The sequence below is a fragment of the Streptomyces sp. NRRL S-455 genome, from assembly GCF_000717875.1.
GTDB lineage: Bacteria > Actinomycetota > Actinomycetes > Streptomycetales > Streptomycetaceae > Streptomyces.
In genome coordinates this window covers 226,271-282,785 of record NZ_JOCT01000004.1, presented here as the reverse complement: position 1 = coordinate 282,785, position 56,515 = coordinate 226,271, and the positions used below count along the sequence as shown (strand labels likewise).

Here is a 56,515-nt window from a genome sequence, read left to right as displayed (position 1 = left end):
CGACCTGAGCGCGAGCGGCTGCACCCTGCCCAAGCCGTAGGGAACAGCTCCGGGGCGGGCGGTCACGCGGGAGGGATCCCGCGGACCGCCCGGCCCGCCAGGACGTCCGTGCGCCGGCCGTCCTCGATCACGAACCGCCCGTCGACCAGCACGTACGGGATGCCCGTCGGGAGCACCCGGGGCTCGGCGAAACTCGACCCCGCCGCCACCGTCGCGGGATCGAAGAGCACCAGGTCGGCGACATATCCCTCGCGCACCAGCCCCCGGTCCGGCAGCCGGAGCCGGGCCGCCGGGCGCGAGGTGAGGTGCGCGACGCACTCCTCCAGCGACAGCACCCGCAACTCCCGCACGTAGTGGCCGAGATAGTGCGGGAACGTGCCGTACGCCCGCGGGTGCGGCTTGGCGCCCTGGAGGATGCCGTCCGAGCCGCCGGTGTGCACCCGGTGGCGCATGATCGCCCGGACGTTCTCCTCGTGCCCGACGTGCTGGAGGATCGTCGGGGCCAGCCGGTCGGCCAGCAGCAGCCGGCGCGCCGTCACCCAGGGGGCCTCGCCCCGCAGGTCCGCCGACTCCTGGACGGTCCGCCCGACGAACTCCGCCAGGGCCGGGTCGCCCACGCCGGAGATCTCGATCGTGTCCCACTCGACGGGCACGCCGTGACAGCCGTCCGAGCCGGTGACCTCCAGGTCGTGGCGGATGCGTGCCGCCGTCTCCTGGTCCACCAGTCGCCCGATGGTCTGCTCGGGGCCACCCTCGCTCGCCCAGCTCGGCAGAATCGCCGCGAGTGTCGTGCAGCCGGGTGTGTAGGGGTAGGTGTCGAGACTGATGTCGGCCCCGGCGGCCAGCGCCGCGTCCAGCAGGGCCAGCAGCTCGGGCGCCCGGCCCTTGTTCACGCCGAAGTTCATGGTGGCGTGGGCGAGATGCAAGGAACAGCCCGCCTCCCGGGCCAGGGCGACCATCTCCTCGTACGCCTCCAGGGCGCCCGCGCCGTAGGAGCGGTGGTGCGGGCAGTAGTAACCGCCGTACGACGCCACCACCCGGCACAACTCGGTCAGTTCGGCGTCCTTCGCGTACATGCCGGGCGTGTACGTCAGCCCGGAGGACATGCCGACCGCGCCCTGCTCCATGCCCTCGGCGACCAACTGCCGCATCCGGTCCAGCTCTTCCGGGGTGGCCTCCCGGTCCTCCCAGCCGACGGCGAGCGCGCGGACCGTGCCCTGGGGGATGAGATAGGCCGCGTTGACGGCGATCCCGCGGTCCAGCCGGTCCAGGTACTCGCCCACCGTCCGCCAGTCGAAGTCGATGTCGTCGCCGGGGCCGTTCCACCCGGTGATCGCGCGGCGCACCGCGTCGAGCGTGCGGTCGTCGACGGGTGCGTACGACAGGCCGTCCTGGCCGATGACCTCCAGGGTGACACCCTGCGCGGCCTTGGCGCTGTGGTCCGGGTCGCGCAGCAGGGCCAGGTCGCTGTGGGCGTGCATGTCGATGAAGCCGGGGGAGAGGACGAGCCCTTCGGCGTCCAGCTCCCGGCGCGCCTTCGGACGCTGGCAGCCGGCCGCGGCGGCCTCCTTCACGATCGACACGATCCGGCCGCCGTCGACCACCACATCGGCCCGGTAGGAGTCCCCGCCGGAGCCGTCCACGACGTCCGCGTCCCGGATGACGAGCTCTTCCATGCGGCGGCCTCCTAGAAGTAGGTACGGACGTAGTCGACGACCGTGCCGTCCGCCTCCGCGACCGGGATCAGCGGCCACTTGTCGAACGAGGTGCACGGGTGGGACAGGCCCAGGCCGACCCAGTCACCGACCTCCAGGTCCGCCTCCGGCGTGGTGCGCAGCCAGGCATGCTGGTCCGACAGGGCGGTCACCGACACCCCGGTGGCCGGGCGTTCGGCACCGTCCCGGCGGACCACCTGGGCGAACGGCAGGTCGAGGTCGTAGGCGGCGTCCCGCTTGCCCGCGTTGACGAAGGCCTGCTCGGCCGTCGGCCGGGACACCACCTGCGTCCACAGCCGGAACGCCGGCTCCAGAGCGCCTTCCTCGGGCACCCGGTTGAACGGGGTCAGCTTGCGGTAGTGGCCGTCGTCGTGCGACACGTACGCGCCCGAACGCAGCAACTTCAGCACCGGGAGGGAGAGTTCCGGGATCCCGGCGAAGACGTCGGCGACCGCGTCGAACCAGGCGCTGCCCCCCGCGCTGACCACGATCTCGTCCAGGCCGGTGAAGCGCCCCGCCTTGTCGAAGTCGACGGCGAGCGCGACCAGCCGCCGCAGCCACGCCGTCACCCGCTCCGGGTCGGCCTGCGGCACCTCGCCCTCGTAGCCCGCGACGCCGACGAGCCGCAGCGTCCGCGTGCCCGCCACGGCGTCCGCGACCGCGGCGCACTCCGCCTCCGTACGCACACCGGTACGGGCGCCCTCGCCGGCGGCGAGCTCGACGACGACGTCCACGCGGCGGGAGGCGCCGCGCAGCGCCGCGTCCATCAGCTCCACCCCGCGCACCGAGTCGACGTAGCAGACGAAGCGGAAGTCCGGGTCGGCGTCCAGCTCGGCGGCGGTCCAGCGCAGGGCCGCCGGGTCGACCAGCTCGTTCGCGAGGAACACGCGCCGGATCCCGAACGCCCGCGCCACCCGCACCTGGTGCGGCACCGCCAGCGTGATGCCCCACGCCCCGTGCTCGATCTGCCAGTGGAACAGCTGCGGCGCCATGGAGGTCTTGCCGTGCGGCGCGAAGGCCAGGCCGTGCCGGTCCGCGTAGACCTCCATGAGCTTCAGGTTGTGTTCCAGGCGCTCGGCGGACAGGGCGAGCACGGGCGTGGCGAAGCCGCCGGTGAAGAGGTTCCGGCGCTGGGCGGCCAGCTCGCCGACCGTCAGCCCGTCGGCGTCCGGCGGGAGGCCCTTGAAGCGGTGGTCGACGCGCTCGTCGGCGAGCCGGGCGAGGGACTCGGCGGCGGAGTCAGCTGTCATGAAGCCTCCCTGATCAGCGACGTTGCATAAATCGCAACATCCATTGCGTATATCGCTCTCCGCTGTCTAGCATTTCGGCCACCCCCGGTCAATGAAACCGCCACCGGCCGACCCGACGAGGAGCTACGAGCATCGTGACCCCCACCGGACCCTGCGACGCCCCCGACGTCGTGGATGTCGTCGCGTTCGGCGAGTCCATGGTCACGTTCCTGCCCTCCCGGCCGGGCCGGCTCGCCGACGTCCCCACCTTCGACCGGGGGATCGGCGGCGCGGAGTCCAACGTGGCGTGCGGCCTGGCCGCCGCCGGGCATTCCGTACGGTGGGTCAGCCGGGTCGGCGACGACGCCTTCGGCGACCACCTCGTCGAGGCGATCGGCGGGTACGGGGTGGACGTGGCACACGTCCGGCGCGACCCCGACCGCCCCACCGGCATCTACTTCCGCACCGCCGGCGACCGCGCCACCGACGCCCACGAGGTGGCCTACTACCGGGCCGGGTCGGCGGCCTCGGCGATGTCCGCGGACACGGTGGACGTGGCGGCGGTCCGTGCCGGGCGGGTGCTGCACCTGTCGGGGATCACGGCCGCGCTGTCCGCGAGCTGCCTGGACCTGATGCGCGAGCTGACCGCACGCCGGCCCGGCCGCCCGCTTGTCTCCTTCGACGTCAACCACCGGCCCGGCCTGTGGCGTGACGCGGACGCCCCCCTCGTCCTTCGGGACCTCGCCCGGGGCGCCGACCTCGTGTTCGTCGGCCAGGACGAGGCCTGGGGCCTGCACAGCGCCGAGGCCGTCCGAGCCGCCCTCCCCGAACCCGAGGTGCTGGTCGTCAAGCAGGGCGCGGCGGGCGCCACCGTCTTCGAGAGGCAGGACGTCACCCACGTGCCCGCCCCGCGCGTCGACGTCGTCGCCGCCGTCGGCGCGGGCGACGCCTTCGCCGCCGGTTTCCTCTCCGCCACGCTGCGCGGACTGCCCGTACGGGACCGGCTGCGGCACGGGCACCTGATGGCCGCCGCCGCGCTCACCGTGCCCGGCGACCTCGCCCCGCCGCCCGCGCGCGAGCACGCCGACCGGCTCGCTGCCCTGGACGACGCGGCATGGGGGAGACTGCGACTCGGCCCGGGCTGGACCGAGGACCCCCAGCGGGCCGACGAGGAGGTACGTACGCCATGAGCCAGACCGTCGACCGCGCGCTCAGCATCCTGCCGCTGCTCGCCGAGGGCCCCGCCGACCTGGGGCAGGTCGCCGATCGCCTCGGCGTCCACAAGTCCACGGCGCTGCGCCTGCTGCGCACCCTGCACGAGCACGGCTTCGTCTACCGCCAGTCCGACCAGCGCTACCGCCTCGGCGCCCGGCTCTTCGCGCTCGCCCAGGAGGCGATGGAGAACCTCGACGTCCGCGAGATCGCCCATCCCCACCTGGTCCGCCTCAACGAGAGCTGCGGCCACACCGTGCACCTCGCCGTGTACGAGGAGAACGAGGTCCTCTACATCGACAAGGTCGAGAGCCGCTACCCCGTGCGGATGTACTCCCGGATCGGCAAGCCCGTCGCCATCACCGTCGCCGCCGTCGCCAAGCTACTCCTCGCCGACCTGCCCGAGCACGAACGGCGAGCGGTCGCGGAGAAGCTCGACTACCCCGCCTACACGGCCCGTTCGACACCCAACGCCCCCGCGTTCCTGCGCGAGCTGGAGAAGGTGCGCGAACAGGGCTGGGCCACCGACCTCGGCGGCCACGAGGAGTCCATCAACTGCGTCGCCGCACCCATCCGTGGCGCCGACGGCCGGGTCGTCGCCGCGATGTCGGTCTCCGCGCCGAACGTCGTCGTCACCGCCGACGAACTCCTCACCCTCCTGCCGCTGGTGCGCCGCACGGCGGACGCCATCAGCGGGGAGTACTCCGGCAGAACACCAGTGAAGGGCACCGTATGACGGACAAGACCGCACTCACCCCGAAGACCCACACCACCCCGCCGGCGAAGTTCTCGCACGGTGTACGCAAGGGCAACATCCTCCAGGTCGCCGGCCAGGTCGGCTTCCTGCCCGCCGAGGAGGGCAAGCCGCCCACGCCCGCCGGACCCACCCTGCGCGAGCAGACCCTCCAGACCCTGGCCAACGTCAAGGCCATCCTCGAGGAGGGCGGCGCCGGCTGGGACGACGTGATGATGATCCGCGTCTACCTGACGGACGTGGCCCACTTCGCCGAGTTCAACGAGATCTACGACGCGTACTTCGAGGCGCAGGGCCTGACCCAGCCGCCCGCCGCGCGCACCACGGTCTACGTCGGCCTCCCCGCGGGGCTTCTCATCGAGATCGACGCGCTCGCCGTCCTCGGCTGACGCCCCCCCTGAAAACCCCCTGACTCCCGCACGCCCGTGAGGTGCGGCGCCCCCGATGCGCCGCGCCGCGCTCCCCCCTACCCAGAAGCTGTATGCATTTACGTAGAGGACCCCCGAAATGTCCCATCCGCTCGCCGCGTCCGCCCCTGCCGAGACCCCACCCCACACCGGAGGACTGCTCCTCCTCGTGGACGGCACCGCCGGACTCCTGCTCACCGCCGCGCTCGGCATCGCGCTGCTGCTGTTCCTCATCATCAAGATGAGACTGCAGCCGTTCGTCGCCCTGCTCGCGGTCTCCATAGCCGTCGGCCTCGCGGCCGGCCTCTCGGTCACCGAACTCTTCGGCACGGTCCAGAAGTCGGACGCCGTCTCCACCATCGAGTCCGGCATGGGCGGCATCCTCGGCCATGTCGCCATCATCATCGGCCTCGGCACCATGCTCGGCGCGATCCTCGAAGTCAGTGGCGGCGCGGAGGTGCTGGCCCGTCGCCTGCTCGGCATGTTCGGCGAGCGGCGCGCCCCGCTCGCCATGGGCCTGACCGGCCTGATCTTCGGTATCCCGGTCTTCTTCGACGTCGGCATCTTCGTCCTGGCCCCGATCGTCTACGCCGCCGCCAAGCGATCCGGCAAGTCGATCCTGCTCTACTGCCTGCCGCTGCTGGCGGGCCTGTCCGTCACCCACGCCTTCCTGCCGCCGCACCCCGGCCCGGTCGCCGCCGCCGGTCTCCTCGACGTCGACCTCGGCTGGGTCATCCTCATGGGCGTCGTCTGCGGGCTGCCGGCCGTGGTGGCCGCGTGGGCGTACTCGGCGTGGATCGGCCGCCGCATCTTCGTCGCCGTGCCGCAGGACATGGTCGAGGCGGCGGAGGAGGCCAAGCAGGCCGTCGTCGACGAACAGCGGGCCGCCGGGGTGGCGCCGCGCGAGGAGCCGGTCGCCCTCGGCACGGTCCTCGGCATCATCGGCACGCCCCTGGCCCTCATCCTCGCCGCGACGTTCTCCTCGATCGCCCTGGACCCCTCCACCCTCCGCTCGGTGATCGAGTTCTTCGGCAACCCCTTCGTGGCCCTCACCATCGCCCTGTTCCTCGCGTACTACCTGCTCGGCATCCGGCGCGGCTGGTCCCGCAAGTCCCTGGAGACGGTGTCCACGGCGTCCCTGAAGCCGGTCGGCAACATCCTGCTGGTGGTCGGCGCGGGCGGCATCTTCGGCGCGGTCCTCAAGGCCAGCGGCGTCGCCCAGGCCCTCTCGGACACCTTCAACGACGTGGGCCTCCCGGTGATCGTCCTCGCCTACCTGATCTCCGTGGTCCTGCGGGTCGCCCAGGGCTCGGCGACGGTGGCGATCGTGACGACGGCGGGCATCGTCGCGCCCCTCCTCGCCGAGGGCGACCACTCCCAGGCCTTCGTCGCCCTGGTCATCATGGCCATCTCGGCGGGCTCCATCTTCGCCTCGCACGTCAACGACGGCGGCTTCTGGATGGTCGCCAAGTACTTCGGCATCAGCGAGCGGGACACGCTCAAGACATGGACGGTGCTGGAGAGCGTGCTGTCGGTGGCGGGGTTCGTGGTGGCGGCGGTGCTCAGCCTGTTCGTGTAGGCGTCGTCGTACGGACGTCATCGTGTAGGCGTCAGGTAACGATGCAGGGGCTGGCTGTGTGCCGCACAGGTTTGTCGACCATACTGCTGGGCTGTGGAGCAGCGCATAGGTTCGAGCAGCCAGCCCCTGGAGGGCGCCGGATTCGACCCGGCCTTCATCCCCGGGCTCCCGTCACCCGCGTCCGGACGGACGGAGGACGACGGGCCGGAGAAGGAGCCCGAGGTCGCCGAGGCCGAGGAGGCCGCCCCAGAGCCGGAGGGGACGGCGGAGGCGCCCCCCTCCGAGCCGGAGGAGGACACCCCGGCCGACGGCCCCGTCTTCGAGGCGTCCGACCGCCGCGCGCGGATGGTCGCCGACCACCGAGGCGTACGACTGTCCCTGGACGACCAGGAGTGCGAGTTCCGCTGGGACGAGATCGGGGCGGTCGAGACCGAGACCGCCCGCTTCGGCAAGCGCTACACCGTCACCGTCCACACTCCTGACCGGCGCTGGTACCCGATCGAGATCGAGGCGCCGGCCAGAAGTCATTTCGCGCGGTGGGACAGCGAGTTGGACGCGGTACTGGACGCCTACTTCGAGGAAGACGCCGACTAGCCGCAGTACTGGCTCTCCTTCCCGATCGACCGGTACATACAGTCCGCGTTCTCCAGCAACTGCAACACCGCGTCCCGGTTACGGGAGGTCTCCCGCTCGATCACCTCGTCGGGCGGGTAGAACCCGCCGCCGCCGGACCTCGGGTACATCTCGAAGGTGTACCCGAAGATCTTGTGGGCGCCCCAGAGGTAGTCGTCGATCGACCCGTCCGTGATGTACAGGTCGCTGGACTGCTCGGCCGTGTAGCCGTTGCTCGCGGCCATCTTCTGCCCGATCGCCTTGAACGCCGCGTGGTCGTCCGCGGTCATCCCGGTCGTCGTGTCGGAGTACGTGTAGCCGAACGGCCACAGCACCAGTTCGCTGTACGTGTGGAAGTCGATGGCGGCCCTGATCTGCTGCTTGCCGCCGACGACCCGGCTGCGCACGAAGTCGGCGACGACCTTCACCTCGGGCGCGGACTCCGCCGCCGTGCCCCGGTAGGTGTCGGAGGACGCCGATCCCGAGGAACCGCCGCAGCAGCCCCAGCGGTAGTTCCAGTTGCGGTTCAGATCCGTACCGACGTACGACGAACCGGAGTTGGGCTGCCGGTTCTTGCGCCATGACCGGTACGACCCGGTGGCGATGTCGTACTCGCCGCCGTCCGGGTTGATGTCCGGCACGATCCAGATCTCACGGTTGTTCACCATGCCGGTGACGCGCGAGTCGGAGCCGTAGTCGGAGGTCAGCTCGCGCATCAGGTAGAGCGCCATCTCGACGGTGAGGTGCTCGCGGGCGTGCTGGTGGTGCGTGAACAGCACCTCGGGCTCGGACTCGTCGCTGCCCACGTTGTCGCTGATCTTGACGGCGACGATGTCCCGGCCCTGGTACGACTTGCCGATCACACGCCGGCTGGCGATCGACGGGTTGGCCGAGACGATGGAGTTGATCTCGCTCGTCATTTCCGCGTAGTTGTGGTACTTCGAGTCGGCCGACGGGAAGTCGAAGAGCCGGACGTCGTCCTCGCCGGCGGACCGGTCGGGCACGGCCCCGAGCGGGGTGACCTCGTAGCCCAGCGCGCGCAGCTTCCTGATCTGGTCCGCTCGGCCGGAGACGACGACCCCGTGGCCGTGCACCTCGTCGACGGTCACGCCCGTGCGCTGCAGTGCTGTGCGGTCCTTGGCGGTCGAGTGCAGATGGACCTCGTACTGCCGGACGTCGTCCGCCGACGCGGCCGCCCTGGGCGCGCCGTCGGCGGTGGCGTAGGTCGTCGAGTAGAGGGGCGCCGCGAGGGCGAGGGCGAGCAGTGAGGCCAGGGCGGCGGTGCGTCTGCCGGCGCGGGCACCGGAGCCTCGGATGCGAAGTCGCATGAAATCTCCTTGTGGGAGGTGGGGTTGTTCCGTGCGACGTACGACGTGCGTGGTGCGGGTGGCGCATATCGTCTGCTCCATGGCATGAGCAGGTCAAGACTGAAAGTGGTCGGGCAGTGTACGCGTGCGGTGCTGCGGTCGAGGAGCTCACGGCGAAGTACACCCACGGGTGTGACCCGCGCGTGCATATGTGTACGCACAGGGACAGAGTGTGAGTCCGCACAAGGGGAGCCGGAGTGTCCGGACCCCCGACCACACCCCAGAGGACTGGCTGATCATGGGCGGATCAGCGCCACGACGGGACGACCAACTGCCGGTCGAGACGACCAGCTTCGTCGACCGGCGCGGCGAACTGACCGAGGGCCGCGAACTGCTGGCCCGCGCACGTCTGGTGACGCTGACCGGACCGGGCGGCGTCGGCAAGACCCGGCTCGCCGGGCGCATCGCGGCCCGTGTGCAGCGGGCGTTCCCGGACGGCGTGCGCTTCGTGCATCTCTCCGGGCTGCACGACCCGGCGCTCGTCCCCCTCGCCGCCGCCGACGCGCTGGGGCTGCGCGACCACTCCGCCCAGCCGCCGCTGGACGCCCTCGTGGAGCAGCTGCGGGACCGGCGGCTGCTCCTCGTCGTCGACAACTGCGAGCACCTGGCGGGTGCCTGCGCGCGGCTGGCCGCGGCCCTGCTGCACGGCACCGAGGGAGTCCGTGTCCTCGCCACCAGCCGGCACCGGCTGGGCCTCACGGAGGAGCACCTGCTGGAGGTACGGCCGCTGCCGGTACCCGACCCGGACGGCGACCCGTCCGCCGCCGAGGGCTATCCGGCCCTGACGCTCTTCGCCGACCGGGCCGCCGCGGTCGCCCCCGGCTTCCGTCTCACGCCCGGCAACCTCGCCTCAGTCGCCCGCCTGTGCCGCCGCCTGGACGGTCTGCCCCTCGCCATCGAACTCGCCGCGGTCCGCATGCGCGTTCTCGACGTGGACCAGCTCCTGGACCGCCTCGACGACCGCTACCGCTTCCTCACCACTGGCAGCCCCGCGGCCCTGCCCCGTCACCAGACCCTGCGGGCGGCGGTCGCCTGGAGCCATGACCTGTGCACCGGGCCCGAGCGGCTGGTGTGGGCCCGGTTGTCGGTCCTGGCGGGCAGCTTCGACCTGGAGACGGCGGAGGCGGTGTGCGCGGACGACGCCGGGCAGGCGGCCACCGGGCGGGGAACCGGCCTGGCCCCGGCGGGGGGCCTCCCGCCGGGGCGGGCCCCGGAACTCCGCGGCGGGGCGACGCGGGCGGTGACGCCCGGCCCACCGCCGGGGCGGGCCCCGGAACTCTTCGGCGGGGCGACGGGGGCGGTGACGCCTGGCCCACGACCCCGGCCCGCGCAGGCACTCACGCACACCGCGACGCCGCTCCCACCCGACGGCGGTACGGAACAGACACACCCGGGCGATGAACTCGCCCCCCTGCCCGCGCCCCGCTCCGAGCCCCCGCGCACCCCCCGGGAGACCAGCCCTACCAGCGCCCCGCCGCCCCAGCCGGTGCCCGGTCCCGGCGCCCTGGCCATGCCCCTGCCGGTGTCCGATCCGGAAGGCGGGGTGGGGCCCTTGCCGGTGTCCGATCCGGGAGGCGGGGGCGGGCCCTTGCCGGTGTCCGGTCGGGGCGACCTGGCGGGGCCCTCGCCGGTACCCGACTCCGGCGCTCCCAACCCGCGTGTGCCGCTGTCCGACGCGGATGATCTGCTCTCGCCCTCGGCGGTGGCGGATCCGGATGCCTTCGACCCGCTTGTGTCGGTGTCCGACGCGGGTGATCTGCTCTCGCCCTCGCCGGCGCCCGACCCGGGGGCCCTGAGCCCGCTTGTGCCGGTGCCCGACGCGGGTGCCCGGGTCTCGCCCTCGTCAGTGCCGGATCACTCGCCCTCGCCGGCGCCCGACCCGGGGGCCCTGAGCCCGCCCCTGCCCGTACCCGGCCCCGGCGGCGCCCGGGCCCCGCGCCCGACCGCCAGTAAGGCCGGGCCCGTTCCGGCTTTCCGTGCCGAGGGTGCCTCGAAGGCCGGGCCCGTTCCGGCTTTCCGTGCCGAGGGTGCCTCGAAGGCCGGGCCTGTTCCGGCTCTCCGTGCCGAAGGTGCCCCGAACACTCGGCCCGTTCCGGCTCTCCGTGCCGAGGGTGCCTCGTACCCCCTGCGCGTTCCGGGCCTCCGTGCCGACGACGTTCTCGACGCCGTCGCCGGGCTGGTGGACAAGTCCGTGCTGTGCCGGGAGCCGGGCCCCGGCGGCGTGCGCTACCGGCTGCTCGACACGTTGCGGGAGTACGGGCTCGAGCAGGTACGGCGGACCGCGGGGGAGGAGGACGCCGCCCGGCGGCGGCAGCGGGACTGGATGCTGCGGCGCGTCGAGGAGTGCGAGCGCGGCTGGTTCGGGCCCGGACAGCCGGAGGTCGTCGCCCGGCTGCGCGCCGACCGCGACAACCTGCGCGCCGCCCTCGACTTCAGCCTCTCCACCCCCGGCGAGGAACTCACCGGGCTGCGGCTCGCCGGCACGCTCTGGTTCTACTGGCACGCCTGCGGCGCACCGCGCGAGGGCCTGTACTGGCTCGACCGGGCCCTGGCCGCCAGCCCCGAACCGACCCGGGAACGGGCCCGCGGCCTCTGGGTCGCCGGGCTGCTGGCCGCCCTCACCCAGGACCTTCCCCGCGGCCGCCGCGACGCCGGGGACGCCCTCGCCCTCGCCCGGACGCTGGGCGAAGCCGCCGAGGCCGCCCACGCCGAGCACGTCATCGGCATCCTGAAGCTGTTCGGCGACGACCTGCCGGGCGCGCTGGAACACTTCGAGACCACCGTCGCCCGCGGCCCCGTGCCCGGCCAGCACCTGAGCCTCCTAGGCCTCGACCAGGTCGAACTCGCCTGCGCGCTGGGTCTCCTGGGCGAGGCCGACCGGGCCGTCGCGGTGTGCGAGGGAGCGCTGCGGCTGTGCGAGCGGCACGACGAGCAGTGGGTACGGTCGTACGTGCTGCACATGCTCGCCCTCGCGCACACCGTGCGCCGCGACTGGCCCCGGGCCGAGCGGCACGCCCGTGAGGCCCTGCGCCTGATGCTCACCGTCCACGACGTCATCGGTATCGCCCTCACCCTCGACCTGCTCGCGTCCATCGCCGCAGCACGCGGCACCCACCGGGACGCGGCTGTGCTGCTCGGCGGTGCCGACCGCGTCTGGGCCGACATCGACGCCGCCCGCTGGGGCGCCCGCACCCTGAACTCCGTACGCCGGGACAGCGAGGAGCGAGCCTCGCGGGCCCTGGGACAGGACGAGTTCGAACGGGCCCACCGGCGAGGCGGCGCCCTCGACCTCGCGGAACTCGTCGGCCACGCCCTGCGGGAACCGGCCCGCACCCGCTCCGAAGAGTCCCCGGTCGCCTACGAGGACACCACGGTCCGTCTCACCCGCCGCGAGACCGAGGTCGCCCGGCTCGTGGCCGAAGGGCTCGCCAACCAGCAGATCGCCGACCGTCTGGTGATCGCCCGCCGGACCGCCGAAGGCCACGTGGAGCGCATCCTCAGCAAGCTCGGCTTCAGCAACCGCAGCCAGATCGCCGCCTGGGTGACAGCACAGCGCTGACCCCGCCCCGCGCAGACCTGGCGAACCCGCCCACACCCCGAGGGGACCACATGACCACCCGAGAGCCCGCGGAGCCCGCCGCGTTCGACCACCGTATGGCCGTCTTCGGCTCCGACGACGACTTCGTGGCCGCCGCCCTGCCCTTCCTCGGCGAAGCCCTCGCCGCCCCTGGCGAACCGCCGCCCGTCGCCATCGCCGACCCCCGCAACCTGGACCTCCTGCGGGACGCCCTCGGCCGTGACGCGAAGGACGTCGTCTGCGTCCCGCACACCGACTGGTACACCGGCTCCGCCGCCAACGCCGTCGCCCGGGCCGCCGCCCACCTCACCGGCCACGCGGGCCCCGGCGGCCGGATCCACCTCCTCATGGAGCCCGTCTGGAGCGGCCGCGCCGGCCGCTCCGCACGCGAGACCACCGAGTGGATCCGTTACGAGGCCCTCGCCAACCTCATCTTCGCGCCCATGGCCACGACCGTCCTGTGCGCCTACGACATCCGCACCGCGGGCCCCGCCGTCATCGCCGCGGCCCGCCGCGCCCACCCCCACACGGGCGTGTACGAGGACCCGCTGCGGCTCACCGCGGAACTCGACGCCGTGCCCCTGCCCCTGCCCCCGGCAGGCGCGCGGCCCCTCGCCGAGCCGCACGCCACCGCGGTGCGGACCTGGGCGGAGACCCGGGGGCTTCCCGCCGCCGACGCCGAGTTGTTCGCCACGGCCGTCGCGGAAACGGCGGCGGCCCTCGCGCCCCTCGACGGCACCGCTCTGCTGTGGGGCGAGGCGCCCGCCTGCGTGTGCGAACTGCGCTCGGCCCGCCGTGTCGGCGACCCGCTCGCCGGTTTCGTCCCGCCCCCGGCCACCGGCCAGGAGCCCCTGCCGGGCCTGTGGTACGCGCGCCAGGTCTGCGCGTACGTCGACATCCGCGACGACGCCGAGGGAGCCACGGTCCGCCTCCAGTATGCTTAACGGCCGCCGTACGCGCGGCCCCCACCTGCACGAGCGGGTAGCGGATCAGGTAGTCCTCCCCCTGCGCCGGATCGCCGCCCGGGGACACCCTGGACCCATGCTGCGACTCTCCGGGCGACACCTCCCGGACCCCGACGCCCACTCCGGGCCGTTCCCGCAACCGCCCCTGGGAGCGGGCCACCTGAGTGTCGAGTACGGCCACAGTCCCGGCGCCGTCCGCGAGGCGCGTGCGGACGTGCGCAGGCGATTGGAGGACTGGGGGCTCGCCGAGCACGGTGAGGTGGCGGACGTGGCCGAACTGCTCGTCGGTGAACTGGCCACCAACGCGCTGGTGCACGCCAGGAGCCGCTTCCGCCTCACCCTCTTCGCCGCACACGGCGTACTGCGCTGCGAGGTCACCGACAGCGAGCCCCGGGCGCCCCGGGTGCTGGACGCGGGCACGCGGGAGAACGGCCGAGGCATGCTCCTGGTGGACGCGCTCGCCCAGCGCTGGGGCTGCCACCGGGAAGGGCCGGGCAAGACCGTGTGGTTCGAGCTCGGCACGTGCGGGTCGGACGGCTGTGGCCGGCGCCGGCCGTCCGGGGGTTCCCCGTAGGGAGGTTCGCCGTAGGGAGGTTCGTCGTACGGGGATCGTCGTAGGGGTGATTCCGGCCGCGCCCTCTTGTCGGCCAGGGCCCCTTGCGGTTTCTTGATCTGCATGGCGGACACCACGGGAAACACCACGGATCACGGCGCGCCGGGACGGGTTCAGCCCCGTAAGGCGAGCTGGAAGTACATCGGGCCCGGCATCGTCGTCGCCGCGACCGGCGTCGGCGCCGGCGACCTGGTCGCCACCCTGATCGCCGGCAGCAACTTCGGATACACCCTCCTGTGGGCGGCGATCATCGGCTGCCTGGTGAAGATCTCACTCGCCGAGGCGGCGGGCCGCTGGCATCTGTCCACCGGCCGCACCCTGTTCGACGGCTGGGCGAGCCTCGGCCGCTGGACCACGTGGTTCTTCGCCGTGTACGTCGTGGTCTGGGGGTTCGTCTACGGCGCGGCGGCGATGTCGTCCAGCGCGCTGCCGCTCCAGGCGCTGTTCCCGGACGTGATGGACCTGAAGTGGTGGGGCATCGCCTGCGGCCTGGTCGGACTGGTCTTCGTCTGGTTCAACAAGTACGCGGTGTTCGAGAAGGTCATGACGGTCCTGGTGGGCGTCATGTTCGTGGTGACGGTGTACCTGGCGATCCGGGTCACCCCGAACCTCGCGGACGCCTTCGCAGGGCTGCTGCCGGTGCTGCCCGACGAGAAGGACTCGATCCTCAACACGCTCGGCCTGATCGGCGGCGTGGGCGGCACCATCACGCTCGCCGCCTACGGCTACTGGGTCAACGCCAAGGGCTGGACCGACACCGGCTGGATGAAGGTCATGCGCCTCGACAACCGCGTCGCCTACGCCACCACCGGCATCTTCGTCATCGCCATGCTCTTCGTCGGCGCGGAGCTCCTGCACTCGGCGAACGTCGCGATCGCGAGCGGCGACAAGGGTCTGGTCCAGCTGGGCGACATCCTGGAGGCGGAGTACGGCGCGGCCACGGCGAAGTTCTTCCTGATCGGCTTCTTCGCCACGTCCTTCACCTCACTGATCGGCGTCTGGCACGGCGTGAGCCTGATGTTCGCCGACTTCGTCGCCCGGCTGTCCGGCAAGGGGCAGGCCAAGGGCGAGGAGGTCGCCTCGGGGACGCGCGAGCGCTCCTGGCCCTTCCGCGCCTACCTGCTGTGGCTGACCTTCCCGCCCATGGTCCTCCTCTTCCAGGGCCAGCCGTTCCGCCTGGTCATCATCTACGGAGTCCTCGGCGCGGCCTTCATGCCGTTCCTGGCCGGCACCCTGATCTGGCTCCTGAACTCCTCCCGCACACCGCGGGAATGGCGCAACGGGCCGGTCAGCAACGCGATGCTGGCCATCGCGGGGCTGCTGTTCCTGGTCCTGTGCGTGAAGCAGATCTGGGACCAGCCGTGGGGGGAGTTCTTCTAGGGACCCGGCGCGAGGGGAGAATGCCACAGCACCCGAGCCGACGCGCACGAGGACCGAGACCGAGGACCTGACGGATGACCCAGCAGCCCCCACCACCCGGCCCGGGCTTCGGCCCGCCCCCACCGCAGTACGCGCCCGCACCACCCCCGTATGCACCCGCGGCACCCCCGTATGCGCCCGCACCACCCCCGTATGCGCCCGCACCACCCCCGTACGCGGCCGCACCACCCCCGTACGGTCAAGTCCCGCCCCAGCCGGTGCCGGCCGGCCCGGACTTCCTCGCCGTCGACAAACGCAACGCGGTCGTCGTCGACGCGTCCGGCGTCGCCTTCGAGCTGTCCGGTCATTCGCTCGAGTTCCGCTGGCCCGAGATCCGTAGCGTTCACTACCAGGCGAGCCCCAACGGCAAGGCGCTGATGGTCGCCGTGATCCACATGGACGGCAGGTTCTTCGAGTGCGTGGTGGAGGCCAAGCCCAGGTCGCGCCTCCAGGAGTGGTTCCCGCAGCTGGCCCAGGTGCTCGGCCACTACCGTCCGATGGGCTGAGCGCCGAGGACGCCTGCGGCAGCGCGTGGACGGGGCGCACCACGGCATTCCAGCCAGGGGGGCGTCTTGTCCGGCAGTCTTGCCTGTACATAGCAGCATGTGATGCTGAATTTGTCCCTATGGCCGCCTGGCAGGGGCCAAGAAAGGTCTTCTAGGCATGTTGGGGCTGGATAAAGTCCTGAGGTAGCTTCGAGGACTGTCCGCTGCCATGGCCACAGGGTCTGGGGGCGGCCGGAGTGAAACGGGGGGCTTGTCGTGCCGACTGCTGTCGCTGTCACCAGTCCTGACCTGGTGCTGCCACCAGATGATCAACAGACTCCGCCCGCGATTTCGCTTCCGTCACCCGCAACCCAGTCGCTGGAAGCCGCGCTCACCGACATGCAGTTGCTCGTCGATCGGCACGGGTACGTGATTGTGGTCTACTCGTCGGCTGCTCCCGCCGCGGTTGTGCGGCGCCTGCACACCGTGCGGTCAATTCTGGAGAGCGATCGCATCGCTCTGCTCAGGTCAGACCTCCCACCGCTCGGGTTAGCCGCCTTGGTTCGCCAGTTGCGGCAGCTGTCGGTCTGCGACCTTTCCGCCGGAGTGGTGGCCTCCGCAGCGCGGCTGCTCACCCATTACATCTACGCGGGCGCCCTGCTCAACTCCGTGGCCAAGCTCGACCGGGTGCCCGTCAGTCTGAAGTCGCACGCGAAGTCGTGGGTTCCGGGCAGCCAGTTCGGCGTGATGGCCCACCCCTCACCGCAGCTGGTGAGGATCGGTCCCGACACTGTCCTCACCGGACCGGAATTCGGCACTTGGTTGCTGGTCGCCCAGGGGCAGCTGCAGTCCGACTGGGTCAAAGCCACCCTCGCCCACTCCTGGCAGGTCCAGGGCTTGCGCGAGGTCTCGCTGCCTGCCGAGTCCGCGCGCTGGTGGGGCACATCCAAACTGATCGAGTTCGCCGCCTACTTGCCGGACATCTCAGTCCTGTATCAACTGGTGACTTCCGTACGACGTGAGTCCTGTCACTGGTGCGGTCTCGAACGCATCGGAGACAGATGCGTGTTCTGTTCCGCGACTCCGCCCGTCTACGAGAACCAAACCTCCGCCGGGGGTGTCCTGGACCAAGAGACACTCGCGCCTTGAGTGGTCATCGGCTGCCACAGCGCGAAGCGCGAAGGGGCGGCTTGCCGGAGTTCGTCTCAGTGTCACCCGCTCACTCGAAGCAATTCCGCTCGACACCAGCACCACGTCCGCTCAGCCATCGTCCCCCAATGAGGTTGCACGGCTCATGAATTCCCGCCAGCGCCGCGGAGTCATACTCCTGCTTCTGTCGGTCCTCTGCGCCTTCGGCGCGTTCGCCGGAGTGCTCTCGGTGATCAGCGACGCGAAGTCGAAAGTCGGTCCCGAGGTCACTGCCTATCAGGTCAAGAGCGATATCGCGCCCTACACGGATCTGCGCAGCGGTCAGTTCGAAAAGATCTCGATGCCGAAGCGCTGGCTGTCGGAGAACGCCGTGACCGATCTCTCCGAGATCAACGGCAAGATCGCCGTGACGCAACTGCGCCAGGGCTCGCTGCTGCAGAGCGACATGATCGTCAAGCGTCCTGAGCTGGAGCCCGGCCAGCAGGAGATCGCCATCATGATCGACGCCGAGACCGGCGTCGCGGGCAAGATCACCCCGGGTGCCACGGTCAACGTGTTCGCCACCTTCGCAGGCGATCAACAGGGCGACTCCGCCGAGTCGCGGATCATCGTCTCCAACGCCAAGGTCATCGACGTGGGCCGGCTGACCGCCCTTGAGCCGAGCGAGGAGAACAGGCGGACGGCGACGCAGGCCGTGCCGATCACCTTCGCGCTCGACACCATGGACGCCCAGCGCGTCGCCTATGCGGAGTCCTTCGCTCAGCATGTCCGGCTTGCCCTTGTGGCACCCGGCAGCGACACCACCATCCGTCCCAGCGAGCGAACCTACGAACTCGCCAAGGACAAGTGAGGTTCTGGATCACATGCCCACGAGGATCCTCCCGGCGGTCGGTGATGCCGACGCCGCCCGGTCCGTCACGACCCTCCTCAGCCAGCTCCCCGACGCGGATCCTGCGATTCCGGTCAGTGATTCCACCCAGCTGATCGACGCGCTCGGCCGACTGGCCGGAGAGTCGATCGATGAGCTGCCCGAGGTCGTGCTCGTGCATGAGCGGATCGGTCCGGTGCCGGCGCTGGAACTGATCCGCGAAGTCGCGCTGCGCTTCCCCGCCGTCGGAGTCGTCCTCATCACGACGGACGCGAGCCCAGGCCTGTTCTCGGCCGCCATGGATTCGGGGGCGCGCGGCCTGGTGGCGTTGCCGCTGAGCTACGAGGAGCTGGCGAGCCGGGTGCAGAGCGCCGCGGCCTGGGCGGCCGGCGTGCGTCGCCACCTCGGTAACGGCGGGGACGTCTTCAGCGGCCCCGGTGGGACGCTCGTGACCGTCAGCGGGGCCAAGGGCGGTGTCGGGACGACCTTCGCCTCGATCCAGCTCGCGCTCGCCGCACAGGCGTCGGGCCGGAAAGCGGCGCTCGTCGACCTGGACCTGCAGACCGGGGACGTCGCGTCATACCTGGATGTGCAGTTCCGCCGTTCCGTCGTCGACCTGACGGGCATCACCGACCTGTCGCCGCGGGTGCTCGCCGACGCGGTGTTCACCCACGAAACAGGGGTGTCGTTGCTGCTCGCGCCAGGGGACGGCGAGCGCGGAGAAGAGGTCACGGACCGGTCCGTGCGTCAGATCGTCAGCGCGATGCGGTCACGCTACGAAGTCGTGATCGTCGACTGCGGAGCCCAGATGACAGGAGCGAACGCCGCCGCCGTCGAGATGGCGGACACCGCGCTGTTGGTCACCACCCCGGATGTGGTGGCCGTGCGGGCCGCCAAGCGGATGGTGCGGCTGTGGGACCGCCTGCAGGTGCGCAAGGCCGAGGAAACGGTGACACTCGTCAACCGCCACTCCCGTAACACGGAGATCCAGCCGCCGCTGATTCAGAAGATCACGGGCACCCGGGTCGCCGGCATCACCGTGCCCGCGGGGTTCAGGGAGCTGCAGGCGGTTGTCGACGCGGGGCGTGTGCAGGACCTGGACAGTAAGAGCGCCGTGAAGCAGGCCTTGTGGGGCCTGGCCGGCGAGTTGGGCCTCGTTGCCGCCCCCGAGGGCGCGGGCAAGGGGGGCAGGAGCGGGAAGTTCCGGGGCGAGCGCGGTGCGTTCGGCGCCCGACGCCGATGGGGTGGAGGACAGCCAGAGGGGGACGGCTGACATGGCCGGCCAAAGAACACTCGGACGGACGGGCCTACGGATACGGACACTGGTGTGTCCAGGCACCGGGAACGGCAGGGCAGGCACCCGGCGCGGGACCGCAGCCCGACGCGACGGCCTAGGAACGACCGCGGACCGCGGTCAGGTGACCATCGAGTTCCTGGGCATGACACCGCTGATCATCCTGACGCTGGTGTTGCTCTGGCAGTTCGTCCTGGTCGGCTACACCTGGACCCTCGCCGGAAACGCGGCCGACGAGGCGGTACGACAGGCGGCGGCCGCCCACCCCGATGACCGGCAGAAGGTTTGCGACGAGGCGGGCAAGGACAAGCTGCCGAACGCCTGGGCGGGGGACGCCGAGGTCGGGTGCACCACAGCGAACGGCTATGTCAGGGCACGCGTCGTCCTCGGAGTCCCGGTGCTGTTCCCCGGCAGCATCGCCTTCCCGTTCGAGGTGGAGGGCAATGCTGGTGCGATCGAGGAAGACGACGGGCGGACCCCATGACCGGGGGAGTGACGACTCGGGGGGAGTCGAACGTGACAGTCACGGCAACCGTGCGCAGAGCCGACCGAGGACAGGTCGCTCTGGAGTACCTGGGATTCATCCCGGTCCTGATCCTGGTCGCGATGGCCGCTGTCCAGTTGGGACTCATCGCCTATACCGCCCAGCAGGCCGGCACCGCCGCCCGTACCGCCGCGCGCAGCGCGTCCCTCGACAATCCGGGGTGGCAGCAGGACGGCAAGGCCGCCGTCAGCGACTGGGTCGCCGACGGCACCGACTTCCGGCGGGCGGACGGCGCCGACCAGGTGGAGGTCACCGCGATCGTCGAGATTCCCTCGATCGTCCCCGGCTGGGAATTCGACCCGGCGCGCAGGACCGCCACCATGCCGACGTCGGACTGACCCGCTGCCGTGACGACGGGTTGAGCGAGAACCGAGGAGTACGTATCCATGAGCCTGCGGGCACGCATCAACTCCCCCGAGGAGAACGGCGCCCGGTCGGAGGACGGCCACCTGGTCGCCACGTACCGCGCCAAGCTCCTCGAGGAGATCGACCTCGCGGAGATGTCCTCGCTCGCCGCCGCCGAGCGACGGGCCCGGCTGGAGCGTGTGCTCGGCCACATCATCAGCCGCGAGGGCCCGGTCCTGTCGACCGTCGAGCGATCGCAGCTCATCCGCCGGGTCGTCGACGAGGCGCTCGGTCTCGGCATTCTCGAACCGCTCCTCGAAGACGCCTCCATCACCGAGATCATGGTCAACGGGCCGGACGCGATCTTCGTCGAACGGGCGGGCAGGGTGGAGCAGTTGCCGATGCGCTTCGCCTCGCACGACCAGCTGATGCAGACCATCGAACGCATCGTGTCCACCGTCAACCGCCGGGTGGACGAGTCGAATCCGATGGTCGACGCCCGCCTTCCCTCCGGAGAACGCGTCAACGTCATCATCCCGCCGCTCTCCCTCACCGGCGCCACCCTGACGATCCGCCGCTTCCCGCGATCCTTCTCGCTCCAGGAGATGATCGGCTTCGGCTCGCTCGACGAGCACATGCTGTATCTGCTCTCCGGGCTCGTGCAGGCCAAGTTCAACGTCATCGTGTCGGGCGCCACCGGCACCGGCAAGACGACCCTCCTCAACGCGCTGTCCGGGCTGATCCCCGAGGGCGAACGCATCATCACCATCGAGGACTCCGCCGAACTCCAGCTCCAGCAGTCCCACGTCATCCGTCTGGAATCGCGCCCGCCCAACGTCGAGGGGCGGGGCCAGATCACCATCCGCGACCTGGTCCGCAACTCACTGCGCATGCGCCCCGACCGCATCGTCGTCGGCGAGGTCCGTGGCGGTGAGGCGCTCGACATGCTCCAGGCGATGTCCACCGGCCACGACGGATCGCTCGCCACCGTGCACGCCAACAGCGCCGAGGACGCGCTGATGCGCATGCAGACACTGGCCTCCATGTCCGAGGTGGAGATCCCCTTCGTGGCGCTGCACGACCAGATCAACAGTGCCGTCGACGTCATCGTCCAGCTCACCCGGCACGCGGACGGCGCCCGCAAGATCACCGAGATCGCGGTGCTCGACAGCCACGGCAGCGACCCCTACCGCATCGTCACCGTCGCCCGCTTCGCTGCCCAGCCCCTGGCGGCGGACGGCCGGATCCACGGTGAGTTCACGTACCACCCGCTCCCTCGTCGCGTCGCGGAGCGCCTGTACATGGCCGGCCAGCCCATCCCACAGGCATTCGGAGTCGCCGCCTCCGCCGATCAGCTCGCCACCCGAGAGGCCCGATAGGTACCCCACATGGACATGGACGACCTGATACTCCTGACGACGGGCGTGACGCTGCTGGCGTGCGTCCTGACCGTCCTGGGCATGCACGCCTACGCCTCCGGCAAGGCCCAGCGCGAAGCGCTCGTCGACCGGCTGTCTACCACCGGCCAGATTCCCCTCGGCCGCCGTCGTCGTTTCCGGGGCGTCGACCGCCGCGTCCGCCGTACGAAGTTCGGCAGGAAGCTGGAGCTGAAGCTGGCCGCGACCGGCCTCGACGTGACCCCCGGCGAGTTCTTCGTCTACATGGTCGCGACGGTCGCCGGGCTGTGGGTCATCGGCCAGTCGGTGCTCGCCGCGTTCTTCGGTCCGCTGTGCGGCCTGCTCGGCGTCTACGTCGCGATGCAGTTCCTCAACTGGCAGCGGCAGAAGCGCATCGAGAAGTTCATCAACCAGCTGCCCGAGCTGTCCCGGATCCTCGCCAACGCCACCCAGGCGGGCCTCGCCCTGCGCACCGCCCTCAGCATGGCGGCCGACGAGCTCGAAGCCCCGGCGGGCGAGGAACTCGCCAAGGTCGCCAACCAGCTGGCCGTCGGCCACTCCCTCGACGACGCCCTCGGCGAGCTCGCCGCACGCCTCCCGTCCCGCGAACTGTCGGTGCTGGTCACCACACTGATCCTGTCCAACCGCGCGGGCGGCACCGTCGTCGGCGCCCTGCGCAACCTCACCGAGACGCTGGAGGAGCGCAAGGAGACACGGCGAGAGGTCCGCACCCAGTTGTCGCAGGTCAACATGACCTCGTACGCGGTCCCCGTCATGGGCGTCGGTTCGCTGCTCCTCATGGACAGCGTCAAAGACGGAGCACTCGACCGCATGACCGGCTCCGGTGCCGGCCGGATCAGCGTGATCGTCGCCTTCGTGCTCTACGCGATCGGCTTCGTCCTGATCCGGCGCATGTCCCGGATCGACGTGTAGGCCGAGACCCAGGCCGAAGGAGCAGGACTCAGGAGAAGCACCATGGAAATCCTTCTCGCCCTCGTGGTGGGCCTCGGCGTCTACGGCGCCTTCCACGGCATCCGCATGTACCGGGCCGACGCCAAACTCCCGGGCGATCTGGCCCTCGCCCTGGAGGTCGGCTCGACGCGGACCGGTGCCGTGGACTCGCTCGTCGACCGGCTCGGCATGCGCTACGCCCCCGCAGTGCTGCGGTTGATGGGGCCCAAGCGCGTCAACCAGGTCCGCCGCAAGATCGACCTCGCGGGCAACCCGGGCGGTCTGACCATCGACCGGTACGCGGCCCGCCGAGCGGTGTACGGGGCACTCGGCGGCGTCGGCGGACTGATCATGCTCATGAAGGGCAGCCTGCTGGTCGCCCTCATGCTGTTCGCCTTCGCCGCCTTCTGGACCGAGGTCGGCATCTGGTCGGCCGTCCGCATCCGCAAGGACCAGATCGAGCGGACGCTACCGGACTTCCTCGACGTCCTCGCCGTCGTCGTCAGCGCCGGTCTCGGCTTCCGCCAGGCCCTGGACCGGGTCGCCGACCACTACGAGGGCCCGTGGTCCGACGAGATCCGCATCACCCTGCGCCAGATGGACATGGGCATGAGCCGCCGCCAGGCCTTCACCGAACTGCGCAAGCGCAATGACTCCGAACAGGTCGCCATGTTCGTCACGGCCCTCCAGCAGGGCGAGGAACTCGGCGCCCCCATCGTGGACACGCTCGTCGCCATCGCCAACGACATGCGCCGTACGGACGCGCAGAACGCCCGCCGCAAGGCCGCCCGCGCGGTCCCCAAGGCCACCTTGATGATCACCACCTTCATGGTTCCGGCCACCATGATCCTCTTGGGCGCGGGCCTCCTCCTCGGCTCCGGAACCGACTTCGGCTCGATCACGGGCGGGTGAGGCAGCCATGGCCATACGGATGCCACGGTTGAAGGCGAGGGCTGCGGCCAACGGCGGTGTCACCGAAATCACCACTCCGCCGACAGGCACCTTCCTGCCTCCGCACCTGTCCGAGCAGCTCTCCCCTGAGGCGGGCGCGCAGAGCCCGATGCGGGTCGGCATGACGCGTGGCGAGCCCACGGCAGCCCTGAAGATTCAGGTCAGCGCCCTGCAAGCGATGTGCCGCCAAGTCTTCGGCTTTCGCCTGGCGATGATCGCCTTAGCATCGCCGGCCGCCTTGCTCAACGCGGCGCCAGGCGTCGCCACCCAGCTGGTCGCCGCATCCGTCGTCGTCACCTTCATGGTCTCGTACGCCCTCTTCCGCGACTGGGAACGCTTCGGTCCGCTCCTGCTGAAACACCCGGTCCTGCTGGCCGCGGACACCCTCTTCGGCTCCCTGCTCCTCATCGCGGCGGGCCCGGACAGCACCCTCGCCTACGTCAGCGTCTGCACCCCGCTGCTCGCCGGCCTGGTCTACGGCTGGCGCGGGGCGGCGTTCTTCGTCTGCCTGCAGGCCGCGATCCTCGTCGTCGTCTCCCGCAGCGTGGACACCGACGCGACCTTGGCCGAATCGGCGGTGATGCCCGGCTTCTGCGTGCTCGTCGGCGCCGTCGGCGTGACCCTGAGAGGCCTGGTCCTGCGCTTCGGCGCCGCCACGCAGGCCCTCACCACGGTCCAGGCACGCCTGGCCGTCAACGAGGCGGTGGAGACCGAGCGTTCCCGCCTCGCCCGCGAGATGCACGACTCGGTCGCCAAGACACTGCACGGGCTCGCCCTGGCCGCCGACGGCCTCGCCTCCTCGGCCGACCGTATGGACTCGCACACGGTCAAACACCAGGCAGAACTCGTCGCCCGCTCAGCCCGCCGAGCCGCCTCCGAGTCCCGCGAGCTCCTGACGGACCTGCGCCGCGAGTCGGGCCTGGACGGCGGAGTCGACGTCGCAGCCGAGCTCGCCGCCCGCACCTCGGACATCGGACGCCGGACCGGCCTGCACGCGACCTACTCCCCGATCGGTGATACACCCGTCCCTCACGTCCCCCAGGCGGTCGCTCGTCAGTTGCTGACAATCGCCACCGAGGCCATGGAGAACGCGCACCGCCACGCGCACGCGACGCACGCGAACGTCTCCGCCGGCGTCGTGGGTGACCAGTTGCGGATCAGCGTTTACGACGACGGCCGGGGCCTGCCTCCCGGTACCACTCTCGACAGCCTCAGGCGCGCCGGCCACTTCGGTCTCGTAGGCATGGTCGAACGCGCAGCCGCCGTCGGTGCCCGCATCCGCATCGGGCGGGGGCGGCACGTCACGGGGACCGAGGTGTGCGTGGACATGCCGCTTGCGGCACTCACGGCTCAACCACCACCGTCGACCACACCGATCGGACCCAGCTGACCCAGACGCCTCCTGGCTTTACCCCGACTCCCCGAGAGGAGACCGACGATGGCGGAAGCGACACCCTCTTCCCGTGGGTACGTCCACCCGTTCGCGCATGCTTCCCAGCCCACTTCGGCACGCTCCGTTGCCCACACCGGTTACACGCCGCCCCAGGCCCCGACGCCCGCGGACACGCCGGCACTGTCGGGCGTCCCTTCCCAGACGTCGCCCTGCAGAGCCGGTGGCGACCCAGGCCCCGTCGAGGGCTCCGGAGGCTTCCCGGCGCCCCCGGCCCGCCGACCGCTCCGCGTCGTCGTCGCGGACGACAACCCCGTCGTCCGCGCAGGCCTCACCGTCCTGCTCTCGGGGCGCGACGACATCGACGTCGTCGCGGAGGCGGCGGACGGCCGCCAGGCCTACGAGGCGGCCCAGCACCACCGCCCCGACGTCGTCCTGCTCGACGTCCGGATGCCCGGGGTCGACGGCATCTCCGCCCTCCCGTACCTGGTGCGCATCGCTCCGGTCCTGATGCTCACCTACAGCCGCGAGAACGAGATCGTCCACGAGGCACTCCGGCTGGGGGCCGGCGGTTACCTGGTCCATGGTGAGTTCACAGCGGACCAGCTCGTCGCCGCCGTACGGGACACCAAGGAAGGCAGAGCTCACTTCACGCCCACGGCAGCGGGGGCGTTGCTGGCTCATGTACGGCGGGGCCAGGAGCCGGGCCCCGGGGCCGCGCCGCTGCCGGACGGATTGGGCAGGACAGCAGCCGATGCGAATGCACACGGCAACCCTTCGTCCGTGGCGCCGTCGCAGTCCACCCAAGTCGTCGTGATGGGTAGCCTTTACCAGCAGAATCCGGAAGGACCCAGCCCCACTTCGCGGCAAAACCTTTCGCAACTGCAATCTAATGTGGCACAGTCATCGCCTGGGTCCTCGAACAGTGCTGACTTCGGGCTGAGTTCCAGGGAGGTGGAGATCATGGACCTCATCGCGTCCGGCATGAACAACCAGCAGATCGCCGCCACCTGCTTCATCAGCGAGAAGACCGTCAAGAACCACATAAACCGGATCTTCGCCAAGCTGCACAGCGCAAGCCGCAGCGAGGCCGTGGCCAAGTGGCTCGGCACGGCGCCCGGTTCCGGAACCGGGGGGAGGGCCACAGGACGTGGCTGAGCGGGGGAACGGGGGGCTGCGCTGTCCGGGCTCACGGGTCCAGCGCCTGGGCGGCAGGACCCAACGCCTGCTTTGGGCCCGGGATTGGGCCCTGGGGCCCTCTGGTGCAACTGCCGGATCGGCGTACGTTTCTGGTGTCGAAAGCGGGACCGGCAGGGAGGAAGCCGGTGACGCGAGTAGCGCCGAGGAGACTTGGACGTCGGCCGGTTGGCGGCCGGCCGGTACCGGAGGGGAACACCACCATGAGCAACTGGATCAACACCACCGTCTCGTACCTGCAGACCCGCGCCGCCCGCAACGACAAGGGACAGACCGCGGTCGAGTACCTGGGGATCATCGCGGTGGTTGTGGCGATCGTGCTGGCCATTACGGGGACGGACATCGGTCAGTCGATCTTCGAGGCGATCACCGACAAGATCGACGAAGTCACAAGCGGCTGATGCAGCTCCGTAGGTACGGCGACGCAGGGCAGGCCTTCCCCATCTACATCACGGTGGTGGCGGGCCTGCTCTTCCTCGCGTTCGCGTACCTTGCGGTCGGCCAGGCCGCGGCGACACGGAACGGCGCGCAGACGGCGGCGGACGCCGCCGCCCTCGCGGCCGCGAACGACAAGCGGGATCAACTTACGGGCAGGTGGCTGGACAACCTCCCCAACCCGGACCTCTGGGAGGACATCCTCGACGGTGAGGTGGACGGGCTCGAACCCTCGTGCTGGCGGGCGCAGCAGCTCGCCGAGGAGAACGACGCACACGTCGTGGGGGGTGGCTGCGAGCCGGAGTGGGACCCGCTGGGCTACACGGTCAGGGTCGAGACCAACGAACCTGTCGGCGACAGCATCGTCCCCGGTACGGAAGAGACGTACGCGACGGCGACGGCCAAAGCCGTGATTAAGCCGCGCTGTTCGATCCCCCCGCTGGCCGATGAGGACAACGGCACCAGCGAGGACCTGCCGCAGCTCAAGTGCAAGGACAACAAGAACTGGGACCTCGACCTGGACGATCTCTCGGATCTCCCTGGTCCCGAGGACCTCTTCGACGTCCATCTGGCCGACTGACGAAGAACGACGGATAAGGGAAGCGGAACTCATGAGCATTCGGTTCACCACGACGGCCCGCAGGGGGATGGTCGCAGCGGCTGTTGCGGTCAGCCTGGCCCTCGGCGTGGCCGGCTGCAGTAGCGGGGACGACAAGAGCGGAGACGCGCCGGCGTCCGCCTCAAAGGACAGTGGGTCGAAGCCGGATGCACAGACGGGGGAGTCAGAAGAGCCCCTGGCCGAACTCAAGGGGGAGGACGGTCTCATCCTTCAGGTCACCTCTGCCAAGAGGGACTCGGGCGGGTTCGTCACCGTGAGCGGTGACATCAAGAATGACGGCGATGAGTCCGTCCGAGTGCCGGTCCGGACCCAGGGCAACGAGACCGAGATCCTCAAGCATGGGGCATCCCTTGGCGGAGCAACGCTCGTGGACTCGGCGAGCAAGAAGCGTTACTACGTGCTGCGTGACACCGAGGGCCGTCCTCTAACTACCACAGATATGCCTCGGATCAAGGCAGGCGACTCGGTCCCCGTCTTCATGCAGTTCCCGGCGCCGCCCCAGAGCACTACCGAGGTCAGCTTCCAGCTCCCGACCTTCGCCTCCGGCACCATCAAGATCTCCGGGTGAGGTAGGCCACCATGACCCACACCCGAACCCGGACCCAAACCCCACGCCTGGCGGTCGTCATCGCCGCGGCCTCCGTAATGGTGGCCACGAATGTCTTCGGCGCCACCTCCGCCCGCGCCGACGGCCCCAGCCACCCGCCGGGCACCCAACCGAGCGCCAGCGCACCGGTAGAGGTCGACGGCAACGATCCCGACCTGAAGCTGGTCGACGGCGCGACCCTCGCCAAGGCCAAGGTTCTCGACATCAAGACCGTCATCGAGGACGAGGCGGGCGAGGAACGCCGCGAGGACACGAACACGGACGTGAAGTTCGCGCTGCAAGCCGAGGTGTTGTTCGGCAAGGACAGCGCAAAGCTCAGCTCCCGGGCGAAGGCCCGCATCGCAGCGATTGCCGAGGAGATCAAGGCGCAGAACGCGACGAAGGTCCGCGTCTTCGGCTTCACGGACAACCTGGGCTCCTCGGCCCACGGCGATGTCTTGTCCCGCAAACGGGCGTCGGCCGTACACGGTGTCCTGGACGACGAAGTCGCGGACTCGAACATCACGTACGAGGTACGCGGCTACGGCGAGCAGTACCCGATCGCCGACAACTCCACGGAAGCGGGCCGCAAGAAGAACCGCCGTGTCGAGGTCTCCTTCCCGCGCACGGAGAGCTGAGCCACCACCGTTCCACCTGGGCCCGTCCTCGCCACCGCCGGCGAGGACGGGCCCGCTCCGTTCCCGCGACAGCGCTCCTTCCCATGCGATGTGCCTGGGCCCGAAGTTGGGGCCACGGGCCCATGTGTGGGTGATCGAAGTTCCTTAGCCTCGGGCAGGTGTTCGTCCCGAACCGCTGCTTAACGAGCTGAGGTCACGCATGTCTGGTGCCGGTAACTCCATACCGCCGCCTGGGACGTTGGGTGCGCAGAACACCCCGTCCTGGGGGCGACGTTCGCCGTTGCCACGCGAGCTTGGCTGGGCGCAGGTACTGCTGTGGGTGCAGTTCGTGCTGACAGCGGTGTACGTGGTCACCGTGGTGTCGGTGGTGTCGTACTACTCCGGGGAGATCTTCGGGATCCTGGTGTACGACTCGCTGCCCAGCGTGGCCGGTGTCTACCTGGCCCGGCGCCTGTGGCCGGGCGGGGTATGGACGAGCCGCGCACTGATCGCCGTCCAGGCGTGGATCGTGTGGCTGTCGTTCGGCACCGTGATGCACGGTGATCTGCGGGGCATCACGCAGGCGGCGATGCCGGTGGCGGTCATCGTGCTGTTGCGTCGGGCCCGGTCGCGCGAGTGGTTCAAGAGCGCTCCGCAGGACAGGGAGGAGCGCCGGGCGTTCAGCCTGGCGAGAATGATCCGCTGGCGGCGGGACGAGGGCCAGACCACCGTGGAGTACGCGGGGCTCATCGCTGTGGTCGCCGCGATCATCGTCGCGCTGTCGGTGGGCGGACTCGGCGGGCGCATCGCCGACGGCATCCAGTCGGCCGTCTGCTCGGTGACGGGCACGGCCTGCACCGCTCCGCAGGGCGATGGTGCGGAGGCGGGTGCGGCCGGGGACAACGACGCCGCGCAGCAGGGCGATGCGGACGCCGACGGCGGCAACGGCGAAGGCGATGCGGACGCCGACGCCGACGGCGGCAACGGCGCAGGCCCGGACGGCGGTGCTGAGGCGGACGGCGATGCGGGAGCCCAGGGCGACTCCGGCGCCCAGGGAGGCACGGATGCCGACGACGGCACGAGCACAGGCACCGGCGTTGGCGACACGGGCGGCAGCGGCATCCCCGCGTCGGACCAGATCATCACCTACGAGGGCGCGGGCCCGAACGACACGGTCCCGCTCGCTCCGGGCCCCTTCGACGACAAGTCGCTCTGGGGCGACGTACATGACCAGGAACGCCACGACAGGACGTTCCTGGACCATGTCCGTGGCTTCTTCGTGGCCCCGACCAAGAGCTTCCTGGCCAGCACGATGGACTTCGTCGACGACCCGGTCGGCTCGATCAAGGACAGCTGGAACGGCCTGAAGGGTTACACGACCGACTGGTGGGGCGACAAGGCCGACGAGTTGGGCGAGGAGTGGGACAAGGGGAACTACGTCTCCTCCGTATGGGGCTGGGTCAACTCGCCCGAGGACTTCGTGTCCGATTTGGCGGTCGACACGTTCGTCGACAAGGAGAACTGGGAGAAGGGCAACTACGGCGCCTCCATCGGCAACACGGTTGTCGGCGTCATCGGCATCTTCAGCCCGAAGACCATCACGAAGTTCAACAAGTTCAAGGATGTGGCCGAGGTCGGCGCATCCCTCGACAAGGCGGCCGAAGCGGCCGAGAAGGCGCGCAAGGCAGCGAAGGGCGGCGACGCCGAGGCTGCGCGCAAGGCGGCTGATGACGCGGACAAGGCGGCCGACGAAGCCGAGAAGAAGGCCAGGGCGTCCGGATGCACTCTCTCGGCCCCCCGTTTCACCGTCCCGTATGGCGGCGGCCCCGGCCTCATAGGCTCTCCCGGTACCGGTACGACAGTCATCGCCGCGGGTGGGTCAAGCTCCCCGTACGTCACCTTCGCTGAGGGAAGCTGCGATGACGAGGCCAAGCAGCAGGCTCAGGACGCTCGCAAGCAAGCCGACGAGGCCGGCAGGATCGCCGACGGCGCCGAGTTGGCGGATCGTCAGGGCGCGGCCAAGAAGGTACTCGAGGGCGAAGGCGTCCAGCACGCGCCGAGGAAGATTGACGAGTTCGTTCAGCGGGCAAAGGACGACCCGGACCCGGACAAGAAAGAGATCGGCAAGGCGGATGCGGCCGAGGCGCTGGACGAAATCTCGAAACTGGCCAAGACGAAGAACGTCTCCAAGGAAGCACGTTCGTCGCTGACCAGCAAGGTCACGAACGCCAAGAACACGGACGAACTCAGCCAGGCACGTGCTGAGCTGAACACGGTCCAGCGGGCCGCCGACGACGAGGCGGCATCTGGCACGACTGTGCACACCGCTGTCGGCAAGGACTTCGGTAAGGAGAACGTCGATCTCGGCAACAGCGAAAAGGTGAACATCTCCGAGATCAACGACGCCGACGTGCTCTACAAGGGCACGGACGGCAAGGTCCACGCCGTGGAGGTCAAGAACACGGGGAACGCCACCATCAAGGCCGACTTCGAACGCCAGGTCGAGGATCTGGCCAAGTGGCAGGGGAAGGCCGGGGCAGGCAGGGCTACACGCGTCGAGATCGCGACCACTGAGAAATGGACCAACATCTTCAGCGGTTACAAGAGCGGAAAGCGGGACGGTGTCAAGTACAAGCCTCAAGGCACTCCGGCCGGAACGATGGCGAAGAACGGGGTGCCGGTACGTATCGCCGGCACGGATATATCCCCGAGCCAGCTGAAGCGGATGGAAGTGGAGATCCAGGCCCGGAAGCAGGCAGGCTCCATGGATTGGGCCAGGATGAAGACCCCGAAGGATGCGATGGACTACCTGGGCGTCTCGTGAAGCTGACGCATCAGGATTCCGCCGGGGCACGAACGGAGAACAACTGGTGGACATGTACCTGCTGCCCGCCGCCATGCGCGAACTGCCACCGCCTTGGCACGACCTGACCTACCGCAGATCTCAGGCCCTGGAGGAACTTGAGCCCACGGAGGAGAGACGTGGGCAGGCTCGGCATGTGCTGCGTGTTTGCCTGCCCGAGCGACGGCAGAGCGTGCACGACTGGGACGAGGAACTACGGGACTTCTACGACGACCGCGATGATCACACCTTGGACGAGGCAGACGCCCTACTGACCCGGATCATGCCGACCACGTCCCAGGTCACCCGGCAACGGGTGGCGCAGGTGGTCGGTGTGTGGGCCGACATGGGGATCCCCACGGTGTCTGCGCCACCGACAGAGCAGCAGATCGAGAGGGTGGCGGCGGAGTGGGCCACCTCGGTACGGCAGACGCTGGCGCACGACGCCTTCGATTTCATCGAGCGTGCAACCACCGCCGGATCGCTGAACGATGCGGAGGCAGAAGACGTCGCGATACTCGCAGCCGCGTTCGTGCGGGTCGGCCTGGCGGTCGAGGCGGCGGTGCGCGTGCTGGTCTCGCTCGGCCGCCCGCGCGGCGAGCAGGCCTTGCTGGATCTCGTACGCGACGACGAGGTCCGGGGCTTCCGCCCATATGTGCGTTCCAGGCTTCTCGGTCTGCGCCGTTCGCAGTACGAGGTTCGGGCCTGGGAAGGCGCCCGCGACGAGGAGCCTCTACTGCCTGAGGGGCTGCGGGACCTTCCGCATTCCTGGCAGAACGACTTCGACTGGAGTGCGACCGCGCCGGATGCCGAGGGCCTCGCCCGAGCGCGTTCGGCACTGGAGGCTTCCCTGATTGTCGAGCGTGCGCCGGGCATCGGGCAGTCGTACGGCGACGCACCAGTGGACTGGGGTGCCATCGCCGAGGTCGTGCGTGCCCTGATGCCGTACCCGCGGCTGGTCACTCGCGAACGGATGAACGAGGCATGGCACGAGTGCGAGTCGCTGGGGTTCGACTTGCGAGGCACGGACGCCGTGTCCTTCGCCGGGGTTTGGTGCGCGCGGATCGCGGACCGGGTCACCGCCGCCGTCTTCCGCTGGCTCGCTGACCTCCCACACACGGAAGGGGCGACTGGCGACGAGGAACCAGCGGCTCTGTCGACGACGGCCTACTGGGCGGCTGCACTCGCGGAGCGGTCCGTCCGGCAGGGAAGAGCGGCCGAGGAGGCCATCTGGTTCCTCCACCGCACGGATGAGGTGCCGGACAGCCGTGAGGCCCTGCTGCGACTTGCCTCCGACTCGAGCCTGCCTGCCACGACGAGGAAGGCGGCGCAGCAGTGGACGTCATGACGCTCTACGCCGCGGAAACGTCAACGGCGATGCCGCCGCGGCGCTGGAAGGCAAGGTCGCAAATGCCTCCGACGCCAACAAGCTCGCCGAGGCACGCGCGGAGGTGAACGCCGTACGCCGCGCTGCCGACGACGCGGCCCCCGGAACCCACGTGGACGCCGGAGTCGGCGGCAAGATGAACCGCAAGGAGGCTGACTTGGGCAACGGGGAGAAGGTGAATCTCGACGAGATCCCGGACGCGGACGTGGTCTACAAGGACAAGAACGGCACCGTGCACGTCAAGGAGGTCAAGAACGCCGGCTCGGCCACGCGCAAGGCGGACTTCGCCAATCAGGTCGAGAGGCTCAAGAAGTGGGCGAGCAAGGAGCCGGGCCGCAAGGCCACCGTGGAGATCGAGACGGCGGACCGCTGGACGTCGGTCTTCAGCGAGTTCAAGCCCGCCCGGAACGGCAAGCCGGCGAAGGACACCAGGACGGCGGCCGGTGAGATGTCCAAGAACGGTGTGGACGTGAAGGTGGCGGGCCAGGGTCTGTCCGCCGACCAGCTCGGCAGGATGCAACGTGCCGTCGATGAGCGGACGGCGAACGGCACGATGGACTGGTCGAAGATGAAGGACCCGGACAGCGCAAAGGCGTACCTGGGCATCGAATGAGACGAACGAGTGGACGACAGCCACGCGACGTGGCAGGACGGCGGAGATGAGCGAGTCGGACGCGGAGCTGAGTGCCGAGGAGAGTTGGGATCCGCAGGTCGCGCGGTGGCGTGATCCGGAGGGTGACTACGTTCTGCCCCGCACCCTTCGGTCCTTGCCACAGCCTTGGGACGAGGGCGACTGGGGTCGGATCGGGGACCTGCCTCGCACCGATGAGCGGGTGGCGGAGGCTCGGCAGGTGCTGACCGAGCTGCTGGAGGACCCGGAGTTGGCGCCGGACGTGCCTCAGCCGCCGCCTCCGGGGCTGTTGTGGCACGTGTGGGAAGAGTTCCACCAGGCGGTGGGGGAGAGGATGCCCTGCACGAGCCAGGTGACGTGGGCCGGTGTGGACGAGCTGGTGCGCGAGTGGCGGGGACGGGAGATGCTGTACCCGCTTCAGCGGCATGTCGTTGATCACGTCGAAGTGGCGATACTCGCCATGATCCCGCGGCTGCGGGACGACATCGCCGACTCGGTGTTCCGCTGGCTGGCCCTGGACTCCGACCCCGGCCGTTTCGCCGACTGGGCGGTGGATACGGCCGAGCGCTGCGTGATCGAGGACATCGGCGCGGACTCCGCCATCGAGCTGCTGGGAGCGATGCGGAGTCCTGAGGCCAGGGCGGCTCTGGAGCGCCTGTCGGTGAAGCCGGGCGGTCCGGCGAGTTGGGACAACGCGGAGGCGGCACAGGGGAGGCTCTTCGATCTGGGAGACGGAAAGGCGGAGCGGTAGTAGGCGCGGAAGCTGAAAGAAAGGGCGAGTAGCCTCTCCTGCTCCCACCTGTACAAGAGCGAGGATGCGGAGAACCAGCCCGCGTGGCTGGAAGTCGAGATGGTCTCGTCCCCCTGATGCTCGACGCGCGGTTGGTCACCCGGGAGTGTCTGATCTGGGCCCGGCACGAGTGTGGGCGACTGGGCATCGACTTGGAGGACACGACCCCCGAGGCGTTCGCCGAACGGTGGGCCGCCCGCATCGCCGCCTTTCTGGCCCGGAAATGCTCGAACTGCTGTGGCGTGAGGACTGCTTCGCCCTCTGGGCGCTGGACCTTGCCATGCGCTACATCGACCGGAACATCGCCGTCGCCGAAGCGACGCGCCTGCTGACCGAGGCGGCGTAGGCCGACGCGCAGTGGGGGCCTACAGCAGATGGTCGGCCTTGCCCGCCTTGATATCCCGGATGAGCGCCCGGAGGGCATCTCGGCTGTCGGTCAGATGGTGCTCCTCCTGCCCGGCGATGGCGATATAGGCGTTGCCTTCTCTGTCGGTGCCTATACGGAAGCAGTTGGCTCCTTCTCCGCAGAACGGGTCTTCCCAGGTGATGGTGGGCACGTCGGACAACTCCTAGAGATCGTTGGCGAGAGTGCGCATGAAGTCGCGCGAGGAGTCCGGCGCGAGTGCCACGGACTCCGCTGCGTCGAGCTGGTCCCGGTACTTACGGAGCTGTTGCTCTGAGTCGATGAACTCCGGGCCGTGCGTGCTGTCGAGTTCCACGGTGTCGAGCTGGGGCACGGTCGACTCGATGTACACGACGGACTGCCCTGCCCCTGGAAATCCGCCCGCCTTGAACGGGATGACCCGTATCGTCACGGCCTCGCGCTCGGATGCGCGCAGCAGGTGCTCCAGCTGCCGTCGGGCCACGGCTGAGCCGCCGAACTCCGACAGCATGACGGCCGCTCGCAAGGAGATGCGCGGTGGCGGAGTCCTCCTCGACATCGCGGCCAGCGGTGAGGTCGACGACGTCGTTCAGGCGAACGTGCGACTGAAAGCCGCGGGGGCCCTGCAGCCGTTGCCCCGCCCCATGAACCGGGCCGCGTTGTGAGTGCCGGGGGAGGGGGGACGTTCGACTTGGGACGGGTCGTGTCTGATGTCGAGACCCTGGTCACCGAGCCGGTACCCGCATCCGGGCCGACGGTCGAGGACGAGGACCCGGTCACAGGGGAATGGGCCGTGACCAGGGGAGAAGGCTTTGTGATGACACCCCTCTGGCAGAGCGGAAGCCTCACAGGGCTCTACGAACCCGAGTGGAACGAAGAGGTGGAGGCCGCCGAAGCCCACCTGGCGGACCTCGTGAGGGAGTTGGACCGACGTTGGGGGACTCACCGGAGAGTGGCCATGCATGTGCCGCTGTTCCGGAAGCAGTCGGGCGAGCCCATGCCGCCGCTGTTCCAGGCCCTGTGCGACAGCGACGCCTACGGTGACCTGACGGTGTGGGGTCCTGTGCAGGCCGGGGAGGAAGGCCGGGCTCCCGGCCGGTGGGCCGGAGTATCCGTCGGCCACAGTGACGGTGACGCCCCGCTGGTCATGGTGGCCGTCACCAGCGACCGTCCCATCGTCGAACTGGAGGGCGCGCCCTGAACGGGCGCGGCTGCCGTAATCCATTCAGCCATTCGATGTGCCGAGGGGCTCGCCCGCGCTTCGGCCGAAACGCGCGCGGCCGGCCTCGCGGAGCATGGAACCTACCTCGGGCATCGCACATCTTCAGATGCGCAGGCGCGCACTGACCTCGCGCGCCGATTCGTATCCGAGGGGGAACGAAACATCATGAAGAGCAAGCTGACCGCTGTGGCCCTTGCCGCCGTCGTCGTCGCCGGTACCGCCGCCACCGCCATCCCGGCGTCGGCCGCTCCCGCCGCCGCCGAGCCGACCCGCTGCCACACCGCCGACCTGAAGGCCGGCTTCGCCATGGGGGATGACGCGAAGCCGGAGATGGAGCAGACGGAGAAGCAGACTCAGGCGTTCATCTGGTTCACGAACAAGAGCAACCGCACCTGCACCCTGTCCGGCTTCGCCGGTGTCGACATGGTCGGTGCTCAGCAGACCGACGGCACCTGGTCGCTGGCCCGGTCCGCCAAGAAGCCCGTGAAGATGACCCTGAAGCAGGGGGACACGGTGGACTTCAGCATCAACCTGCTCCCGGTGGCCGGGTCCACGCCGCAGAAGGAGAAGTTCGTTCCGGCGAAGTTCCTCGTCACCCCGCCGAACGAGACGGAGCACTTCACCCTGAAGTGGCCGTTCGGCGGCCAGATCCTCAAGCAGGACGGCGCCACTCGTCCGGCCACCTACCTCAACCCGATCGGGATGTAGCCGACTCCTCCTGCCCTCGGGCTGTGCCATAGACCGAGGGCAGGGGGCGGGGCGTGACCTCGATGGGCGGATTACCGAACTCGCAGACGGGGTTCGAGTGATAGTGCTGACATGCCTGTCAAGAGAGTTGGAGCAACTGCCATGCGAGTCAAGGCCTTCGACCACCTCGTGCTCAACGTGACCGACGTCGACAAGGCGCTGGAGTTCTACACCGGCCCCCTCGGCCTCGCGGCCGAGCGGGTTGAGGAATGGCGGGCAGGCAAGGTGCCCTTCCCGTCCGTGCGCATCGACGAGAGCACGGTCATCGACCTCTTCTCCCGCCCGCGGGGCGAGTCCAACGTCGACCACATCTGTCTGGTCGTGGATCCCCTCGACTGGCAGGAAGTCATCGACTCCGGCACCTTCGACGTACTCGAGGGGCCCGTCCCGCGCTGGGGCGCGCGAGGCTCGGCGCAGTCGGTCTACGTCAAGGACCCGGACGGCAACACGGTCGAACTGCGCTGGTACCCCCAGGACCAGGCGGCAGGAAGCTGAGCGGCCTGAGACGCTCCGCGGGTAGGTCGGCGTGCGGAGGATCCTGGTCACATCAGCACGGTTGCGCGGGCGGCCGTGGCAGGTGACCTCACTAGGATCGTGGGGTGATGGAGTACCACGGCTGGATCACGGTGCGAGAGAACCCAGCTGATGACGACGACGAGACCCGTCTTCGGCAGATCGTCGACGAGCTTCGGCTTCGCATCGCCCGGATGGCCAGCCCTTACCTGCTCGACCTCCGGTGGATGAACGGGGAGCCGTTCATCCACCTCGGCGGTTGTTCCAATCACCGCTCGTCGCCTGATGTCGCCGAACTCTTCGAGCATGTGGCGGCGATTGCCCCTGGTTCCTACGGGCTCCTCCACGTCCGCGATGACGAGGACCCGGGGCATGAGAACGAGGTGCGTGTGCTCCGGCTCGTCCGGGGCACGGTCACGTGGCACACGGAGGCGCTGCTGTCTCCGTGTGTCCCGACGCTGGAAGATCCCTTCACAGACTGAGCACAGACGTAGCACAGACTGGGGCGTTTCCGGCGGAGGGCTCTCAAGCACTGCCCGTCACGACCTCCACACGCACTCCTTCCCGCATGCCCCACTCACTCATCGCCCCCGCCATCGCCTCCACCACATGCCGGGCCCGCACCCGAGGCATCCCAAGCCGCCCCGGCGGCATGGTGCGCACCGCGATGACACGCAGACGCCGATCGAGATAGGCCACGTCGATCGGCATGCGCATACGGAACGTGTGCACGCTGCCGGCCGGGGAGAGCAGCATGGCCCCGTCGACGGCGTCACGGCCCAACAGCCCCCTCGTCCGGGCCCGGTAAGAGGTGGCGATCTCCAACGGCACGACGACAGGCGACCCGCGCCCGCCCCCGTGCACGACCAACTCCCCGAACCCGTCCCGCCACCGCCGCCCCATCCGGTCCCACTCCCGATCAAACCGTTTGCCGCTTCATACCCCCACGCAGGCCGGGCACGCCGCAGGATGCCACCCCGGATCACGCCGGATCACGGGAGCGGGCCCCAGTGGGTCACTCGTCTTGCTCACCCCACTTGCGCATCTCCCGACGAGGGTTTTCACATCGTTATCGCCTGCGGCTCGCCTTCGCCGGTCTACTCGCGTAAATTCAGCGAAGGTAATTCGCGTGAGCAAAGCTGCGCGAGCGGTACCGCGCAGTGGAGGGGGCTGCGCGGTGCCAGGGCCTCCTCGCCGGGGCGGTGCCGGGTCAAGCGGGCGATCGCGGACGGGTCACCCGTCGGGGGGTCGCGGCGCGAAACGTTTCCGAGCCGGGTTCATGGGTCGGTGAAACCTCCCGAATCTCACCTGGGTGCCTAGGAATGTCCTGCGTATCGGGGCATGTTTCGGTCAGGAGGTAAGCCCTGATTGCTGGATTCCGTGCACACCGCCGCGTCGCCGGGCGGCTCCGGAGAGTAGTTGTGGCACGCCGATGCACGCAGCATCACTCACGAAGGGTTATGGTGGAAACCCCCCCTCGGGCCGGTCCGTCTCCCCCCCACGGACCGGCCCGTTTTCCTTGTGCGCCGGGGGCGCGTCGTGGCAGCGGCCGGAATCATTCGTTCCGCACCCGTTGGCGGCCTACGGCGGCAGCAGGGGTAGGCTTCGCCTCCGGGGACCGCCATACGGGCAGGGACCGCCCGCGGCCACGACCGGGCCGCATGCCGCGGCCTGTCCGATCCGTACGGAGGGGCTGACGAACACGTGAACCTGCGCGACAAGCTGCGTGGCCTGCTGGTCAGGCTGTACGCACGCCGGGTGGAAGGCCACCTGGACCACGCTCAGGTGCCCAAGCACATCGGCGTCATCATGGACGGCAACCGGCGCTGGGCGAAGGCCGCCGGTTCCAGCACCGTCGACGGTCACCGGGCCGGCGCCGGGAAGATCGAGGAGTTCCTCGGCTGGTGCGCCGAGACCGACGTCGAGGTCGTCACCCTCTGGCTGCTGTCCACGGACAACTTCGACCGCCCTCAGGAGGAGCTCGTCCCCCTGCTAGGCATCATCGAGGACGTCGTGCGCACCCTGTCCGCCGACGGCCGCTGGCGTGTGCACCACGTGGGCACGCCCGACCTGCTGCCCTCCGGGATGCAGACGGTCCTGAAGGAGGCCGAGGAGACGACCGCGCACGTCGACGGGATACTGGTCAACGTCGCCATCGGCTACGGCGGCCGCCAGGAGATCGCCGACGCCGTGCGTTCCATGCTGCTCGAAGCCCAGGACAAGGGCACCTCGATGGAGGAACTCGCCGAGGCCGTCGACACCGACATGATCGGACGTCACCTCTACACGAGTGACCAGCCCGACCCCGACCTGGTGATCCGCACCAGCGGCGAGCAGCGGCTGTCCGGATTCATGCTCTGGCAGACGGCGCACTCCGAGTACTACTTCTGTGACGTGTTCTGGCCGGCCTTCCGCAAGGTCGACTTCCTGCGCGCCATGCGCGACTACGCCGCCCGCCACCGGCGCTTCGGCGGCTGAATTCGCGCGCCCGGCGTACTCCGGCACGTGTTCCTTTCAACCAGTCACCCACGCGGCCGAGCACCACGGTCGCCGCACGTCGCAGCACCTTCCGGTACCCCGCCGCGGGCTGAAGTAACGCGGAGTTCACCGGCTCGCCGTCATATGCCGTGGCATGGCGACGCTCGTTCGAGGGCATAACCCAGTCAGGTCGACGCCCGAACCCCGGGCGTCGGATCTCAGCGGACGGCACGGAGCCGTCCGCCCGGGAGGCCCTTTGCACCAGCCCGATCGTGCGGTCACAGCACGGACGAAGAGGCGGAGGGCCGGTTCTCGGCCCGTGCAGGGCGGCCAGGAACCGGTCCAGCTCCGCCCCGTCGCTCCCCGACCTCATCCGAGGGGGTACGTCCTTCCGTGGTGACCAGCGCAAAGCGCCACAAGCCAGACCGGCGCACCTATGTCCTCGACACCAGCGTCCTGCTGGCCGATCCCAGCGCCCTGAGCCGCTTCGACGAGCACGAGGTCGTGCTCCCCATCGTCGTGGTGACGGAACTGGAGGCCAAGCGGCACCATCCCGAACTCGGCTACTTCGCCCGGCAGGCCCTGCGCCTGCTCGACGACCTCCGGGTGCGGTACGGCCGCCTCGACGCCCCCATTCCCACGGGGGACCTCGGCGGGACCGTTCGTGTCGAGCTCAACCACTCGGACCCCAGTGTGCTGCCCAGCGGCTACCGCCTGGGGGACAACGACTCCCGCATCCTCGCGGTCGCCCGCAACCTGCAGGCCGAGGGGTTCGACGTCACCGTCGTGTCGAAGGACCTCCCGCTCAGGATCAAGGCGTCCTCCGTCGGACTCCTCGCCGAGGAGTACCGCGCGGAACTCGCCATCACGGACTCCTCCGGCTGGACCGGAATGTCCGAACTGACCCTGCCGGGTGAGCAGGTGGACATCCTCTTCGAGGAAGGGCACGTCCACGTCCCGGAGGCGGCTGACCTTCCGGTGCACACGGGCCTGATGATCCAGTCGGAGCGCGGCAAGGCGCTCGGGCGGGTCACACCCGAGGGCAACATCCGGGTCGTACGCGGGGACCGTGAGGCGTTCGGCATCAAGGGCCGCAGCGCCGAGCAGCGGATCGCGCTCGACCTGCTGCTCGACCCGGACGTCGGCATCGTGTCGATGGGCGGCCGGGCCGGCACCGGCAAGTCGGCGCTGGCGCTGTGCGCGGGCCTGGAGGCGGTGCTGGAGCGCCGTCAGCACCAGAAGGTGATGGTCTTCCGTCCGCTGTACGCGGTGGGCGGGCAGGAGCTCGGCTATCTGCCCGGCACCGAGGCGGAGAAGATGAGCCCCTGGGCGCAGGCCGTGTTCGACACACTGTCGGCGGTCACCAGCCGGGAGGTCATCGAGGAGGTCACCGCGCGCGGGATGCTGGAGGTCCTGCCGCTCACCCACATCCGCGGCCGCTCGCTGCACGACGCGTTCGTCATCGTCGACGAGGCGCAGTCGCTGGAGAGGAACGTACTTCTCACCGTTCTGTCCCGGATCGGGGCCAATTCACGGGTGGTCCTCACCCATGACGTGGCCCAGCGGGACAACCTCAGGGTCGGCCGGTACGACGGTGTCGTCGCCGTGGTCGAGAAGCTGAAGGGGCATCCGCTCTTCGCGCACGTGACCCTGAACCGGTCCGAGAGGTCCCAGATCGCCGCCCTTGTGACCGAAATGCTCGAAGACGGTCAGATTTGACCGTACCGCCCCAAGGCGGGGTGGTTACGCGGTAGTTGGCGCCGTCCGGAAAGGCGAAGAGCCTAGCCGGGCGGCGCCTTCGCGTGTGCCTGTTCCGTGTAATTTCCCGCGTCAAACGGGTTGTGAGCTTTCACACGCGGCTGGGAATTGCGGTGCCCCGTCGTGTTACGGCAGAGTCTCACTCCTGTCAGGCCCCGCATACGACACACCTGTACCCCCAGCGGTACGGCACCACAAAGAGCACAGCTTCAACTGCATAGCGATGTCGTATGCCGCCCGAGCAACACGCGGCGCTCCCCTCGCGGGAGTTGCCCACCGGGCCCGAGCCTCCCGTGACCCCGCAGTTGGGGAGGCCAGTGCCAGGGGCACGATTGCGTCCGCGAGGGTCACCGAAGCGGGCGATGCTGGAAGGAAACCGTGTGAGCCGGATCTCGGTCCGGGGATTCGCAGTGGCCTCGGCCACGGCGGTCACCGCTGTCGGAAGCGTCGTCGGCGTTGCCTCGGGCAGCACCGCACAGAACAACGACGCCGAAGCGACGGCAAGCGGCGCCACGCTGCTCGCGGACATCCCCGCGGGCCAGCAGGCCCAGGTGCAGACCGCGTCGCTGACGCAGCAGGCCGACGTGCAGGCCATCGCCGCGGACGCGAGCGCGAAGAAGGACGCCGAGGAGGCAGCCCGCAAGGCCGCCGCCGAGACGGCCATCGCCAAGAAGAAGGCCGCCGAGGAGGCGGCCAAGAAGGCGGCCGAGGAGGTCAAGGAGCGCGCGGAGGCCAAGGAAGCCGCCGCCAGCCGCTCCAAGGACGTCTCCGACTTCCCCGTCGCGACCTCCTACTCCATCGCGCAGCTCCAGGCGATGGCACGGCAGATGGTGCCGGCGGGTCAGTTCCAGTGCTTCAGCAACATCGTGGACCACGAGTCCGACTGGAACTACAAGGCGGTCAATCCTTCCTCCGGGGCCTACGGCATGTTCCAGGCGCTGCCCGGTTCCAAGATGTCGTCCGCCGGCGCCGACTGGCGGACCAACCCGGCCACCCAGATCAAATGGGGCCTGAACTACATGAACGACCGTTACGGGAGCCCCTGTGACGCCTGGTCGTTCTGGCAGGCCAACAACTGGTACTGAGCCCGCGGCCCTGAGCCGCAGCCCGCTCTTCGCGCGAGCCCCACACCGTCCTACGGTGCGGGGCTCGCGCCATGTACGGTCGGGGCGGACGACTCCCGTGGGAGTGGCACGGAGAGACGGGGGAAAAGGACCGATCATGTCGCGAGTGCCAGGGTGGCTCGGCCGGCTCGGTGCCGGACTGGCCGAGATGAGCGAGCAGTGGAACGAGCGCCGCGCCGAGGCCGAACGGGAGCGGGACGAACCCGAGTCCCGGACACGCTCCGACGACCACGTGCCGCCGCCCCCGGACTACGCGCCCGACGTCCCCGCCCGGCCCGATCCCGCGCAGGCCGTCCCGTGGGGAGTGCGGGTCGCGGCGGAGGCCGGATGGCGGCTGCTCGTCCTCGCGGGCACGCTGTGGGTGCTGATGCGGGTCATCAGCGCCGTCCAGCTGGTGGTGCTGGCCTTCGCGAGCGCCCTGCTCATCACGGCGCTGCTCCAGCCGACCGTGGCCCGGCTGCGGCGGCTGGGAGTGCCCCGAGGGCCGGCCACGGCACTGACCGCGATCCTCGGGTTCGTCATCATGGGGCTGATCGGCTGGTTCGTGACCTGGCAGGTCATGGAGAACATCGACAACCTCTCGACCCAGATCCAGGACGGCATCGACGAGTTGCGGAACTGGCTGCTGAACAGCCCGTTCCACGTCACCGACAAGCAGATCAACGAGATCGCCGCGAACCTGCGGGAGGCGGTCGGGGCCAACACCGAGCAGATCACCTCGGCGGGGCTCGAGGGCGTCACGGTCGTCGTCGAGGCGCTGACCGGGATCCTGCTGGCGGTCTTCTGCACCCTGTTCCTGCTCTACGACGGCAAGCGGATCTGGCAGTGGACGCTGAAGCTGGTGCCGGCGGCGGCGCGGCCCGGAGTGGCCGGGGCCGGGCCGGCGGCGTGGCGGACGCTGACGGCGTATGTGCGGGGCACGGTGATCGTGGCGCTGATCGACGCGATCTTCATCGGGCTCGGCATCTACTTCCTCGACGTGCCGATGGCCGTGCCGCTGGCGGTGTTCATCTTCCTGTTCGCGTTCATCCCGCTGGTGGGCGCGGTGGTGTCCGGGGCCCTCGCGGTGGTGGTGGCGCTGGTCACCCAGGGGGTGTTCACGGCGGTCATGACGCTGGTGGTGGTGCTGGCCGTGCAGCAGATCGAGGGGCACATCCTGCAGCCGTTCATTCTGGGGCGGGCTGTGCGGGTGCATCCGCTGGCGGTGGTGCTGGCTGTCGCGTGCGGGGGCATGGTGGCCGGGATCGGCGGCGCGGTGGTGGCTGTGCCGTTGGTGGCCGTGACGAACACGGTGGCCGGGTATCTGCGGGCGTACTCACGGGAGTCGGCGCTGCGGCATTCGGTCCGACCGCGCGGTGCCACGGCGATGAGTGCGGAGCCCGAACGGGAGGCGCCGTCGGAGTAGCCCGGCTCCCGACGGCAACAGGGCCCCGCCCACCGATCAGGTGGGCGGGGCCCTGCAATGCGGGGCGTACGGCCGGGGGTTACTCGGCCAGAACCGCCTCGGCGTCCAGCGTCACGCCGACCGCCTGGATCACGGAGGCGATCTTGAACGCTTCCTGGATGACCTCGCGGTCGAGGCCGGCCTTGCGCAGGACCTGCTCGTGGGAGTCGAGGCACATGCCGCAGCCGTTGATCGCGGAGACCGCGAAGGACCACAGCTCGAAGTCGACCTTGTCGACACCCGGGTTGCCGATGACGTTCATCCGCAGACCGGCGCGCAGGTTGCCGTACTCGTGGTCCGACAGCAGGTGCCGCGTGCGGTAGAAGACGTTGTTCATCGCCATCACCGCGGCCGCCGACTTGGCGGCCGTGTAGGCCTCCGGCGACAGGTTCGCCTTCGCCTCCGGCTCCAGCTCGCGCAGCACGATCGGGGAGCGGGAGGCGATCGCCGTCGCCAGGACCGTGCCCCACAGCTGCTGGGCCGGCAGGTCGGAGTTGCCGATGACCGAGCCCAGGTTGAGCTTCAGGTCCTTGGCGTAGTCCGGTACGGCGGACTTCAGGGCATCCAGCGACATGTCAGATCACTCCCCGGAGAGCAGCTTGACCGGGTCGAGGGTCTCGTCGCCCTTCGACCAGTTGCAGGGGCACAGCTCGTCCGTCTGGAGCGCGTCGAGGACCCGCAGGACCTCCTTCGGGTTACGGCCGACCGAACCCGCGGTCACCATCGAGAACTGGATCTCGTTGTTCTGGTCGACGATGAACACGGCGCGCTTGGCGAAGCCCTCCTCGTCCTCGATGCCGAGGTCGCGCATGAGCTCGTGCTTGGAGTCGGCCATCATCGGGAACGGCAGGTCACGCAGGTCGTCGTGGTCCTTGCGCCAGGCGTGGTGGACGAACTCGGAGTCGCCGGAGAAGCCGAGGACCTGGGCGTCGCGGTCGGCGAACTCCTCGTTCAGCTTGCCGAAGGCGGCGATCTCGGTCGGGCACACGAAGGTGAAGTCCTTGGGCCAGGCGAAGATCACCTTCCACTTGCCTTCGTAGGTCTTGTGGTTGATCTTCTCGAACTCCTTGCCCGCCTCCAGCGAGACGCACGCGGTCAGTTCGAACTCGGGGAACTTGTCACCGACGGTGAGCACACACACTCCTTGCAGCGAAGAAACACCCGGATTGCGGGTGTTTCCCATGGGTTGGACGTTATTGATGTTGGCACAGGGTCGATTGATTACGGAAATAGCTACACTCGGTCGGGTTGATCGGAGGTAGTTATTAGTGACTGTGGGTAATAAACGCAGGCAGCCCAGCCTCGCCCAGCTGAGGGCCTTCGCGGCCGTGGCCGAGCACCTTCACTTCCGGGACGCGGCCGCGGCGATCGGCATGAGCCAGCCCGCCCTCTCGGGTGCGGTCTCGGCGCTGGAGGAGGCACTCGGAGTGACGCTCCTCGAGCGTACGACGCGCAAGGTGCTGCTCTCGCCCGAGGGGGAGCGAATCGCCGTACGGGCCAAGGCGGTGCTGGGTGAGGTCGGCGCGCTCATGGAGGAGGCCGAGGCGTTCCGCGCCCCCTTCACCGGGGTGCTGCGGCTCGGGGTGATCCCGACGGTGGCGCCCTATCTGCTGCCCACGGTCCTGCGGCTCGTCCACGAGCGGTACCCGCACCTCGATCTTCAGGTGCACGAGGAGCAGACCGCGAACCTGCTCGACGGCCTCACCAGCGGCCGGCTCGACCTGCTGCTGCTCGCCGTGCCGCTGGGTGTACCGGGCGTGGCCGAACTGCCGCTGTTCGACGAGGACTTCGTGCTCGTCACGCCGCTCGACCACGAGCTGGGCGGCCGGGAGGGCATCCCGCGTGAGGCGCTGCGCGAGCTGAACCTGCTCCTCCTCGACGAGGGGCACTGCCTGCGGGACCAGGCCCTCGACATCTGCCGGGAGGCCGGCCGCGACGACGTGCCGGTGACCACGACCGCCGCCGGGCTGTCCACACTGGTGCAGCTGGTGGCGGGCGGGCTCGGTGTCACGCTGCTGCCGCGCACGGCCCTCAAGGTCGAGATCTCGCGCAGCGACCAGCTCCTCACCGGGTACTTCGCCGACCCGGCCCCCACCCGCCGGGTCGCCCTGGCGATGCGGGCGGGGGCCGCGCGCGGCGCCGAGTACGAGGAACTGGCGACCGCTCTGCGCCAGGCGCTCCGGCCGCTGCCCGTACGGGTGCTGGGCCAGGGCGCCTGACGGGCCGGACGGAGCGGCTACTCGGTGCGCAGTCCGTCCGGCCGCATCATCTTCAGCAGCGGCGGCAGGCTCAGCAGCGTCACCACGAGGACGACGGCCGCGCCGATGCCGGTCATCGACAGCACGCTAGGCCAGTCCACCCGGATCGACGTGTCGGTCATCCGCAACAGGACCGCGCCCAGGGCCATGCCCACCGTCGCGGCCAGCAGCAGGCCCAGCCCGATCGGGATCGCCGTCTGCCACAGCACCGACAGGCCGAGCGTGCGGCGCCGGGTGCCGAAGGCGACCAGGGAGGACAGCAGCTTGCGGCGTTCTCGCAACTGCTCCAGTTGCGAGACCAGCAGGCTCGCCCCGATGAGGGCCAGGACGCACGCGGTCCCGACGGACAGGCCGGTGCGGATGGTGGCGTAGCGGTCGTTGCGCTCGACGCTGTTCCAGGTCATCGGCTGGACCGCCGGGTCCAGCCGGGCGGCCGTGTTGCGGACGTGGTCGTACGCGTCCGGCACGGAGCGGTCCAGGCTCAGGAAGAGCTCTGTGGAGGTGATCGACCCGAGATTCCCGGGCAGTGCGCCGGGGGTGACCAGGATGCCGCCGCGCTCGTAGCCGGTGGGGTCCTCGCGGGTCTGGGCCTGCCGGATGTCCTTCGGCACGGTCCAGGAGACCGGGCGGTCGCCGGAGCGTGTGGTGTCCCCCGGGTCGGTCCACAGGGTCGTACCGGGTTCGGTCAGGTGGCCGCTCTCGCTGTCGTACTCCGAGCCCCGGACGGCGAAGACGTCCCCGTCACGGCAGGCGCCGAGGGTGGCCACCTCGCGCAGCGACGCGCAGTCGGCCACGGTGACCTGGACGTACGCGTCCGCCTCACCGCGCCGGTCGCCGAGGTAGACATCGGACAGAGCGGTGACCTTGCGCACGCCCTCGGTGTCGCGGTACTTCCCCACGGTGGACGCGGTTTCGGCCTTGTCCGGCACGTGCACGCTCATCTGGGCGCGGGAGACGTCGTACTCCGACGCCCTGGTGTAGCCGTCGTCCACTCCGGCGAACAGCATCTGCAGCGCGATCGCCCCGGCCACGGCCACGGCGATGCCGTTGACCATGCGGGCCGCCGCGCCACTGCTCAACTGGAGCCTGCGCACGGCCAGCTGCCAGGCGACCCCGCCCGAGCCGAGCCGGGCCACGACCGTCTCCACCACCCAGGGCAGCAGGGCCGTGACCCCGACGAGCAGGAGCATGACACCGCCGACGACGAGGTACTGGTTGAAGTTCCCCTCGTCACGGCCCTGCCCGACCATGGGGTAGAGCATCGCGAGCCCTCCCAGCGGCAGCAGCAGTCGCCACCACACGCGGCGCCGCGCCGGCTTGGCCGTGCGCACCACGCCGAGCGGCTCGATGACGACCCCGCGCAGCGCGAGGAGTGTCACCAGTACCGCGGCCGTCGGTACCGCCACGGCGACCAGGGCGGCCAGCAGAGGAGAGGGGTTCAGGTAGCTCGGGAACACGCTGACGTGGAACACCTCGAAGGAGGCCGCGAGTTCGCGTCCGAGCAGGAAGAACCCGGTGCCGAGGACGAGCCCCAGCACCGACCCGGCGAGGGCCTCGCCGGCGGCGATCCGCCGGGTCATCCGGCTGTCGGAGCCGACCAGCCGCAGCGCCGCGAGCCGGCGGTCGCGCCGCTCACCGCCGAACCGCACGGCCGCGGCGATGAACACCGCGACCGGCATCAGCAGGACGACGAAGACGACCAGGACCAGCAGGAGCAGCACCGGGTCCCAGGGGTCGGACGCCCCCAGGTCGTCGTTGCCGAAGCTGTCGATCCGGGCGCCGCTGGCCAGGCCCTCCAGCCGCTCCTCGAGCCCCTTGCCGCCCGCGAAGTACGCGAGTTCCCGCGAGCCGACGAGGCCCTGCTCGCCGATGGTGCCCGAGATCCGGTAGGGCAGCCGCTCGCGCAGCAGCTTCCCTTCGTCGGAGGTGAGCAGCTCCTTGAGTGCGGGGGAGACGACCATCTCGCCGTCCGCCGGGAACGCCGAGACCCCGGGTGGCCGCGGAGCCTTCGGGCCCTCCGCCTCCAGCAGGCGCCCGCGGACGTCCTGGTCCCGGAACGTGGTGTCCGCGTCCAGGACGATCAGGGTGTCGTCGGCCTTCGGTATCTTCTGCTGGCTGAAGGTGTGGTCGCTGCGCGCCTCCTCCCGCCGGTTCCGTTCCGCCAGCGCGTTCGGGATGGCCGTGGTGAGCAGCAGCAGCGCCACACCGAGCCCGACGCCGACGGCCGTCAGCAGCGCCCGGATCCACCCCTCGCGTCCGCCCGCGAAGGCGAACCGGGTCCCCAGGGCCAGGTCCCGGCTCCACTGTCCGACGCTCATACGACGCGCTCCATGTCCCGCGACCTGCCGTCCCGTACGACGATCTCGCGGTCGGAGTACGCGGCCACCCGGGCCTCGTGGGTGACGAGCACCACGGCCGCGTTGGTGGACCGGGCGGCGTCCGTGAGCAGTTCCATCACGCGTTCGCCGTTGAGCGAGTCGAGCGCGCCGGTGGGTTCGTCGGCGAAGACCACCCGCGGGTTCGTCACCAGCGAGCGGGCCACGGCGACCCGCTGCCCCTGACCGCCGGACACCTCGCCGGGCCGCTTCCCCCGCAGGTCGTCGACCTCCAGCCGTTCCATCCACGCCAGCGCGGTCCGCTCGGCCGCCTTGCGGGACGACCCGCTCAGCCGCAGCGGCAGCGCGACGTTCTCCACACAGGTCAGCTCCGGCACGAGCTGCCCGAACTGGAACACGAAGCCGAACTCCGAGCGCCGCAGCGCACTGCGCTCGGAGTCGCTCATCGAGGTCACCTCGCGCCCGTTGTACGTGATCGAGCCCGAGTCCGGCATCACGATCCCGGCGAGACAGTGCAGCAGCGTCGACTTGCCCGACCCGGACGGACCCATGACGGCGACGACCTCGCCCGGGTGGATGGAGAACTCGGCGCCGTCGAGCGCGGTCGTCGGCCCGTAGGTCTTGCGCAGATCCCGGGCGATGAGCAGCGAACCAGCGGGAACGGTCACCGGGTCACCGCCTCACGGAGCTTGTCCAGACGGGCCGCGGTCAGTTCCAGCCAGCGCAGGTCCGCCTCCAGGTGGAACAGTGCGTGGTCGCAGATGAGCTGATCGGCCAGATCGCCCTTGCGCTTGCGGTCGGTGAGGATCCGCATGCTGCGCAGGTGCTCGGAGCGCTGCGAGTCGAGGATGTCGCCCGCGTTCCGCTCGGTGAGCAGCGCGAGGACGACCTTGGTGTAGAGGGTCGACTGGAGGTACGGCTCCGGCTTCTCGGGCGTCGCGAGCCACCGCTCCACGTCGGTGATCCCGGCGTCGGTGATGGCGTACCGCTTCCGCTCCGGGCCGTCGCCCGCCTCGATCCCGTCGATCTCGACGAGCCCGCTCTTCAGCAGCCGCGACATCGTCGAGTAGACCTGGCCGTAGTGCAGCGGCCGGTCGTGACCGAACTTCTCGTCGAAGGCCCGCTTGAGGTCGTAACCGTGGCGGGGTCCGGACTCCAGGAGTCCCAGAAGTGTGTGACCGATGGACATGCGAGCACCATACACACGGTGTATACGTCGCGTGTATACGCAGAGTGTGTAGCTGGCGTCGTGGCGTACGGCCGCGCAGGTGGCGGCCGCTTGTCACGGTTCTGCTACACCGTTACGCCGCACCGTTCCCTATCCGTTCCCGCCGTCGACCGGCGGCCGGCCGCGCCGGGGCAACGGCCCGGTCTCCCGCGGCAGCCGCCCGGCCTCCTTGAGGGCCCTGCGCAGCAGGAACTCGATCTGCGCGTTCGCGGACCGCAGCTCGTCCCCGGCCCACCGCGCGAGCGCCTCGTACACCGCCGGGTCCAGCCGCAGCAGCACCTGCTTGCGCTGCTGCTGTGGCCGGCGTCGGGGGTCCGGGCCGTCGGAAGGGGCCGTCACTGGTAGAGGGACCCGGTGTTGAGGACCGGCTGCGCGGCGCGGTCACCGCACAGCACCACCATCAGGTTGGAGACCATCGCCGCCTTCCGTTCGGAGTCCAGCTCCACGATGTCCCGCTCGGTGATCCGGGCGATCGCGGCCTCGACCATCCCCACCGCCCCGTCCACGATCTGCCGCCGCGCCGCGACCACCGCTCCGGCCTGCTGCCGCTGGAGCATCGCCGAGGCGATCTCGGGGGCGTACGCGAGGTGGGTGAAGCGCGACTCGATGATCTGCACCCCGGCCGCCTCCACGCGCGCGTGCAGTTCGACGGCGAGCTTCTCGGTGATCTCCTCGGCGTTGCCGCGCAGCGAGAGGCCGTCCTCCTCGTGGGCGTCGTAGGGGTACTCGATGGCGATGTGCCGCACGGCCGCCTCGGTCTGCGTGGAGACGAACTCGACGTAGTCGTCCACCTCGAAGACGGCCTGGGCGGTGTCCTCGACCCGCCACACCACGACCGCGGCGAGCTCGATCGGGTTGCCGTAGGCGTCGTTGACCTTCAGGACGGCGGTCTCGTGATTGCGGACCCGCGTCGAGATCTTGGTGCGTGAGGTGAGGGGGTTCACCCAGCGCAGGCCGTCCTGCCGGATAGTCCCCCGGTAGCGGCCGAAGAGCTGGACGACCCGGGCCTCACCGGGCGCCACCATGTTCAGCCCGCACATGGCCAGGAAGGCCGCGAGCGCGACCAGGATGCCGGTGATGATCAGCGCGGCCTTGGCGCCGGCCCCGTCCACCTGCGTGGCGACCGCGATCAGCCCGGCACCGGCCAGCAGTCCGACCAGGCCGAACAGCAGAGCGAGACCACCGCCGATGCTGTGCGCGGTGACCTCCCGCACGCGGGGCGCCGGCATCTCGGGCATGTCGGGCGCATCGGCCGTGATCTGCGGTTCCTGTATGGACATGGGTGATCCCCCGTTCTCCTGGGAAGCCTCTCCTGCCTAGCTTCCATCTATCTAAGTGATATCACTTTTCGGGGTTCTGGCAACCCTGCGGGCGTCTCGAACGTCGGTTCCGTTGGGGTGGGTGCTGATTGTCACGTCCGCGAAGAGCCGGATCGGCAGCCCTGTCCCTTGTCTCCCGGTGTTAGCTTTCTGAGCTGACCTGAGCGGCGAACCTGTGTGACATATGAGCACACATGAGCGAAGCGGAGCAGATCGGACCCATGGGACGAGCGGAAGAGAGACGCGCCAGACAGCGCGGTGGGCGCCGGGCGGCGCCCAAGCGCCGCCGTTCGTCGGGCGCGGCCGGGAAGAGCGGCATACGCAGGCTCTTCACCTGGAAGAAGATCGTCGGCACCTTCTTCGGCCTGTGCCTGCTCGGTATGGGCGCCTTCATCGTGCTGTACATGGTGATCGACATCCCCGAGGGGAACGCCGACGCCAAGCGGCAGAGCAACATCTACAAGTACAGCGACGGCTCGATCATGGCCCGCGACGGCAAGGTCAACCGCGAGGTCGTCGATCTGTCCAGGGTCCCCAAAGAGGTGCGCCTGACGTTCGTCGCGGCCGAGAACAAGACCTTCTTCAAGGATGCCGGCGTCGACCTCAAGGGCACCGCCCGCGGCCTGCTCAACACCGTCTCCGGCCGCGGCGCGCAGGGCGGTTCGACGATCACCCAGCAGTACGTCAAGAACTACTACCTGACGCAGGAACAGACCGTCTCCCGCAAGCTCAAGGAACTGGTCATCTCGCTGAAGCTGGACCGGGAGAAGTCCAAGGACTACATCCTCGCCGGCTACATCAACACCAGCTACTACGGCCGCAACGCCTACGGCATCCAGGCCGCCGCCCAGGCCTACTACCGCACCGACGCCGAGGACCTCACGGTCGCGCAGGGCGCCTACCTCGCCGCGCTGCTCCAGGCCCCCAGCCAGTACGACTGGGCGGTCGCGTCGGAGCGCGGCAGGAAGCTGGTGAAGGCCCGCTGGAACTACGTCCTGGACAACATGGTCGAGGAGAAGTGGCTGAGCCGGTCCGAGCGGGCCGGTATGAGGTTCCCGGTGCCGGAGGAGCCCAAGCCCGTCCCCGGCATGGAGGGCCAGAAGGGCTATCTGGTCAACGCGGCGAACGCGGCACTGGAGAAGCAACTCGTCGCAGACGGTGCCGCGAGCAGCCGCAAGGAAGCCGAGGCGATGGTCAACGCCGGCGGCTGGACCATCAACCTCAACATCGACAAGAAGAAGCAGGCCGCGCTGGAGAAGTCGGTCCAGCGGCAACTGACCAGCAAGCTCGACCCCGACAAGCGCGAGGTCGACGCGGACGTCCAGGCCGGTGCCGCCTCCGTGAACCCGAAGACGGGCGCCGTGGTCGCGATGTACGGCGGCGAGAACTACTTCAAGCACTGGACCAACAACGCCACCCGCACCGACTACCAGCCCGCCTCCACCTTCAAGCCGGTCATCCTGGCCGCGGCCCTGGAGGAGCAGGCGAAGACGCAGGACGGCGATCCGATCACCGCGAGCACGGTCTACGACGGCACGAGCAAGCGCCCGGTCATGGACAACGGCAGCGAGGTCGGCTTCGCCCCCGAGAACGAGGACGACAGGAACTACGGCCCGATCTCCGTCCAGACGGCGATGAACAAGTCCGTCAACTCGGTCTTCGCCCAGATGGGCGTCGACGTCGGCATGTCCGAGGTGGTGGACGTCGCCGGCAAGCTCGGCATGGACACCGAGAACATGGAGGCCGTGCCCGCTCAGACCCTGGGCAGCATGGGTGCCAGCCCCCTGGAAATGGCCGGCGTCTACGCCACCCTGGACAACCACGGCAAGAAGGTCACCCCGGCCATCGTGAAGTCGGCGGAGCACCTGAACCGCACCGTGAAGATGCCCGACCCGATCGGTGACCAGGTCATCAGCCCTGAGGCCGCCGACTCGGTGACGTCGGTGCTGACCGGCGTGGTCGACGACGGCACCGCCCAGGCGTCGGTGCGCAACAACCCCCAGCGCGACGGCCAGCAGGTCGCGGGCAAGACGGGTACGTCCGACAACAACAAGTCGGCCTGGTTCACCGGCTACACGCCGAACCTGGTCACCTCGGTCGGCCTGTTCGGCCAGGACGACAAGCCCCCCTACAAGCAGGTCCCGATGTACGAGGCGGGCGGCGAGCCCCGGGTCGACGGCGGTGGCTTCCCGGCGCAGATCTGGGCGGCGTACACCTTCGGTGTGATGGGTGACGTCACCGAGTTCGACCTGGACACCCGGCAGGGCGCGGCCATCAAGCCGACGCGGACGCCGACGCCCACGCAGGAGCCGACGACCGAGGAGCCCACGCAGGAGCCGACGACCGAGGAGCCGTCGTCGTCCCCGCCGCCGACGACGGAGGCGCCGAGCAGCTCGCCGCCGCCGTCTCCGACCACGCCACCGCCCAGCTTCAGTCCGCCGACGACCCCGGAGTCGACACCGACGGACAGCGGCGACCCGCTCGATCCGGTCAGGTCCGGGAACGAGGAGTAGGAGACGCGGAAGGGCGCCCGGCGAGAACCGGGCGCCCGCGATTCAGGCCCGAGAAAATTCACCTGAGATTCACCTGAATGTCGTCAGGACGGGCCTGGTCGATGGAAGCGGCTTATGGTTGAGCGCATGTTCAGGCCCCATTCCCAGCGCGCCGACCGGCGTGCATGAAAGGTGGCGCGCCTCATGGATAGCTCTCTTCGCGGGACCCGCGAGCAGAACGCCGGCACCCGTGACTTCGACCCCGGCATCACGCGTAGCCGTCTCGTTCGCGCCGCCGGCGGGGCCCCGGAGGCCGAGCCTCAGGAGGATGCCCCGGACGAGCGCTGCGCGTCGCTGTACGACGCCATACGGGACATGGGTCTCTACGGGGCGAAGATAGCGGCGGAAGGGCGCGGGAACGGTGGTGAGGGCCTCAGGATGTGACCCGTACCCGGAGGAGCCCAGCGGGCGCACCACGGGGGACAAGTACTTCAAGGAGTTCATGCGGCTCGTGCACGTGAGTCTGAGGAGCTGGTGGTGGGGGGAGCCGCTGGGAGCGCTGTTCGGCGCGGCCGGGGGCGCCTGGCTCGGCCATGACGACGACCTGCCGATGGACGAGGTGACCGGTGTCGCCGTTTCCATGGTGGGCGTCATCATCGGGTCCGTGTTCGCCATCCTGGCGATGATCACCCGGGCCTGTGACAACAACTTCCTGAAGAAGGCCAGAAAGGCGGGCATCCTGCCCGTGGTGAACTATCTGTGGCCGTTCTTCACCATCATCGCCATGGGCATTCTCTCCATCATCTTCCTGCTGATGGTGGCCGGAATGCCCGAAGACGCGCCCACGGTGCTGCACATGGGGGCCGGTGCGGCGGCGGGTTTCTGCGTCCTGTGGACACTGGCCGGGCTGCTGCCCGCCCTGGGGGCGCTCATCGTGTTCACCCGCCTCATCGAGAAGACCTCCGGGGTCCAGGACTGAGGGCTGCCAACGGCACCGGTGCGGGATCGCGCACCGCGTCTCCCGCACCGATCGGGTATGCCCCGGCCCCGCGTCACTCGTCGACGTCGAGCACCAGACGGACCTGACGGCCCTCCAGGGTGATGTGGCCCTCACCGTAGGCGGCTCGGTAATGGCCGGTGCCGGCGGTGATGCCGGTCTTGGCCGTCACGCGCTCCCCGGGCTTGTACCTGATCACGTCGCTGAGGGTCAGCGTGCCCTTCGCCAGGCGCAGGACGCGGGTGCAGTGTGCGGTCACCTCGGAGTCCTGGACCACGATCGCGGAGCACTCCGACGTCCCGTCACCGGCGTGCCGCAGCGTCTTCTTGCCGGATGCGTCGGTCACCTCCGTGTAGAGGTCCATGTGGTTCGTCCAGCCGTCGCTGGTCTCCACATCCCGGACCGGGTGGGTGTGGGACCCGCTGACGCCGACGAGCTCGACCCTCTCGATGTCGTTGTCCGCGTCCTTCTCCTCGGCGTGTGCCAGAGCCGGAAGAAGGGCGAACGTGGTGGTGAGGGCGGCGACGGCCACCGCACGGACAGCCGATGTGATCACGAAACCTCCTGGGTCGGTCCAAGGACGCCGTTCCTGACGGGTGTACCGGTCAGTCATCGACGTGGAGGTCGAAGAGGACGCGGTCGCCGTCGAGGGTGATGTATCCCTCTCCCTCGGCGTCGTTGTACTTGCCCGTGCCGCCCGCGATGGCGGTCTTGGCGGTGACCTTCTCCTTGCCCTCGCGGGTGATCACGTCGTGGAGGGTGATCTCCCCGTCCTTCATGCGCAGGACCCGCGTGCACTGGGTGGTCACGCGGCTCTCGAACAAGGGCGCATCGGCGGCGGAGCACCGCGCGGTGGCGTCGCCGACGCGCTTGTCGTCGGGCGTGTACAGGTGCATGTACGTGGTCCAGCTGTCGCCGGTCAGCGCGTAGTACGGGGTGGAGTCCGACTTGATGACGCCGACGAGCTTGAGCCGCTCGATGTCCTCGTCACCGACGTCTGCGGCGGCGTGCGAGGAGAGGGAGAGGGTGAGGGCGGCGGCCAGGGCGCCGGCGGTCACGGCGCTGCGGACAGTGGCAGAGGGCATGCATCCTCCAGGTGCGACTGTGGACACTCAGAGCTTCGAGCGCTGTCGCATTCCACGCACGGGGAGGCTCCTGTGCAACGCGCCTTGCGCGGGGGGCGTGCAGAAGTCACGCGAACAGGGGACTTGACCGTCCGGTTGTCCGACGCCCCGATGGGCCCAGGGGCAGGACTGCCCACAGCTGAGCGGGGAGCGGCGGCACCCGCCGCTCCCCGCTCAGCCCGGTCAGCCGCGGTTGAGTTCGAACCAGACGACCTTTCCGGTGCTCAGGCGGGTCGCGCCCCAGCGCCGGGCCATCCGGTTCACCAGGTACAGCCCGCGCCCGCCCTCGTCGGTGGCGCGGGCCTGGCGGAGCCGGGGCAGCTGCGGGACGTCGTCGCCCACTTCGCAGCGCAGCACGTCCGTGCGCAGCAGCCGCAGTGTGACCGGCCGGGACGCGTACCGCACGGCGTTCGTCACGACCTCGCTGACCAGCAGTTCGACGGAGTCGCTGAGCTCCTCCAGGCCCCACCGCTGCAGCGCGCGCCGGGCCAGACGGCGGGCCCGCCCGGGGGCGGCGTCCTCCGGCTCCAGGAACCAGTACGCCACGTCGCTGGGCGCAATCCCGTCGAAGCGGGCGGCGAGCAGCGCGATGTCGTCGTCCCGGTCGCCCGGGCCGAGCATGTCGAGCACCTCGTCGCACAGCGCTTCCAGGGGCGGCGGATGGTCCGGCCCGGTGAGCTGCGCGACCGCGGCGAGCTTCTCCCGCAGCTGCTCGATGCCGGTCCACACATCCCGCAGGCGGGACTCGACCAGCCCGTCGGTGTACAGCAGCAGCGTCCCACCGGCGGGCGCGTCCAGCTCCACCGCCTCGAAGTCGACACCGCCGACCCCGATGGGAGCCCCGGCCGGCACGCGCAGCACCTCGGCCCGGCCGCCCAGGTGGAGCAGGACGGGCGGCGGATGACCGGCGTTGGCGATGGTGATGCGGTGCGACACCGGGTCGTAGACCGCGTACAGGCAGGTCGCCATGCGGTCCACGCCGAGCCGCTGGGCCTGCTCGTCGAGGTGGTGCAGGACCTCCTGCGGCGGCAGGTCCAGGCCGGCGAGCGTCTGCGCGGTGGTGCGCAGCTGGCCCATGATGGCGGCCGACGTCATGGAGTGACCCATCACGTCACCGACGACCAGCGCGACCCGGCTGCCGGGCAGCGGGATGGCGTCGTACCAGT

General features: G+C 69.8%; 59 protein-coding genes (2 of these 59 cut by a window edge). 43 read left to right on the top strand and 16 right to left on the bottom strand.

Annotation, left to right across the window (positions count from 1 at the left end):
* A protein-coding gene (locus IE97_RS0106920; protein WP_030232994.1) for a S1 family peptidase crosses the window boundary here: on the top strand, positions 1-40 show its final stretch. It extends 887 nt beyond the left edge of the window; the window shows 40 of its 927 coding nt (coding positions 888-927); its start codon lies beyond the left edge, outside the window; it ends in the stop codon at positions 38-40.
* A 22-nt stretch (positions 41-62) separates the two neighbouring features.
* Here IE97_RS0106920 and IE97_RS0106915 read toward each other — a convergent pair whose 3' ends face one another.
* Positions 63-1,676, bottom strand: a complete 1,614-nt coding sequence (locus IE97_RS0106915; RefSeq protein WP_030232990.1) for an N-acyl-D-amino-acid deacylase family protein — start codon at positions 1,674-1,676, stop codon at positions 63-65.
* Positions 1,677-1,687: 11 nt separating this feature from the next.
* The gene (locus IE97_RS0106910) at positions 1,688-2,965 is read right to left on the bottom strand and encodes an amino acid deaminase (protein WP_030232987.1); all 1,278 of its coding nucleotides are present in this window, start codon (positions 2,963-2,965) and stop codon (positions 1,688-1,690) included.
* Positions 2,966-3,099: 134 nt separating this feature from the next.
* On the opposite strand from IE97_RS0106910, the gene IE97_RS0106905 reads away from it, so the two are divergent.
* The 5 genes from IE97_RS0106905 (at position 3,100) to IE97_RS0106885 (ending at position 7,490) form a co-directional block, all read left to right on the top strand.
* On the top strand, positions 3,100-4,134 hold the full coding sequence (locus tag IE97_RS0106905) for a sugar kinase (protein ID WP_030232984.1): 1,035 nt from the start codon (positions 3,100-3,102) through the stop codon (positions 4,132-4,134).
* Positions 4,131-4,892, top strand: coding sequence for an IclR family transcriptional regulator (locus IE97_RS0106900; protein ID WP_030232981.1), 762 nt, complete (start codon positions 4,131-4,133; stop codon positions 4,890-4,892). The genes IE97_RS0106905 and IE97_RS0106900 overlap by 4 nt, the downstream gene beginning before the upstream one ends.
* Positions 4,889-5,299: a RidA family protein gene (locus IE97_RS0106895; RefSeq protein WP_030232978.1), complete on the top strand. Its 411-nt coding sequence runs from the start codon at positions 4,889-4,891 to the stop codon at positions 5,297-5,299. The genes IE97_RS0106900 and IE97_RS0106895 overlap by 4 nt, the downstream gene beginning before the upstream one ends.
* 118 nt (positions 5,300-5,417) lie before the next feature.
* The gene (locus IE97_RS0106890; protein WP_030232973.1) at positions 5,418-6,896 is read left to right on the top strand and encodes a GntP family permease; all 1,479 of its coding nucleotides are present in this window, start codon (positions 5,418-5,420) and stop codon (positions 6,894-6,896) included.
* A 93-nt stretch (positions 6,897-6,989) separates the two neighbouring features.
* Positions 6,990-7,490, top strand: coding sequence for a hypothetical protein (locus tag IE97_RS0106885; RefSeq protein ID WP_030232970.1), 501 nt, complete (start codon positions 6,990-6,992; stop codon positions 7,488-7,490).
* Here the strand turns inward: IE97_RS0106885 and IE97_RS0106880 are convergent.
* A complete protein-coding gene (locus IE97_RS0106880; RefSeq protein ID WP_030232966.1) occupies positions 7,487-8,836 on the bottom strand; it encodes a M14 family metallopeptidase in 1,350 nt (449 codons plus the stop codon). The genes IE97_RS0106885 and IE97_RS0106880 overlap by 4 nt on opposite strands.
* Before the next feature lie 277 nt (positions 8,837-9,113).
* On the opposite strand from IE97_RS0106880, the gene IE97_RS43570 reads away from it, so the two are divergent.
* The 24 genes from IE97_RS43570 (at position 9,114) to IE97_RS43420 (ending at position 34,273) form a co-directional block, all read left to right on the top strand.
* Entirely contained in the window at positions 9,114-12,434 is a 3,321-nt protein-coding gene (locus tag IE97_RS43570) for an ATP-binding protein (protein ID WP_324608007.1), read from the top strand.
* Between the two features lie 50 nt (positions 12,435-12,484).
* Complete coding sequence (locus IE97_RS0106870) at positions 12,485-13,396, top strand: MEDS domain-containing protein (protein WP_030232958.1); 912 nt, start codon at positions 12,485-12,487, stop codon at positions 13,394-13,396.
* A 97-nt stretch (positions 13,397-13,493) separates the two neighbouring features.
* Positions 13,494-13,991 carry an ATP-binding protein gene (locus IE97_RS0106865; RefSeq protein ID WP_030232945.1) on the top strand — a complete coding sequence of 166 codons (498 nt, stop codon included), beginning with the start codon at positions 13,494-13,496 and terminating at the stop codon, positions 13,989-13,991.
* A 102-nt stretch (positions 13,992-14,093) separates the two neighbouring features.
* Complete coding sequence (locus IE97_RS0106860) at positions 14,094-15,410, top strand: Nramp family divalent metal transporter (protein ID WP_030232941.1); 1,317 nt, start codon at positions 14,094-14,096, stop codon at positions 15,408-15,410.
* Between the two features lie 74 nt (positions 15,411-15,484).
* Positions 15,485-15,955, top strand: coding sequence for a hypothetical protein (locus tag IE97_RS42420; RefSeq protein WP_030232938.1), 471 nt, complete (start codon positions 15,485-15,487; stop codon positions 15,953-15,955).
* A 255-nt stretch (positions 15,956-16,210) separates the two neighbouring features.
* Positions 16,211-17,083, top strand: a complete 873-nt coding sequence (locus tag IE97_RS0106850; protein ID WP_030232933.1) for a hypothetical protein — start codon at positions 16,211-16,213, stop codon at positions 17,081-17,083.
* A gap of 145 nt (positions 17,084-17,228) precedes the next feature.
* Positions 17,229-17,933, top strand: coding sequence for a Flp pilus assembly protein CpaB (gene cpaB / locus IE97_RS0106845; RefSeq protein WP_030232929.1), 705 nt, complete (start codon positions 17,229-17,231; stop codon positions 17,931-17,933).
* 13 nt (positions 17,934-17,946) lie between these two features.
* A complete protein-coding gene (locus IE97_RS0106840; RefSeq protein ID WP_030232926.1) occupies positions 17,947-19,224 on the top strand; it encodes an AAA family ATPase in 1,278 nt (425 codons plus the stop codon).
* Positions 19,225-19,390: 166 nt separating this feature from the next.
* Positions 19,391-19,729: a pilus assembly protein gene (locus tag IE97_RS0106835; protein WP_234331792.1), complete on the top strand. Its 339-nt coding sequence runs from the start codon at positions 19,391-19,393 to the stop codon at positions 19,727-19,729.
* The gene (locus IE97_RS0106830) at positions 19,726-20,127 is read left to right on the top strand and encodes a TadE/TadG family type IV pilus assembly protein (protein ID WP_078603114.1); all 402 of its coding nucleotides are present in this window, start codon (positions 19,726-19,728) and stop codon (positions 20,125-20,127) included. The genes IE97_RS0106835 and IE97_RS0106830 overlap by 4 nt, the downstream gene beginning before the upstream one ends.
* A 48-nt stretch (positions 20,128-20,175) precedes the next feature.
* Positions 20,176-21,513 (top strand): CpaF family protein, encoded by a 1,338-nt coding sequence (locus tag IE97_RS0106825; RefSeq protein WP_030232916.1) that lies wholly within the window; start codon positions 20,176-20,178, stop codon positions 21,511-21,513.
* Between the two features lie 9 nt (positions 21,514-21,522).
* Complete coding sequence (locus IE97_RS0106820; RefSeq protein WP_030232913.1) at positions 21,523-22,464, top strand: type II secretion system F family protein; 942 nt, start codon at positions 21,523-21,525, stop codon at positions 22,462-22,464.
* 42 nt (positions 22,465-22,506) lie between these two features.
* A complete protein-coding gene (locus tag IE97_RS0106815) occupies positions 22,507-23,394 on the top strand; it encodes a DUF5936 domain-containing protein (RefSeq protein ID WP_030232909.1) in 888 nt (295 codons plus the stop codon).
* 7 nt (positions 23,395-23,401) lie between these two features.
* Positions 23,402-24,823, top strand: coding sequence for a histidine kinase (locus tag IE97_RS0106810; RefSeq protein WP_078603113.1), 1,422 nt, complete (start codon positions 23,402-23,404; stop codon positions 24,821-24,823).
* Between the two features lie 48 nt (positions 24,824-24,871).
* A complete protein-coding gene (locus IE97_RS0106805) occupies positions 24,872-25,981 on the top strand; it encodes a response regulator transcription factor (protein WP_078603112.1) in 1,110 nt (369 codons plus the stop codon).
* 242 nt (positions 25,982-26,223) lie between these two features.
* Entirely contained in the window at positions 26,224-26,421 is a 198-nt protein-coding gene (locus IE97_RS0106800; protein ID WP_030232900.1) for a Flp family type IVb pilin, read from the top strand.
* Positions 26,421-27,035, top strand: a complete 615-nt coding sequence (locus IE97_RS0106795; protein WP_030232899.1) for a pilus assembly protein TadG-related protein — start codon at positions 26,421-26,423, stop codon at positions 27,033-27,035. Before IE97_RS0106800 ends, IE97_RS0106795 begins: the two co-directional genes overlap by 1 nt.
* Before the next feature lie 31 nt (positions 27,036-27,066).
* A complete protein-coding gene (locus IE97_RS0106790; RefSeq protein WP_030232896.1) occupies positions 27,067-27,642 on the top strand; it encodes a hypothetical protein in 576 nt (191 codons plus the stop codon).
* 11 nt (positions 27,643-27,653) lie between these two features.
* Positions 27,654-28,298: an OmpA family protein gene (locus tag IE97_RS0106785; RefSeq protein ID WP_030232895.1), complete on the top strand. Its 645-nt coding sequence runs from the start codon at positions 27,654-27,656 to the stop codon at positions 28,296-28,298.
* 280 nt (positions 28,299-28,578) lie between these two features.
* Positions 28,579-31,101, top strand: coding sequence for a hypothetical protein (locus tag IE97_RS0106780; protein ID WP_158708251.1), 2,523 nt, complete (start codon positions 28,579-28,581; stop codon positions 31,099-31,101).
* A 46-nt stretch (positions 31,102-31,147) separates the two neighbouring features.
* Positions 31,148-32,467, top strand: a complete 1,320-nt coding sequence (locus tag IE97_RS42415; RefSeq protein WP_030232889.1) for a hypothetical protein — start codon at positions 31,148-31,150, stop codon at positions 32,465-32,467.
* A gap of 103 nt (positions 32,468-32,570) precedes the next feature.
* The gene (locus tag IE97_RS0106770; RefSeq protein ID WP_030232884.1) at positions 32,571-33,119 is read left to right on the top strand and encodes a hypothetical protein; all 549 of its coding nucleotides are present in this window, start codon (positions 32,571-32,573) and stop codon (positions 33,117-33,119) included.
* Between the two features lie 46 nt (positions 33,120-33,165).
* A complete protein-coding gene (locus IE97_RS0106765; RefSeq protein WP_030232880.1) occupies positions 33,166-33,888 on the top strand; it encodes a hypothetical protein in 723 nt (240 codons plus the stop codon).
* Between the two features lie 262 nt (positions 33,889-34,150).
* Positions 34,151-34,273 carry a hypothetical protein gene (locus IE97_RS43420; RefSeq protein ID WP_267881696.1) on the top strand — a complete coding sequence of 41 codons (123 nt, stop codon included), beginning with the start codon at positions 34,151-34,153 and terminating at the stop codon, positions 34,271-34,273.
* Positions 34,274-34,292: 19 nt separating this feature from the next.
* On the opposite strand, the gene IE97_RS0106755 is transcribed toward IE97_RS43420, so the two are convergent.
* Positions 34,293-34,484: a hypothetical protein gene (locus IE97_RS0106755; RefSeq protein ID WP_030232877.1), complete on the bottom strand. Its 192-nt coding sequence runs from the start codon at positions 34,482-34,484 to the stop codon at positions 34,293-34,295.
* Between the two features lie 12 nt (positions 34,485-34,496).
* A complete protein-coding gene (locus IE97_RS0106750) occupies positions 34,497-34,820 on the bottom strand; it encodes a Scr1 family TA system antitoxin-like transcriptional regulator (RefSeq protein WP_199809794.1) in 324 nt (107 codons plus the stop codon).
* On the opposite strand from IE97_RS0106750, the gene IE97_RS41960 reads away from it, so the two are divergent.
* The 5 genes from IE97_RS41960 (at position 34,819) to IE97_RS0106730 (ending at position 37,273) form a co-directional block, all read left to right on the top strand.
* Complete coding sequence (locus IE97_RS41960) at positions 34,819-34,974, top strand: hypothetical protein (protein ID WP_158708248.1); 156 nt, start codon at positions 34,819-34,821, stop codon at positions 34,972-34,974. The genes IE97_RS0106750 and IE97_RS41960 overlap by 2 nt on opposite strands.
* Before the next feature lie 38 nt (positions 34,975-35,012).
* Positions 35,013-35,510 carry a hypothetical protein gene (locus tag IE97_RS0106745; protein WP_234310721.1) on the top strand — a complete coding sequence of 166 codons (498 nt, stop codon included), beginning with the start codon at positions 35,013-35,015 and terminating at the stop codon, positions 35,508-35,510.
* A 186-nt stretch (positions 35,511-35,696) separates the two neighbouring features.
* Positions 35,697-36,239, top strand: coding sequence for a DUF4232 domain-containing protein (locus IE97_RS0106740; RefSeq protein WP_030232866.1), 543 nt, complete (start codon positions 35,697-35,699; stop codon positions 36,237-36,239).
* A gap of 141 nt (positions 36,240-36,380) precedes the next feature.
* Positions 36,381-36,773, top strand: a complete 393-nt coding sequence (locus IE97_RS0106735) for a VOC family protein (protein ID WP_030232862.1) — start codon at positions 36,381-36,383, stop codon at positions 36,771-36,773.
* Positions 36,774-36,877: 104 nt separating this feature from the next.
* A complete protein-coding gene (locus IE97_RS0106730; RefSeq protein ID WP_030232860.1) occupies positions 36,878-37,273 on the top strand; it encodes an Imm7 family immunity protein in 396 nt (131 codons plus the stop codon).
* 43 nt (positions 37,274-37,316) lie between these two features.
* Here IE97_RS0106730 and IE97_RS0106725 read toward each other — a convergent pair whose 3' ends face one another.
* Positions 37,317-37,694 carry a DUF192 domain-containing protein gene (locus IE97_RS0106725; RefSeq protein WP_030232855.1) on the bottom strand — a complete coding sequence of 126 codons (378 nt, stop codon included), beginning with the start codon at positions 37,692-37,694 and terminating at the stop codon, positions 37,317-37,319.
* 801 nt (positions 37,695-38,495) lie between these two features.
* Between IE97_RS0106725 and IE97_RS0106720 the strand changes: the two genes are divergently transcribed.
* The 4 genes from IE97_RS0106720 (at position 38,496) to IE97_RS0106705 (ending at position 43,556) form a co-directional block, all read left to right on the top strand.
* On the top strand, positions 38,496-39,269 hold the full coding sequence (locus IE97_RS0106720) for an isoprenyl transferase (RefSeq protein ID WP_030232851.1): 774 nt from the start codon (positions 38,496-38,498) through the stop codon (positions 39,267-39,269).
* Between the two features lie 393 nt (positions 39,270-39,662).
* Entirely contained in the window at positions 39,663-40,988 is a 1,326-nt protein-coding gene (locus tag IE97_RS0106715; protein WP_030232848.1) for a PhoH family protein, read from the top strand.
* A gap of 419 nt (positions 40,989-41,407) precedes the next feature.
* Positions 41,408-42,112 (top strand): transglycosylase SLT domain-containing protein, encoded by a 705-nt coding sequence (locus tag IE97_RS0106710; protein ID WP_030232843.1) that lies wholly within the window; start codon positions 41,408-41,410, stop codon positions 42,110-42,112.
* Positions 42,113-42,248: 136 nt separating this feature from the next.
* A complete protein-coding gene (locus IE97_RS0106705; RefSeq protein ID WP_051704866.1) occupies positions 42,249-43,556 on the top strand; it encodes an AI-2E family transporter in 1,308 nt (435 codons plus the stop codon).
* Between the two features lie 79 nt (positions 43,557-43,635).
* Here IE97_RS0106705 and IE97_RS0106700 read toward each other — a convergent pair whose 3' ends face one another.
* Both IE97_RS0106700 and IE97_RS0106695 read right to left on the bottom strand, forming a co-directional pair.
* On the bottom strand, positions 43,636-44,169 hold the full coding sequence (locus IE97_RS0106700) for an alkyl hydroperoxide reductase (protein ID WP_030232836.1): 534 nt from the start codon (positions 44,167-44,169) through the stop codon (positions 43,636-43,638).
* Between the two features lie 6 nt (positions 44,170-44,175).
* A complete protein-coding gene (locus tag IE97_RS0106695) occupies positions 44,176-44,730 on the bottom strand; it encodes a peroxiredoxin (protein ID WP_030232832.1) in 555 nt (184 codons plus the stop codon).
* Between the two features lie 133 nt (positions 44,731-44,863).
* On the opposite strand from IE97_RS0106695, the gene IE97_RS0106690 reads away from it, so the two are divergent.
* Positions 44,864-45,814, top strand: a complete 951-nt coding sequence (locus IE97_RS0106690; protein ID WP_078603108.1) for a LysR substrate-binding domain-containing protein — start codon at positions 44,864-44,866, stop codon at positions 45,812-45,814.
* A 17-nt stretch (positions 45,815-45,831) separates the two neighbouring features.
* Here IE97_RS0106690 and IE97_RS0106685 read toward each other — a convergent pair whose 3' ends face one another.
* The 5 genes from IE97_RS0106685 to IE97_RS0106665 all read right to left on the bottom strand — a co-directional run bounded on the left by IE97_RS0106685 (position 45,832) and on the right by IE97_RS0106665 (position 50,697).
* Entirely contained in the window at positions 45,832-48,171 is a 2,340-nt protein-coding gene (locus IE97_RS0106685; protein WP_030232824.1) for an ABC transporter permease, read from the bottom strand.
* Positions 48,168-48,857: an ABC transporter ATP-binding protein gene (locus IE97_RS0106680; RefSeq protein WP_030232821.1), complete on the bottom strand. Its 690-nt coding sequence runs from the start codon at positions 48,855-48,857 to the stop codon at positions 48,168-48,170. The genes IE97_RS0106685 and IE97_RS0106680 overlap by 4 nt, the downstream gene beginning before the upstream one ends.
* Positions 48,854-49,378, bottom strand: coding sequence for a PadR family transcriptional regulator (locus IE97_RS0106675; protein WP_030232816.1), 525 nt, complete (start codon positions 49,376-49,378; stop codon positions 48,854-48,856). The genes IE97_RS0106680 and IE97_RS0106675 overlap by 4 nt, the downstream gene beginning before the upstream one ends.
* A gap of 129 nt (positions 49,379-49,507) precedes the next feature.
* Positions 49,508-49,756, bottom strand: coding sequence for a hypothetical protein (locus IE97_RS0106670; protein WP_030232812.1), 249 nt, complete (start codon positions 49,754-49,756; stop codon positions 49,508-49,510).
* The gene (locus IE97_RS0106665) at positions 49,753-50,697 is read right to left on the bottom strand and encodes an SPFH domain-containing protein (RefSeq protein WP_030232808.1); all 945 of its coding nucleotides are present in this window, start codon (positions 50,695-50,697) and stop codon (positions 49,753-49,755) included. The genes IE97_RS0106670 and IE97_RS0106665 overlap by 4 nt, the downstream gene beginning before the upstream one ends.
* 260 nt (positions 50,698-50,957) lie before the next feature.
* Between IE97_RS0106665 and IE97_RS0106660 the strand changes: the two genes are divergently transcribed.
* The 3 genes from IE97_RS0106660 to IE97_RS0106650 all read left to right on the top strand — a co-directional run bounded on the left by IE97_RS0106660 (position 50,958) and on the right by IE97_RS0106650 (position 54,207).
* A complete protein-coding gene (locus tag IE97_RS0106660) occupies positions 50,958-53,249 on the top strand; it encodes a transglycosylase domain-containing protein (RefSeq protein WP_030232804.1) in 2,292 nt (763 codons plus the stop codon).
* 183 nt (positions 53,250-53,432) lie between these two features.
* Positions 53,433-53,672, top strand: a complete 240-nt coding sequence (locus IE97_RS0106655) for a hypothetical protein (RefSeq protein WP_158708247.1) — start codon at positions 53,433-53,435, stop codon at positions 53,670-53,672.
* On the top strand, positions 53,653-54,207 hold the full coding sequence (locus tag IE97_RS0106650; RefSeq protein ID WP_030232795.1) for a hypothetical protein: 555 nt from the start codon (positions 53,653-53,655) through the stop codon (positions 54,205-54,207). Before IE97_RS0106655 ends, IE97_RS0106650 begins: the two co-directional genes overlap by 20 nt.
* 73 nt (positions 54,208-54,280) lie before the next feature.
* On the opposite strand, the gene IE97_RS0106645 is transcribed toward IE97_RS0106650, so the two are convergent.
* The 3 genes from IE97_RS0106645 to IE97_RS0106635 all read right to left on the bottom strand — a co-directional run.
* Positions 54,281-54,781: a hypothetical protein gene (locus tag IE97_RS0106645; RefSeq protein ID WP_030952292.1), complete on the bottom strand. Its 501-nt coding sequence runs from the start codon at positions 54,779-54,781 to the stop codon at positions 54,281-54,283.
* 49 nt (positions 54,782-54,830) lie between these two features.
* Positions 54,831-55,310, bottom strand: coding sequence for a hypothetical protein (locus IE97_RS0106640; RefSeq protein WP_158708246.1), 480 nt, complete (start codon positions 55,308-55,310; stop codon positions 54,831-54,833).
* Positions 55,311-55,532: 222 nt separating this feature from the next.
* On the bottom strand, positions 55,533-56,515 hold the end of the coding sequence (locus tag IE97_RS0106635; protein WP_030232783.1) for a SpoIIE family protein phosphatase. 1,162 nt of this gene lie beyond the right edge of the window; 983 of the gene's 2,145 nt are visible here — the last part of the coding sequence; its start codon lies off the right edge, out of view — the gene reads right to left on this strand; the stop codon is at positions 55,533-55,535.

Coding starts and splice junctions, on each gene's coding strand:
- IE97_RS0106915 (WP_030232990.1), bottom strand. CDS start 1,676: ATGGAAGAGCTCGTCATCCGGGACGCGGACGTCGTGGACGGCTCCGGC.
- IE97_RS0106910 (WP_030232987.1), bottom strand. CDS start 2,965: ATGACAGCTGACTCCGCCGCCGAGTCCCTCGCCCGGCTCGCCGACGAG.
- IE97_RS0106900 (WP_030232981.1), top strand. CDS start 4,131: ATGAGCCAGACCGTCGACCGCGCGCTCAGCATCCTGCCGCTGCTCGCC.
- IE97_RS0106895 (WP_030232978.1), top strand. CDS start 4,889: ATGACGGACAAGACCGCACTCACCCCGAAGACCCACACCACCCCGCCG.
- IE97_RS0106890 (WP_030232973.1), top strand. CDS start 5,418: ATGTCCCATCCGCTCGCCGCGTCCGCCCCTGCCGAGACCCCACCCCAC.
- IE97_RS0106880 (WP_030232966.1), bottom strand. CDS start 8,836: ATGCGACTTCGCATCCGAGGCTCCGGTGCCCGCGCCGGCAGACGCACC.
- IE97_RS43570 (WP_324608007.1), top strand. CDS start 9,114: ATGGGCGGATCAGCGCCACGACGGGACGACCAACTGCCGGTCGAGACG.
- IE97_RS0106870 (WP_030232958.1), top strand. CDS start 12,485: ATGACCACCCGAGAGCCCGCGGAGCCCGCCGCGTTCGACCACCGTATG.
- IE97_RS0106865 (WP_030232945.1), top strand. CDS start 13,494: ATGCTGCGACTCTCCGGGCGACACCTCCCGGACCCCGACGCCCACTCC.
- IE97_RS0106860 (WP_030232941.1), top strand. CDS start 14,094: ATGGCGGACACCACGGGAAACACCACGGATCACGGCGCGCCGGGACGG.
- IE97_RS42420 (WP_030232938.1), top strand. CDS start 15,485: ATGACCCAGCAGCCCCCACCACCCGGCCCGGGCTTCGGCCCGCCCCCA.
- cpaB (WP_030232929.1), top strand. CDS start 17,229: ATGAATTCCCGCCAGCGCCGCGGAGTCATACTCCTGCTTCTGTCGGTC.
- IE97_RS0106840 (WP_030232926.1), top strand. CDS start 17,947: ATGCCCACGAGGATCCTCCCGGCGGTCGGTGATGCCGACGCCGCCCGG.
- IE97_RS0106835 (WP_234331792.1), top strand. CDS start 19,391: ATGACACCGCTGATCATCCTGACGCTGGTGTTGCTCTGGCAGTTCGTC.
- IE97_RS0106830 (WP_078603114.1), top strand. CDS start 19,726: ATGACCGGGGGAGTGACGACTCGGGGGGAGTCGAACGTGACAGTCACG.
- IE97_RS0106825 (WP_030232916.1), top strand. CDS start 20,176: ATGAGCCTGCGGGCACGCATCAACTCCCCCGAGGAGAACGGCGCCCGG.
- IE97_RS0106820 (WP_030232913.1), top strand. CDS start 21,523: ATGGACATGGACGACCTGATACTCCTGACGACGGGCGTGACGCTGCTG.
- IE97_RS0106815 (WP_030232909.1), top strand. CDS start 22,507: ATGGAAATCCTTCTCGCCCTCGTGGTGGGCCTCGGCGTCTACGGCGCC.
- IE97_RS0106810 (WP_078603113.1), top strand. CDS start 23,402: ATGGCCATACGGATGCCACGGTTGAAGGCGAGGGCTGCGGCCAACGGC.
- IE97_RS0106805 (WP_078603112.1), top strand. CDS start 24,872: ATGGCGGAAGCGACACCCTCTTCCCGTGGGTACGTCCACCCGTTCGCG.
- IE97_RS0106800 (WP_030232900.1), top strand. CDS start 26,224: ATGAGCAACTGGATCAACACCACCGTCTCGTACCTGCAGACCCGCGCC.
- IE97_RS0106795 (WP_030232899.1), top strand. CDS start 26,421: ATGCAGCTCCGTAGGTACGGCGACGCAGGGCAGGCCTTCCCCATCTAC.
- IE97_RS0106790 (WP_030232896.1), top strand. CDS start 27,067: ATGAGCATTCGGTTCACCACGACGGCCCGCAGGGGGATGGTCGCAGCG.
- IE97_RS0106785 (WP_030232895.1), top strand. CDS start 27,654: ATGACCCACACCCGAACCCGGACCCAAACCCCACGCCTGGCGGTCGTC.
- IE97_RS0106765 (WP_030232880.1), top strand. CDS start 33,166: ATGAGCGAGTCGGACGCGGAGCTGAGTGCCGAGGAGAGTTGGGATCCG.
- IE97_RS43420 (WP_267881696.1), top strand. CDS start 34,151: ATGCTCGAACTGCTGTGGCGTGAGGACTGCTTCGCCCTCTGGGCGCTG.
- IE97_RS41960 (WP_158708248.1), top strand. CDS start 34,819: ATGACGGCCGCTCGCAAGGAGATGCGCGGTGGCGGAGTCCTCCTCGAC.
- IE97_RS0106750 (WP_199809794.1), bottom strand. CDS start 34,820: ATGCTGTCGGAGTTCGGCGGCTCAGCCGTGGCCCGACGGCAGCTGGAG.
- IE97_RS0106740 (WP_030232866.1), top strand. CDS start 35,697: ATGAAGAGCAAGCTGACCGCTGTGGCCCTTGCCGCCGTCGTCGTCGCC.
- IE97_RS0106735 (WP_030232862.1), top strand. CDS start 36,381: ATGCGAGTCAAGGCCTTCGACCACCTCGTGCTCAACGTGACCGACGTC.
- IE97_RS0106725 (WP_030232855.1), bottom strand. CDS start 37,694: ATGGGGCGGCGGTGGCGGGACGGGTTCGGGGAGTTGGTCGTGCACGGG.
- IE97_RS0106705 (WP_051704866.1), top strand. CDS start 42,249: ATGTCGCGAGTGCCAGGGTGGCTCGGCCGGCTCGGTGCCGGACTGGCC.
- IE97_RS0106700 (WP_030232836.1), bottom strand. CDS start 44,169: ATGTCGCTGGATGCCCTGAAGTCCGCCGTACCGGACTACGCCAAGGAC.
- IE97_RS0106685 (WP_030232824.1), bottom strand. CDS start 48,171: ATGAGCGTCGGACAGTGGAGCCGGGACCTGGCCCTGGGGACCCGGTTC.
- IE97_RS0106675 (WP_030232816.1), bottom strand. CDS start 49,378: ATGTCCATCGGTCACACACTTCTGGGACTCCTGGAGTCCGGACCCCGC.
- IE97_RS0106665 (WP_030232808.1), bottom strand. CDS start 50,697: ATGTCCATACAGGAACCGCAGATCACGGCCGATGCGCCCGACATGCCC.
- IE97_RS0106660 (WP_030232804.1), top strand. CDS start 50,958: ATGGGACGAGCGGAAGAGAGACGCGCCAGACAGCGCGGTGGGCGCCGG.
- IE97_RS0106655 (WP_158708247.1), top strand. CDS start 53,433: ATGGATAGCTCTCTTCGCGGGACCCGCGAGCAGAACGCCGGCACCCGT.
- IE97_RS0106640 (WP_158708246.1), bottom strand. CDS start 55,310: ATGCCCTCTGCCACTGTCCGCAGCGCCGTGACCGCCGGCGCCCTGGCC.